We start from the raw sequence: 41,420 nt of genomic DNA on the forward strand, positions 1-41,420 counted from the left end.
GCTTTTCAAAGTGAGTCGCCGTAAGGGCGAAACCATAAGCCGCCGTTACCGCAGCAACGGATATGTACTCAATCCACCAAGAACCTGGTCGGCCCAAAGGCCGCCAAGTCCAAGACCAAACCGAGGATCAAGCCAGGCTCTTGCTGACCACCTCAAACACATCACTCGACAATTGCCCCGAACCCCGAATCCGCTCCAACTCCCCTTTCATCAACGCCTGACGAGCATCATCGTATTTGCGCCAGCGCGTCAAAGGCGCCAACTGCCGGGAAGCAATCTGCGGATTGAAGCCATTCAACTCGATCACCAGATCCGCCAGGAAGCGATACCCGGAGCCATCCGCCGCATGGAAGTTGACCAGATTCTGCCCGGCGAACGCGCCGATCAGCGCCCGCACCTTGTTCGGGTTCTTGATGTTGAACGCCGGGTGCTGCATCAATGCCTTGACCCGATCCAGGCCACCCGGCAGCACACTGCCGGCCTGGACGCTGAACCACTGGTCCATGACCAGCGGGTTGTCCTTGAAGTGCTCGGCGAAGCTGGCCAGGGCCTTGGCTTTCTGCTGTTCGAACGGCGAGTTGACCAACACGGCGAGCGCAGTCAGGCGTTCGGTCATGTTGTCGCAGGCATCGAACTGTTCCAGCGTCGCCGCCAGGACTTCAGGTTTGCCGCTGAGCATCAGGTACGACAGCGCGATATTCTGCAAGGCGCGACGGGCGAAATGCTCGGCTTCGGCCACGTAGGGGGTCTGCTTCGACAGCTCGCGGTTGGCCTGGTAACGCAGCCACAAGCCTTCGAACAACGCATCGGCCAGTTGCTTGCGGGCAAACTCGCGGGCGGTGTGAATCGCCTCGACATCGGCCACTTCGCTGATTTCCGTCAGGTACGCTTCGCTTGGCAGCGAGAGCATTTCGGCGACCATCGCCTGATCCAGCGTCTCGTCGGACAGCACGGTACGCAAGGCCGAAACCAGACGCTGATCCAGCACCAGCGCTTCACCCTTTTGCTGCTGGGCGATCAGTTCCTGCAGCACCTGCACCGACAGTTGCTGACCGGCATCCCAACGATTGAAACCGTCGCTGTCGTGCTGCATCAGGAACATCAGTTGGTCGCGGTTGTACGGGAAGCTCAGCTTCACCGGCGCCGAGAAACCGCGCAGCAACGACGGCAGCGGCTGTTCGGCGATGTCGACGAAGGTGAACGTCTGCTCGGCTTCGGTCACCGAAAGGACCCGGGAAGTCCCTTGTGCCGACGCTTCACCGGCAAGACGCAGGGCAATTTCACCGCCCTGGCTATCGAGCAGGCCGAGTTCGACCGGAATCACGAACGGCAGTTTTTCAACCTTGTCCGGGGTTGGCGGACAGCTCTGGCGGAAGGTCAGGCTGTAGGTTTTCGCGGCGGCGTCATAAGACTCGCTGACCGCCAAACGAGGTGTACCGGCCTGGCTGTACCAGCGCTTGAACTGGGTCAGGTCGACACCATTGGCATCTTCCATGGCCTTGATGAAGTCATCGCAGGTCACGGCCTGGCCGTCATGGCGTTCGAAATACAGGTCGCTGCCCTTACGGAAGCCTTCGGCGCCGAGCAGGGTGTGGATCATGCCGACCACTTCCGAACCCTTTTCGTACACGGTCAGGGTGTAGAAGTTGGAGATCTCGATGAAGCTGTCCGGACGTACCGCGTGAGCCATGGGGCCGGCGTCTTCGGCAAACTGGTGGGTACGCAGGTAGGCTACGTCCTGGATGCGCTTGACCGTCGCCGAGTTCATGTCGGCGGAGAAGCCGGAATCGCGGAACACCGTGAAGCCTTCCTTGAGCGACAACTGGAACCAGTCGCGGCAGGTCACGCGGTTGCCCGACCAGTTGTGGAAATACTCGTGGGCAACGATGGCCTCGACCCGCTGGTGCGCGGCGTCGGTGGCGGTTTCGGCCTTCGCCAGCACGGCGCTGGAGTTGAAGATGTTGAGCCCCTTGTTCTCCATGGCGCCCATGTTGAAGTCGTTCACGGCAACGATCATGAAGATGTCCAGGTCGTACTCGCGACCGTAGACCTCTTCATCCCAGCGCATGGATTTCTTCAGGCTGTTCATGGCGTGCTGGCACTTGTCGATGTTTTCCGGCTCGACATAAATGCGCAGCGCTACATTGCGTTCGGTCATGGTGGTGAAGCTGTCTTCGAAGCACCACAAATCACCGGCCACCAGCGCAAACAGGTACGCCGGTTTCTTGAACGGGTCTTCCCAGGTCGCCCAGTGCCGGCCGTCTTCGCCAGGACCTGAGGCAATCGGGTTGCCGTTGGACAGCAGCACCGGGTAGCTGTGCTGCTCGGCGACCACCGTGGTGGTGAACGTGCTCATCACGTCCGGACGGTCGAGGTAATAGGTGATCTTGCGGAAGCCTTCGGCCTCGCACTGGGTGCAGAACATCGTGCCGGACTTGTACAGGCCTTCCAGCGCGGTGTTGGTTTCCGGGTGGATCCTGACGCTGGTATCGACCGTGAATGTAGTGCTGGTCGGCTGCAGGGTCAGGTGATTCTCGGTCAGCTGGTAGTCAGCGATGCCCAGCTCGCGATCGGCCAAGTTCACCGACAGCAATTCCAGCTGCTGGCCATCGAGCACCAGCGGCGGCAGGCCCGGGCCGCGCTCGGGATTGCGGCGCATCACCAGTTGCGCATGGACCAGGCTGTGGTCCTCGAACAACTCGAAGGTCAGGTGCGTTTCGTCGATCAGGTACTCGGGCGCCTGATAGTCCTTGAGGTAGATCATCTTCGGTTGTTCGGTGCGCATGCTGGAGTCCTTAACTATGCACGGCGAGCTGATAAGCCGTGTATTTACGAATGTTGATCACGCCGGTGTCGAAAATCAGGTATTGGCCCTTGATCCCCATCAGCGTGCCTTCGGCAATCGGGTTCTTGTCCAGGTTGAAGCTGACGATTTTCGCCGGATACTGCTCGACCGGAAAGCGGATTTCCAGCGGTTCGACGTCGGCAATAGTCTGGATCGCCTGTAGGCCAAATCGTTCCTGCAAGCCTTGCAGGCCCTCGGCGCAGCTGTCGAACAACTGATCCCGGATCTGTGGCAAATCCACCGATACCGCATCGCCCTTGAGCAAGGCACGCCAATTGGTCTTGTCCGCCACCTGGCTACGAAACAGGTCTTCGACGAAGCCCGATTGCTGGCGGGTCGCAACGCGCATGATCGGCAACGCCTGGCTGGCGCCCTGGTCGATCCAGCGGGTCGGCAGCTGGGTGGCGCGGGTGATCCCGACTTTCACCCCGGAGGAATTCGACAGGTAAACGATGTGATCGGTCATGCAGAACGTCTGGCCCCACTCCGGCTCCCGGCAGGTGCCGGCGTCGAAATGGCAGCGTTCCGGGCTCATGATGCACACGTCACACTGGGCCAGCTTGGTCATGCACGGATAGCAGTAACCCTGGCTGAAACTGGTTTTGGTCTTGCGCCCGCAATGGGTGCAGTGGATCGCCCCCAGGTATTCCAGGCGCACCGTGGTGCCGATCAATGGATTGACCGGAACCTCGACGTCGCCCAGGCGAAAGGCATATTGCACGTTCGGCCCGTCCAGGCGCGCCGACATTTTGCTAATTGAACCGCGGCCAATCTCGATCAATGGATGGCATCCGACTTGAACAGGATATTGGGCACTTGGATCGATTTGGAGCTGCATTCCTGCGGGCCCATGTAGCCAGTACGCTCTTCTTCAGGCAGGTTGTTGATTTCCCAGGCGATCATCGCTTGCAGCGACAGTTCGCGTTGATCGGCGGTGAGCTTGCCACCGTCGGACCATTTACCGATTTCCACCGCCAGTTTCAGGCTTTGGTAGATATCCGGGGTGATGTTCTTGATCATTTCGTTAAAAGAGGACATTGGGTCTCCGCGCTCTTTGAATCACATAACAGTTTTAGGCGGCCAGTTTACGGCGGTTGTACAAACCACCCAACAAACCGGTCAAGCATCCGACGAGCAGCCCGCCGACGTGGGCCGCGTTGGCAATTTCGCCGAAGCCGATCATCGAGACCAGCCCGGACAGGCACAGCAGCAGCCATATCAGCATCATCGCCAACACCCCACGGGGCAGGCGATAGGCGCTGTTGGGTGACAAAACCTGAAAAATCCAGCAGTGCCCGAGCAGGCCGTACAGCACCCCGGACAACCCGCCGAACAGGGTCGGCCCGCTGAACACGAACTGGGCATAGTTGGACACGAGGCTGAACAACAGGGTCAGGCCGATGAGGTTGATACTGCCCTGGCGCGATTCGATACGTCGCCCCAGCTCCCAATACCACATGCCGTTCATAGCCAGGTGCAGGATGCCGAAGTGAATCAGCATCGGGGTCACCAGGCGCCACCACTGCCCCGCCGCCAGGCTGTCGGCCAGTGGCACGAAATGGATGTACTCGCCGACCACGCGAAAATCGAGAAACGTCAGCCAGCGCAGGGTGCTCAGGTTATCGCCCAGCAGCGTCAGCGCGCCGACGGCCAGGGTCAGCAGCAGCACCGCCGCAGTGGCTTTGCCATGGCGAACCTGATCGGCGAAGTTCGGCCGGCGAGTCGACTGTGCGATGGGAATGTCGAGTTTGTGCTCCGGATCGCCTTCGGGATAGCGTTCGTACAACACGCGCACGTCGTCGCTGATGTTGGCCGGCACCCAGAGCACCTGCTCGCCCGCTTCTTCGCTGACCCGATGCGGCACCTGCATGCGTTGCAGCAGCTTGACGAAACCGCTCAGATCCACCGCCAGCGGCAGGCGCAACACTGCGACGCGGCTCATTGCAACACCTCCGGCCGCTCGACATCGACCCAGACGAACTTGTGCGGGTCGAGCCGGGTTTCCTGGTCCAGTCGATAGGCCACCAGTTTTCCGTAAAGCACCGCACTATAGTCCAGGCACGCCAGGTTCGGGCGAATCGGCGCCGGTTTGCCGCTGCGCCAATAATGGCCGACGAACAGCAACGGCTCATCGGCGCCGTAGCGCAGCAAGTTGTTTTTTTCGGTTGACGACAGTGGCGTTCGGGCCACCGGATCGGGCAAGGCGTCGGGCTGGAACACGATGTCTCCGTAGGTTTGCGGATCGTCTTCCCAGAATTTGGTACGGAAGAACGAGCGTGTCAGACCGTCGCCGCTGGTCATGGTCAGGCCATGGGGCAGGCGCATGTCGGTGCCGCGCAACAGGCGGTCGAACACCGTGCAGGCGAAACTGCCGGGTACGGCCGAGGACTGGAGGAAGTGCTCATCGACGCAGCCATCGGGGAACAATGCCCGCAGCGGTTCGATCAACCCGGCATCCCAACAGGCATGTACCACCCGGAAGCGCCCGGCATCGATAAACAACGGCAGTTCATAGAACCACTGCTGGAAGTCATGCCAGTCCGCCGGATGGTGTTCGAACTGGGTCAAGGTCTCATGCAACAGGCGCGCATGGCGCGGGGTGTGCTCGCGCACGTACTGCTTGCCGCTGCCGGGCAATGCCGGGGTCACCCAGCCCAGGGCGTTGAACTCATGGTTACCCATGATGCACAGCGCCTGGCCGGCCTCGACCATGTCGTGGACGATGTGCAGCGCCTCGCGAATCCGTGGGCCGCGGTCGATGATGTCGCCGACGAACACCGCCATGCGCGAGGCATGGCGCCAGACGCCGGCTTGCTTGTGATAACCGAGCCGGTCGAGCAAGTGCTCAAGGGTAAGAGCGCAACCGTGCACGTCACCGATCAGGTCGTAGCTACGCGCGGGATCGAGCATCAGTCGCCTCCACCACCCAACCTGCTGCCCCAACCAAGCTTGGTCCGGCACACTTCATAGTAGTTGTGGTCGAGCGGGTGGATCAGCCGCAACTTCTGGGCTTTCTTGCTGATGGTGATGGTGTCGCCGGGCGCACAGGTAAAGTGGTTCTGCCCGTCACACGAGACTTGCGGGTAAATCTGCATATCCTTGGACACGACGATTTTCAGCTCACTGTTGCCATCGACCACAATCGGCCTGCCTGACAAGGTATGGGGGTACATCGGCACAATCACAATAGCGTCGAGCTTGGGATGCATGATCGGGCCACCGGCAGAGAGCGCATAGGCCGTGGAGCCGGTGGGCGTGGAGACGATCAGGCCGTCGGCCTTCTGGCTGCAGACGAACTGGCCGTCGATGTACAGTTCGAACTCGATCATGCGCGTCGACTTGCCGGGGTGCAGCACCACATCGTTCAGCGCATCGCCCTGGCCAATGGCTTCGGCGTGGCGACGCACTTCCGCTTGCAGCAGAAAGCGGTTTTCCACCAGATAGTGGCCATCGAGCACTTCGGCGACCTTGATTTCCAGCTCATCGGGGCGGATGTCGGTGAGAAAACCCAGGCTACCGCGGTTGATGCCGAGCACCGGGATATTGTGCTTGGCCAGCGCACGGGCAGCGCCAAGCAGACTGCCATCACCGCCGACCACGATGACCATGTCACAGACCTCACCGAGCATCTTGCGCGACGAGGTCTGCAGGCCGTGGCCCGGCAGGACTTCGGCAATGGTGTCTTCGAGGATCACGTGCAGGTGACGATCGAGCAGAAAGCGTTTCAGTCGGCGGACGGTATCCAGCACCTGGGAACTGCCCAGGCGTCCGATGATGCCGATATTGCGAAATTGCTCCATGGGGACCCTAAGCTCAGCGACGGCGAAAAGCACGATTATGGGTGAAAGCGCGGCATAGACAAAATCCTTTCAGCCTCAAGGTGTCCTCACGATTCGGGCTATGCTCGCAAGATGATCCTATTTCCAGATTTGCTGCAGTTACCCCACCAGTTGCGCCACCCCGAAGTGCGTGATCTGGCGTGGGTCATCCTCGCCCCGCCGATGCTCAGCGCCACGCCCTGGCCGCAACGTCATCCGCTGGCCGGCAGCGACTGGGTGCAGGCCCCGGAACACTTGGAAACCTGGCTGCGAAAACTCGACCGGGACAGTTATGGCTTGCTGCACTGGCTGGCTCAGGCCCGGACCCGACGCCTGGGCCTGTATTATGAACGGCTTTGGCAGTTTGCCGTGCAGCATGCGCCCGGTATCGAGTTGATTGCCGCCAACATGCCGATCCGCCGCGAAGGTCACACCCTGGGCGAGCTGGACATGCTATTGCGCGATCGCGACGGCGTGCATCACCTGGAACTGGCGATCAAGCTTTACCTCGGCCCACAAAATGGCGACGGACACGACACCGCGCAGTGGCTCGGCCCGGGTTGCCACGATCGGCTGGACCGCAAACTGGCACACCTGAGCCAGCACCAATTGCCGATCTCCGCGCGCCCGGAGAGCCGCGAAGTGCTGGCGGCGCTGGATATCCGGCAGTTCAGCGCGCATTTGTGGTTGGGCGGCTATTTGCTCTATCCATGGCCCGGGCAGGCCGCAATGCCCAATGGCGCGCATCCACAGCACTTGCGCGGGCGCTGGCTGCATCAAAAGGACTGGACGAAATTCTTCGCGCAGAGTCCGCCCGGCCGCTGGCAACCCCTGCCCCGCCATGCCTGGCTGGCCCCGGCGCACTACCCCGCCGAGCAGACCTGGGACGCTGAACAGCTGGAGACCTGGCTCAGCGATCTGGAACCGCTGGCGCCAGCGCAACTGCTGGTGCGCCTGACGGAAAATGCCCACGGTGATTGGGAAGAAGCGGAGCGTTTGTTTCTGGTGTCGGATCTTTGGCCGAATGTGCCGGGGCAAAGTTGAGTTTCATTGCTGACTGAACTGGCCCCATCGCGGGCAAGCCCGCTCCCACAGGGATCTTCGGTGCAAAGAGATCCTGTGGGAGCGGGCTTGCCCGCGATGGGGTCGATTTGATCTGGATGGATAACCACAATGCCCGAACCGCTAAAGTCACCAAAAAACAACAACACCACAACATCACCCCATCACAACCGAATCACATGCCCCTCCACCGGCGCGACCTGCCCATGGAACAGGCAAGAAATAACTGCCTGAGCCGCTTCATAACCCTGACTTTCCATCACCTTCAGCAACGGCGGTTCATTGGCCGCGACTTTGCGGAAAAACTGCCGCAAACCCTCGCCGATGTGCTGACTGACCCCTTCCGGCCCCCAATCGGCATTGCGCTTGCGGATCTGGATCGGCGCAAAAAAGAACACCGGTTGCGGGCCCTCGATGGCTGTCAATCGGGCCTCATCGGTGCTTTGTGCCGAGCCGGCAAAACAACTGTAGACCAACTGCCCGGCGAAATGCCGGTGCACCTGGTCACGCAATTCAAGGTCGCCGGAAAAATCCACATACAGGGTTGGACGATCATTCGGCAGGTTCGCCAAATCCGCATAAGTCACTGCTCGCTCGTAACAGCCAAGGGCCTCGACAAAGGCTTTGTTGCCGGCTGAGGTCAACGCCACCCGCTCCAGGCCGGGATGATTGCCCAGGCAGACCGCGGTGCCGTAGGCGGTTTTGCTCGAAGCACTGGAGAACACCAGTCGAGTGGCACCGAAGAACTGCTTGTCCTGCAAAAAGTCCGCGAGCATTGAAGAGGTCAGGAACAACGGTTTGAGCAAAATCTGCAGGTTTTCGGTTTCCGCGCTGTAGTACGAATCCCAACTGCAACGGGTGTATTGGTTGTAGGCCGAGGTCAACCCTTGTCGATGCTCGGCCCCGTCGTAGAAACCACGTTCGGTAACCCGTTCCGGACGCATCCACAGATGGCTGGCAATCGGGAAATACCCGTAGAAGCGTTCCCCGACCTTGATGCCAGGCACGTCCGAGGCCACGACATCGGCAAAGCCCCAGGCAGGGACATGACCCCAGTCCGCCAAACCTGTAGGAAAAAAGCCCCAGTAGTTCATCGAATTGCCATAGGCGGCGTAGGTAATGTTATTGGTCGTCAGCGCGCAGCGGTCAATCTTCAAGATTACCTCGCCCGCCGCCGGAATCAGGCTTCGTTGCACCTGTTCGATCTGGCTTTGGTCCAGGGCGTTTTTACGGGTTATCAGCCGTGTTACCGTAAGTGAACTTTGCATCCCTCAGTCTCCTGCTGCGAAAGTGTGGCGGGTAGCACCAGAGTAATGGCAGCCGATGAAGAGCGGGTTCGGAAACACCAAGGGCAGCATCAATCCCCGGGCAAAACCGCTGAAGCGGCCGAGTCAGGCCCGGGCGATTTTCACCGTTGAGGCGATTTACCAGGCTTTTGTTCGGATTTGGCGACGCGATGGCTGGCCCGGTTTGACCACCCGGGAAGTGGCGCTCGAAGCAGGCGTTGCGATCGGCACGCTGTACGATTATTTCCCGAGTAAGGAGGCTTTGCTTTCCGGTTATATCCGGCATCGACTGGATGCCTTGTTACGGCACATCGATGAAGCTGTTGTACAAGCCAACGACCTGGACTGGCCGACCCGGATCAAGCGCCTCATAGGCCTGACCTGCAACCCCGACGACGAGCAACAGCCCTTGTTCAACCATGCGGTGCTGCTCATCGAACACCAGATTGCCGAGCCCAAGCATCATCGAAGGGTGTTCGACGAACTGTCGCAGAAATGGCGCGAAGCGTTCGCCGCCTGCAGCGACTTGCCAGTAGCCCCCTCTGCGGCAACCGTCGATGCCTGGGTCATCATGGCGTGGGGCGGACGGCGTTATTGCGTTACCGCGCAACCAGCGGCGACGCAAACCGCCGCCTGGTTGTCGGAAATGGAAACCATGATCTGTAGCCGATTGGCTAACAGTTAGTAGTCCGAAGCATCAAAGCTTTTTGTGCTGTTCGACCCACTTGCCGTAGGCATCGATGAACTTCTGCAGGAACGGCCTGACGGACTCGGACAGGTTGCCCACCTCGTCGAACGCGGAACCGGCGCCACTTAAGTAGGCTTCCGGTTGCTGCATCATCGGCACATCGAGAAACACCATGGACTGGCGCAAGTGGTGGTTTGCACCGAATCCACCGACCGCACCTGGAGAAACACTGATCACCGCACCCGGTTTGCCACTCCAGGCACTCTTGCCATAGGGGCGCGAACCCACGTCAATGGCGTTTTTCATCGGGGCAGGTACCGATCGGTTGTATTCAGGGGTGACGAACAGCACTGCGTCGGATGAACTGACTTGTTGTCGGAAAGTACTGTAGGCTGCCGGCGGTGAAGCACCATCGATGTCTTCGTTGTAGAGCGGCAGATCGCCGATTTCGACGATGTTGAGCTTGAGATTGGCCGGCGCCAGGTCCGCTAGCGCGAGGGCAACCTTGCGGTTGATCGATGCTTTGCGCAGGCTGCCGACCACTACGGCGATGGTATAGACATTACTCATGGAAGACGCTCGATTGTCCGTGGGAGGAGCCAGTAGTTATAGATGATCAGGCGCCGGTTCAGCCAATGAACACAGGTATATTCGCGCCCTGAACTATTTTTTTTTCGTAGGAAAACTTACCGTACTCGGTAGCGGTCTATCCAACCGCACATTGAGTGATTTATCTCCAGAGGTTCTAAGCAGATGGCAGCAGTACTCGTCGGTCAGTTCCATGCAAGAGACACGGAAGGCCGCATTTATTCCGTACATGAGTTCCAGGAATCCACGCCATCGGCAGACGGTTTCGCAGGCGGGACGCCCGTCACCACCTACAAACTGGCCATTGGCGATCGCGTGAACAAGCTCGATGAAAACGAATTCATGCTGGTGCAATCGGGCGTGACCATTACCCGCGAACCGGTAAACGTCGTTTCATAACTCGATGTTATGAGCAGAGGGCATAGGCGCAGACTTGGGTTAGGATTCAGTCACTGACTCCTTCACCTGCTGAACATGGACTTCACGCATGCGCTTACGCCATATCGAAGTGATCCAGGCGCTCCTGCAGACCGGTCACCTGGGTACCGCCGCCGAATGGCTGCAGTTGCCGGTGGCCGAAGTCGAACGCATTTTGCGCGACGCTGAGGATCAGTTGGGTTTCATGCTGTTCGCAAGCGTTCGCGGACGCTTGCAGGCCACGCGTGAGGCGCGGGCGTTGCAGGTCGAAATCACCCGGGTCTACGATGCGCTCGAACCGGTGCAACGCCTGGCCAGCAGCCTCAGGCAATACCTGGCCCCGCCGTTACGCCTCATCTGCACCCCGCCCCTGGCCCAGCAATTGTTGCCGCAAAGCATCGCAGCGCTGCGCCGCCGCCTGCCCGACGCGCCTTGCACACTCCTGAGCCAGCCTACCCGCGAGATCGTCCGCAGCCTGCTGCTGCGCGAAAGCGATCTGGGCCTGAGCCTGCATGATCCCGATCACGCCGATATTCATTGCCAGCCGATCGCCCAAGGCAAGCTGCAACTGCTCGCCCCCCACGGCTGGCTGCAACCCAAGCAGAAATACATCTCGCTGCAGGACCTGGCTGGCCAGGCGATGGTCGGCCTTGAAGGCCATGATCCGCTCAGCCCGGCGCTGGAAAACAAACTGCATGGGCTGCGGCCGGCGCCGGTCATACAGACCCGGGTGCAAACTCACCAGATGATGCGCAGCATGGTCGAGGCCGGTGAAGGTCTGGCCATTGTCGACCCCTTCACCGCCCTGGGCGCCAAGTCGGCCGGGCTCGATGCCTGCCCGCTGGCACCCGCCGTGCCGGTCACCCTCTACGCCCTGACCCTGAAGAACGGCGAGCCCTCGCCTGCCCTCCAGGCGCTGTTGGCGATCATCACGGAACAAGCCGCGGTGATGTTGGCGAACTGATCGGATTTTCCAGCGGGTTGTCGAACAATCGGTACCAGAACAGCGCTACTTCGGCGGTGTTGGGGTCAATACCCCGATAGCGCAGATGGTCGATGCCACCAATCACGTAGCCGCAACGCTCGTAAAGTCGGCAGGCGCCCAGGTTGTTGTTCTGGGTTTCGAGCATGACGCCGGGCAGTTTCTTCTTGCGACTCCAGAACTGCGCCACATCCAGCAAAGCCTTGGCCACACCGTGTCGCCTGGCCGGAGCATGCACCGCCAACTCGTCGATATGGGCAAAACCGTTCCAGTTGGTGCTGATCACCAGGTGGCCAACGGGTTCGTCGTCCAGGTACGCCATGAAAATCGCACTGTCGGCGGCATCGCGAAAGCTGCTGAACTCTTCCGGATCGATGCCATAACACTTGCGATAAGGGGTGATGGGCGTGACCTGCCACTGCTCCACCGGCTGCCCAATTTCGGGAGCACCATAGGCGGCGACTTCAAAACTGAAATCACTGCCCCATATATAAGCGGCAAAGCCTTCGTCGGCCACGCGCACCGACAGCCCTGGGTAATTCGGATTCATGACCGGTTGCATACTGGGAAAGGTCCTCATTCCTTGATGCAATCGACGGTGTAGTGCCGCCCATTGCCCTCGTCTTCGTGTTGCAATCCGTGCACATCAGCGACGAATCCCGGGAAGCTGCTGTCGAACGTGCGAGCAAACGCCAGGTAGTCGATGATCGAGCGGGTCGCCTCGGTAAAGCGCTCTCCGGGCATGATCAACGGAATGCCCGGCGGGTATGGCACCAGCATGACGGCAGCGATGCGCCCCTCCAGGGCATCGATCGACACGGCTTCGACTTCGCCACGTACCAGATGATCATAGGCGTCAGCCGGCTTCATGGCGATTTGCGGCAGCACCGTGTACATCCGCTTGAGATGTTTGGCCGTGGCATTGCTGCGATAACAGGCGTGCAACTGATCACACAAGTCTCGCAAGCCCATGCCCTGATAGCGCGCGCCATGCTGTTGCGCCACGCAAGGCAGGCAGCTGGCCAGGCTGACGTTGGCGTCATAGCTGCGTTTGAACTCCAGCAGTTCAGTCAGCAACGTGCTCCACTTGCCCTTGGTGATGCCCATCGAGAACAACACCAGGAACGAATACAGCCCGGTCTTTTCAACCACCAGCCCGCGCTCCCAGAGAAACTTGCTGACCACGGCCGCCGGAATCCCGCGATCGCTGAGCGCACCGCCTGCGGTCAGGCCCGGCATCACCAGACTGACCTTGATCGGATCGAGCAAGACATAATCGTCGCTGACCTCGCCAAAGCCGTGCCAGTCATCCGCCGGTTGCAGCAGCCAGTCCTCGGTCACCACCCGGTTAATGCCTTCCACCGACGGCGGCTGCCAGATGGAAAACCACCAATCGTCGGCGGCGATGTGCTGGCGCAGATTGGCCAGCGCCCGGCGAAAGCTCAGGGCTTCGTCGAACATCTCCTGCAACAGCGAACGCCCGGCCCCGCCCTCCATCATCGCCGACGCCACGTCCAGCGAAGCGATGATGCCGTACTGCGGTGACGTAGAGATGTGCATCATGAAGGCTTCGTTGAAACGGTCACGGTCCAGCTGCCGGGCGCCACCGTCCTGCACATGAATCATCGACGCCTGGCTGAACGCCGCCAGCAGTTTGTGCGTGGAATGGGTGGTGAACACCAGCGGGCTGTCTTCACTGCGGGACGTGCCCATGCCGTAGCGCCCGGCGAAAAACTCATGGAACGCCGCATAGGCGTACCAGGCCTCGTCAAAGTGCAAGACCTCGACGCTATTACCCAACTGCTGCTTGATCAGCTCGGCGTTGTAGCAGAGTCCGTCATAGGTCGAATTGGTCACCACCGCCAGCTTGACCTTCGGCGCCCGGCCCTTGGTCAACGGACTGGCGTCGATCTTGGCCTGGATCGATTCGCGGCTGAACTCACTCAGCGGAATCGGCCCGATGATCCCCAGTTCATTGCGTTCCGGGCACAGGTACAAGGGGATGGCACCGGTCATGATGATCGAATGCAACACCGACTTGTGGCAATTGCGGTCCACCAGCACCAGGTCGTCGCGAGCGACCATGGAGTGCCAGACAATCTTGTTCGCCGTCGAGGTGCCGTTGATCACGAAGAAGGTGTGATCGGCGCCAAAGTTTCGCGCCGCCCGCGCTTCCGCCTCTGCCAGGGGCCCGGTGTGATCCAGCAGCGAGCCCAGTTCCGGCACCGAGACCGAAAGATCCGAACGCAGGGTGTTTTCTCCGAAAAACTGGTGGAACGCCTGCCCCACCGGGCTCTTGTGATACGCCACGCCTCCCCCGTGACCGGGGGTGTGCCAGGAATAGTTGGAGTCGGCGGTGTGTTGCACCAATGCCTTGAAGAACGGTGGCAGCAGGCCATCCAGGTATTTGCGCGCGGCCCGCGCCACCTGGCGTGCGAGGAAAGGCACGGTGTCTTCGAACAGGTAGAGAATGCCGCGCAACTGGTTGAGCTCGGCCATGGCATCGGCGGGCGCGTTTTCCAGGGTCACTTGTTCGCCCAGGGCGAAGATAGGCAGGTCCGGCGCACGCACGCGCGCCAGCCCGATCAGCTCGGCCATATTCTGTAACAAATGCGAATGCGCGCTGGCGTCTTCCGCCGCAATCAGCATGCACGAGAGGCCGTGATGGGTCGACGCGACCAGCCGGCCTTCGGTGTAATCCATCGCCGAGACGATACTGAAACCTTCCTGCTCCAGTTCCCGGGCGATACCCCGCACGCGATCGCCAGCGACGGTGTCGGCCTTGATGTCGCGATGGACGATCAGGACCGGGAATTTCAGATCTTTATACATGGGGCTCAGTGTCCTGAGGCGGCAGGCCAGAGCCTGTCAATCACCTCAGGGTAGAGGGTTGGAGCGGATGTGGCGAGTGCGATGCACTGAAGCGGGTCAGTCGCTGCACTTATTTGTAGCGAGAAACGATCCTTTGTAGGAGCAAGCGGTGCGGCGATCCGACTTGCCCGCGATGGCGTCCGTGAGATCGCCATCGCGGGCAAGCCATGCTCCTACAAATCCATGGTGCGTCATGCCTGCACTTCGGCCTCAGCCAATTGCAACCAAAGCGCCGGCCCACCGGCGGATTTGCTGATGATTTCCAGGCGTGCCATGTGCTGGGCCAGCTCGTCTTCAGTGGCGCGAATGATGCGCGCTGGCTGGCGATCGGCCGGCAGGCGGCGGATTTCAGTGGCGGAGTTGTCCGCGCCCTCACCGGAGCCATTGCCATCCGACGCATTACCCGCCAGGGACAGGCTGGTCTGGCCGCCGGTCATGGTCAGGTAGACGTCGGCCAAAATCTCGGAGTCGAGCAAGGCGCCGTGCAGTTCACGGCCGGAGTTGTCGACGCCATAACGTTTGCACAAAGCGTCGAGGCTGTTGCGCTGCCCCGGGTGACGTTCCCGGGCCATCATCAGGGTGTCGAGGATCGAGCAGTGCTGGGTGATGTCCGCACGATCGTGCTGGCCCATCAAGGCAAATTCGTTGTTGATGAAGCCAACGTCGAACGCCGCGTTATGGATGATCAGCTGCGCGCCCTTGATGAACTCGAAGAATTCTTCGGCCACCTCGGCGAAACGCGGCTTGCCCACCAGGAATTCATTGGTGATGCCGTGGACGCCGATGGCGCCTTCGTCACTTTCGCGATCCGGTTGCAGGTAAACGTGAAAATGCCGGCCGGTCAGGCGTCGACCGATCAACTCGACACAACCGATTTCGATAATCCGGTGGCCGTCGGTCACCGGCATGCCGGTGGTTTCGGTATCGAGTACAACGGATCTGGTGGCCATCGGGTGCTCAGCTCTCAATCGGTCAATCGGGCAAAAGCGGGGATGTTAACACGCTTGCCGGGGTCTTCAGATATACCGAGTCGCGGCCATCGCGAGCAGGCTCGCTCCCACACTGGATCGCAGGTGAGCGCAGGATTTGCGCTCAAGAAGATCAAATGTGGGAGCGAGCCTGCTCGCGATGGCCGCGACGCGGTGTGTCGTTGGCGTCGAAATCAGGCCTGTTTGAAGCCTCGCACTTCATCCACGCCACGGTTGGCCAGTTGGTCGGCCCGTTCGTTGCCGTGATGGCCAATGTGTCCGCGCACCCATTTCCAGGTGACGTTATGGCGATTGACCTGCTCGTCGAGCAGTTTCCACAGGTCGGCGTTTTTAACCGGTTCTTTCGCTGCGGTTTTCCAGCCGCGCTTTTTCCAGTTGGCCATCCACTCGTTGATGCCCTTCATCACGTACTGGGAGTCAGTCACCAGCAACACATCGCACGAACGTTTGAGCTCTTCCAGGCCGCGAATCGCGCCCATCAGTTCCATGCGGTTGTTGGTGGTGTTGGCTTCGCCGCCCCACAGTTCTTTCTCCACGCCCTTGCACACCAGCAATGCGCCCCAGCCGCCAGGGCCAGGATTGCCCTTGCAGGCGCCATCGGTGAAGAGTTCTACGCTATCGCTCATGCCAATCTATCCAGAAAATGCAGTGGCCCGCCAATCGTTGATCGACGACGCCCGGGACCGGGGCAACCCCGGTCGGAAAAAGGAAATATCACGGTTCGATGTTGCGGCGATTGACCTTGGCCATCGGCAACGGGATCAGCTTGCCCATCGGCTCGCGACGCTCCTGACGGACAGGCCGCAGGCCGACCACGATCTTGCGTGCCACCAATAAATAGAAGCCGCCACCGGACAATTGCCAGTCACCGGCCTTACGCTCCCAACCGGCCAGACGGGTCTGCCAGGTGGGTGAAGCCAGCGGCGGACGATAGCACCCGAAGCGGCGTTTCTCCAGCGCGAAGCCCAGCAGGTTCAGCCAGTCGGCCACCCGCGACGGGGAAATGCAGCGCGCCTTGCGCAACCCGTCATGGGCAAACACATGACGCAGCCCCCACGTGCTCCAGGGGTTGATGCCGACAATCAGCAAATGCCCGCCGGGCCGCACGCTGCTCGCTGCTTCGCGCAGCAAACCGTGGGGCGACAGGCAGAAATCCAGCCCATGCTGCAGCACCACCACATCGGCGGCATGTTCACTCAACGGCCATGCCTGTTCCTCGCAGACGATCTCGACCCCGGGCAAGGGCGCACCCAGGCGCACATTGCGCTGCACCTGCGGTGCCGACGGCGGTGTCTGGGCCGACGGCCCGTAATGCACCAGGTAGCCACCGAAGAAGCGCCCCAGCTCGTCTTCGAGCATGCGCCGTTCTTCATCCAGCAGGAATTGCCCGAGGGGGCCGGACAGCCAGTCACGTGCTGCGCTGATCAATGCCAGCCAGTCGGGATCAGCTTGAGCGAACGCTTTATCGGTCATTGCATTCTCCAACGCGCCAGGAAGTTCTAAGATGCGCCATTGTTTTCCGCTTGGCGAATCCGACGATGATACAGATCACTGCCCTGCCCGCCTTCACCGACAACTACATCTGGTTGTTACAAGACCCCGACACCCGACGCTGTGCAGTGGTCGATCCGGGCGATGCCGCGCCGGTAAACGCCTGGCTCACGGCCAATCCGGATTGGGTCCTGAGTGATATTTTGATCACTCACCATCACCATGACCATGTCGGCGGCGTCGAACAGCTCAAGAAAGCGACGGACGCCACCGTCTACGGTCCTGCCAGCGAAAGCATCCCCAAGCGGGACATCGCGCTCAAGGATAACGATCGCATCAATGTGCTGGGCCATGACTTCGAGATCATTGCCGTGCCCGGTCATACCCTGGGCCACATTGCCTATTATCACCCCGGCCTGCTGTTCTGTGGCGACACCCTGTTCGCGGCAGGTTGCGGGCGCCTGTTCGAAGGCACGCCCAAGCAAATGTACACCTCGCTGTCGCGCCTCGCCGCACTTCCCGAAGACACCCGGGTGTACTGCACCCATGAGTACACCCTGAGCAATTTGCGCTTCGCTGCTGCCGTCGAACCGGGCAACGCCGATACCCTCGAACGCCTGGCCAGCGTGACCCGTCAGCGAGAAGCCGGGGCCATCACCCTGCCATCCACGGTGGCCCTGGAAAAACGTACAAATCCGTTTTTGCGTTCCGGCGAAACATCCGTTAAAGAAAAAGCGGATGAACGGACCGGCACCGATAACTCCGCGCCCGATATGGTTTTTGCTGCGCTAAGGGCCTGGAAAGATACCTTTTGAACAGTTTGTACCATGGTCCAAAATCTCTGAAAGGTTGACCGCAGAGGGCGTGCTTTCTAGAATCGCCCGACATTTTTGCCCGGAACTTACTTCCAGCCAATGTCGTCATCTATACGCAAAGCCATCAATTCGGACGCACTGACCCGCCTGGCGCAAGCCATAGCGGTGGCTGTGTCCGCGACATTGGCGGGCTGTTCCAGTCATGTGCCGCAGACCGATGCGGCACACGCACCGAATATTGCCGCGCGCGCCAAACAGAAACCCGTCTTCCTCACCGAAAAGCCCAGCCCGCAGATCCCGCAGGATGTCTGGGAGCGTATGCGCCAGGGCTTCCAGCTGCAGGACGGCCTGGGTGTCAACCCGCGCATCGAGCAACAACGACTGTGGTTCGCCAGCAATCCGTCCTTCCTCGAAAACGCCGGCGACCGTGGCAGCCTGTACATTCATTACATCGTCGAGCGCCTGGAAGAGCGAAACATGCCGCTGGAACTGGCGCTGCTGCCAGTGATTGAAAGCGCCTACAACCCGATGGCCTATTCCCGCGCCAATGCGGTGGGCTTGTGGCAATTCATTCCCTCCACCGGGCGTTACTTCAACCTGCGCCAGACCCGTTTCTATGATGGCCGTCGCGACATCACCGCCTCGACCACGGCGGCCATGGACTACCTGACTCGCCTGCACGACATGTTCAACGGTGACTGGCTGCTGGCCCTGGCCGCGTACAACGCCGGTGAAGGCACGGTCAGCCGCGCCATCGAACGCAACGAGCGACTCGGCCTGCCAACCGATTACTGGAACCTGCCGCTGCCCGCCGAGACCCAAGCCTATGTGCCGAAGTTGCTGGCACTCTCGCAAGTGGTGATGGCGCCGGATGCCTACGGTGTGAACCTCAATCCGATCGCCAACGAACCGTATTTCCAGGTCGTCGAAATCAACCAGCGCATGGACCTGTCCAAGGTCGCCGCGGTGGCCAACATCGACGAAGACGAGCTGTTCCAGCTCAACCCCGCCTTCAAGCAACGCACCACCATCGACGGCCCGCAGCACTTGCTGGTACCCACTTCCAAGGCACAGCTGCTGACTACCAGCCTGCAGACCATGCGCCCGGAAGAGTTGATCAGCAAGAAACAGCTCAAACCGGTTTTCGAAGGGTCTGACGATACACAGCTGGCGGGCGTCAAGCGTAGCTATCGGGTCAAGCGCGGCGACAACCTGGGCTCCATAGCCAAGGCCAACAATGTCAACGTCAAGGACCTGCAACGCTGGAACAAATTGAGCGGCAGGAATCTCAAGGCTGGCCAGACGCTGGTCATGCAAGACACCAGCAAGCGTAACTCGGGGCGCATCAATACCGTGGTCGCAGCCAAGTCCAAGAGCAACGCCGAGAAGTCGCAATCCCAGTACAAGGTGCAACGGGGCGATTCGCTGTACATGGTAGCCAAGCGCTTCAACGTTGAAATGCAACACCTCAAGCGCTGGAATCCTCGTGTTGGCCAGGCCTTGAAGCCAGGGCAGATGTTGACGGTTTCCAATCCGCATTAAAAATTGATGTGATGCCGAAAAGATCGCAGCCTGCGGCAGCTCCTACAGGGAAACTCATTCCTCTGTAGGAGCTGCCGCAGGCTGCGATCTTTTTCCTGTCCATACAAGCTGTTACTGTACGATCCATAATGCCCAAGCCGCCCGGATCGGATTCCTTATTTGAAGCGTCCCCTCCTCCTGCTCCTGATCAGCCTGGCCTTGAGCTCCACCGCAAGCGCGACGATCAGCGAAAGCCATGGTTATGCGCAGTTCGGCACGCTCAAGTACCCGGCCAGATTTACCCACTTCGACTGGGTCAACCCGCAAGCGCCCAAGGGCGGTACGTTGCGGGTCATGGCATTTGGCACCTTCGATACGCTCAATCCCTACACCTTCAAGGGCACAAGCCCGGTTGCCACACCCAATTTCCTGCAGTACGGCATCAACGAGCTCAACGAGCCGCTGATGGTCGGCACCGGCCAATACGCGCCGCTAGGTGACGAGCCGACCTCCAGTTACGGCCTGATCGCCCAATCAGTGGAATACAGCGAGGACCGCAGCTGGGTAGTCTTCAACTTGCGCCCGCAAGCACGCTTCCACGACGGCACGCCGATCACCGCCTATGACGTGGCATTCTCCTACCGCCTGCTGCTCAAGGAAGGCCATCCGCAGTACCGCACCAACCTGCAGGAAGTGTCGCGGGTCGACATCCTCAGCCCGCAGCGCATACGGTTCGTGTTCAAGCGTGCCGGAAATCCCCTGCTGATCCTGCGCCTGGGGGAGTTGCCGGTGTTGCCGCAGCATTACTGGAAAGGTCGCGACTTCAAGGCCACCACCTTCGAGCCACCGCTGGGCAGCGGGCCGTATCGCATCACTTCGGTCACGCCAGGGCGGCAGATTGTGTTCGAAAGGGTCAAGGACTATTGGGGCAAGGACCTGCCGGTCAATCGCGGCAAATACAATTTCGACCGCATGGAAGTCGAGTTCTACCGTGACAGTGACGTGGCGTTCGAAGCGTTCAAGGCCGGCGAGTTCGACATCTACATCGAGCACCAGGCGAAGAACTGGGTCACCGGCTACAACTTCCCGGCGATTCGTCGCGGCGAGGTAATCAAGGCGCAGATCCCGCACCAGATCCCGACCCAGACCCAGGGCCTGTTCATGAACAGCCGTCGCCCGACGTTCGCCGAGACCAGGGTTCGTGAAGCACTGGGCCTGATGTTCGACTTCGAGTGGACCAACCGCACGCTGTTCAGCGGCGCCTACCAACGCGCCATGAGTTACTACCCCAACAGCGAGTTCTCCGCCAGCGGGCTGCCGGTCGGCCATGAATGGCTGTTGCTCAAGCCGTATCGCGAGCAACTGCCAGCCAAGCTGTTCACCGAACCTTTCAGCCTGCCGCAGACCCCGGGCCGTGGCATTCCCCGGGACACCCTGCGCAAGGCCTTGGCCCTGCTTGCCGAGGCCGGCTGGAAGCTCAACGGCCAGCGCTTGCAAAACGCGGCCGGTCAACCGCTGCGCCTGGAGATCCTGCTGGTCAACCCGAACCTGGAACGCATCCTGCAACCCTACGTCGAGAATCTCGCCAGCATCGGCATCGACGCCAAACTGCGCACGGTCGATCGCGCACAGTACAAGCAGCGCCTCGATCAGTTCGATTTCGACATGATCCTGATGACCCTCAACCAGACCCTCAGCCCGGGCCTCGAGCAATGGCAGTACTTTCATTCCAGCCAGGCCACGGTCAAGGGCAGCAAGAACTACGCGGGCATTGCCAACCCGGTGGTGGACCACCTGCTCGAACAATTGCTCGCCGCCAAGACCCGCGATGAACAGGTCGCCGCCGGCAAGGCGCTGGACCGCACGTTGTTGTGGCAGCACTACATCATTCCCAACTGGTATCTCAATTATCACCGCCTGGCGTACCGCAACCGGTTCGCCTTCGTCACGACGCCGCCCTACACTCTGGGACTGAGCGCGTGGTGGCTGAAATCTTCGGAGAAAGATCGATGAAATCCGCAAGTGGCCTGCTCGCCCTGTTGTTCGCAGGATGGGCCTTCGCCGCCCCGCAACATGCCCTGACCCTGTACAACGAACCGCCGAAATACCCGGCCGACTTCAAGCATTTCGATTACGTCGACCCGGACGCCCCCAAGGGCGGAAAATTCCGCCAGGCCGGCTTCGGCGGCTTTGACAGCCTCAACCCGTTCATCAGCAAGGGCGTCGCGGCCAACGACATCGACCTGATCTACGACACCCTGGCCCGACAGAGCCTGGACGAGCCTTTCACGGAATATGGCCTGATCGCCGGCAAGATCGAAAAAGCCCCTAACAACGACTGGGTGCGTTTCTACCTGCGACCCGAAGCGCGTTTCCATGATGGTCATCCGGTGCGCGCCGAAGACGTGGTGTTCAGCTTCCAGACCCTGGTCAAGGATGGCGCACCGATGTTTCGCGGCTACTACAGCGACGTCGAAGACGTGGTCGCCGAAGATCCACTCACGGTGCTGTTCAAGTTCAAGCACAGCAACAACCGCGAATTGCCGTTGATCCTCGGCCAGCTGCCGGTGCTGCCCAAGCACTGGTGGGGGAGCCGCGACTTCAACAAGGGCAACCTGGAAGTCCCGCTCGGCAGCGGCCCGTACAAGGTCACCGAAGTGAAGGCCGGGCGCTCGGTGCGCTATGAACGGGTCAAGGATTACTGGGGCAAGGACTTGCCGATCAACCGCGGTTTCTACAACTTCGACGTGATGACCACCGACTACTATCGCGACAACACGGTGGCGCTGGAAGGCCTGAAGGCCGGGCAGTTCGATTACTGGCTTGAGATGACCGCAAAGAACTGGGCCAACGCCTACAATATCCCGGCAGTGACCGAAGGCCGGCTGATCAAGGAACAGATCCCCAACGGCAATCCCACCGGCATGCAGGGCTTCGTGTTCAACCTGCGCCGCCCGCTGTTCCAGGACGTGCGCGTGCGCCAGGCCCTGACCCTGCTGCTGGACTTCGAATGGACCAACAAGCAGTTGTTCAACGGTGCCTACGCAAGGACCCGCAGCTATTTCGAGAACTCGGAAATGGCTGCCACCGGTTTGCCGGATGCCGACCAGTTGGCAATTCTCGATCCGTTCCGCGGCAAGATTCCCGAGCAGGTGTTCAGCGAGGCGTTCCAGAATCCCGTGACCGATGCCAGCGGCATGATCCGCACCCAGCAACGCAAGGCTTACCAACTGCTACAAGAGGCCGGCTGGCGCATCGTCGACGACAAGATGGTCGACGCCACCGGCAAACCGGTAAGCATCGAATTCCTGTTGGCCCAGACCGAGTTCGAACGGGTGCTGCTGCCATTCAAGCGCAACCTGAGCGACCTCGGCATCGAACTGGTGATCCGCCGGGTCGACGTTTCGCAATACGTCAACCGTGTGCGCTCGCGGGACTTCGACATGATCGTCGGCAGCTTCCCGCAGTCCAACTCCCCGGGCAACGAACAGCGCGAGTTCTGGATGACCGCGGCCGCAGACAAACCCGGCAGCCGCAACTCCATGGGCCTGAAGGACCCGGTGGTGGACCAGTTGGTGGAGCAATTGATTAACGCCGATTCGCGCAAAAGCCTGGTGGCCCACGCCCGCGCACTGGACCGCGTGCTGCAATGGGGTTATTACGTCATCCCCAACTGGCACATCAAGACTTGGCGCGTGGCGTACTGGAACCACATCGGCCACCCCAAGGTCTCGCCTAAATATGACATCGGTATCAACACCTGGTGGATCAAGCCCGATGCGAAACCGGCCATAGAGATCGAAACCAAATTGCAAGCCGACCCTGCGGGCACGGAGTAATCAGATGCTGGCGTATATTTTTCGGCGACTGCTGCTGATCATCCCGACACTGTTCGGCATCCTGCTGATCAACTTCGTGATCATCCAGGCGGCCCCCGGTGGCCCCGTGGAACAGATGATCGCCAAGCTCGAGGGCTTCGAAGGTGCCACCAGCCGCATCGCCGGTGGCGGTGCCGAGGTGTCGGTGGCAGGCTCCGCCTACCGCGGCGCCCAAGGCCTGGACCCGGCGCTGATCAAGGAAATCGAGCACATGTACGGCTTCGACAAATCGGCGCCGGAACGCTTGTGGATCATGGTCAAGAACTATGCCGCCCTGGATTTCGGCGACAGCTTCTTTCGAGACGCCAAGGTCATCGACCTGATCAAGGAAAAGATGCCGGTGTCGATCTCCCTCGGGCTGTGGAGCACCCTGATCATGTACCTGGTGTCGATCCCCCTGGGGATCGCCAAGGCCACGCGGCACGGCAGCCACTTCGACGTCTGGACCAGTTCGGCAATCATCGTCGGCTACGCGATCCCGGCGTTCCTGTTCGCCATCCTGCTGATCGTGGTGTTTGCCGGCGGCAGTTACCTGGACTGGTTCCCGTTGCGCGGGCTGACCTCGAACAACTTCGACGAGTTGAGCATGGGCGGCAAGATCCTCGACTACTTCTGGCACCTGGCGCTTCCGGTGACCGCCTTGGTGATCGGCAACTTCGCGACCATGACCCTGCTGACCAAAAACAGCTTCCTCGATGAAATCAACAAGCAGTACGTGGTCACCGCCAAGGCCAAGGGCCTGACCAATCACAAGGTTCTGTACGGGCATGTGTTTCGCAACGCCATGCTGCTGGTGATCGCCGGTTTCCCCTCGGCGTTCATCGGCATCTTCTTCACCGGCTCGTTGCTGGTGGAGGTGATCTTCTCCCTCGACGGCCTGGGCCTGATGAGTTTCGAAGCGGCGATCAACCGCGATTACCCGGTGGTCTTCGGAACCCTGTTCATCTTCACCCTGCTGGGGCTGGTGGTGAAACTGATCGGCGACCTCACCTACACCTTCGTCGATCCGCGCATCGACTTCGAAAGCCGGGAGCATTGAGATGAACCTGTCCCCTCTCAATCGCCGACGTTTCGAACTGTTCAAGGCCAACAAACGTGGCTGGTGGTCGATGTGGCTGTTCCTGATCCTGTTCGGCGCCAGCCTCGGCGCCGAGTTGATCGCCAACGACAAGCCGCTGGTGGTGCACTACGACAACGGCTGGTACTTCCCTGCCCTCAAGCGCTACCCGGAAACCATCTTCGGCGGCGAATTCCCGCTGGAAGCCAACTACAAGAGCCCGTACATCCGCGAACTGCTCAAGGCCAAGGACGCCTGGGTGCTGTGGGCGCCGATTCCCTACAGCTACCAGAGCATCAACTACGACTTGAAGGTCCCGGCCCCCGCGCCACCGTCAGCCGATAACCTGCTGGGCACCGATGACCAGGGCCGCGACGTGCTGGCGCGGGTGATCTACGGCTTCCGAATTTCCGTGTTGTTTGCCCTGACGCTGACGTTGCTCAGCTCGCTCATCGGTGTGATCGCCGGCGCGCTTCAGGGTTTCTACGGCGGCTGGGTGGATCTGGCCGGGCAGCGTTTCCTGGAGATCTGGTCCGGGTTGCCGGTGCTGTATCTGCTGATTATCCTCGCCAGCTTCGTCCAGCCGAACTTCTGGTGGCTGCTGGGGATCATGCTGCTGTTTTCCTGGATGAGCCTGGTGGACGTGGTGCGCGCCGAGTTCCTGCGTGGGCGTAATCTTGAATACGTGCGTGCAGCCCGGGCATTGGGCATGCAGAATGGCGCGATCATGTTCCGTCATATCCTGCCCAACGCCATGGTCTCGACCATGACCTTCATGCCGTTCATCCTGACCGGCGCCATCGGCACGCTGACCGCCCTGGACTTCCTCGGCTTCGGCTTGCCGGCTGGCAGTCCGTCGCTGGGCGAGCTTGTGGCCCAGGGCAAATCCAACCTGCAAGCGCCCTGGCTGGGCATGAGCGCGTTTGCGGTGCTGGCGTTGATGTTGAGTTTGCTGGTGTTCATCGGCGAGTCCGCTCGCGATGCCTTCGACCCGAGGAAGTGAAATGAATCAGGACAATCTGATCGAAGTGCGCGACCTGGCCGTCGAATTCGTCGTTGGCGAGCGCTGCCAGCGCGTGGTCGAAGGTGTCAGCTTCGACATCAAGCGCGGCGAAACCCTGGCGCTGGTGGGTGAAAGCGGCTCCGGCAAGTCGGTGACGGCGCATTCGATCCTGCGCCTGCTGCCCTACCCGCTCGCCCGGCACCCGTCGGGGACCATCGAATATTCCGGGCAGAACCTGCTGAACCTGAAAGAGAAAACCATCCGCCACATCCGCGGCAACCGGATCGCGATGATCTTCCAGGAGCCGATGACCTCGCTGAACCCGCTGCACTCGATCGAAAAACAGATCAACGAGGTATTGAGCACCCACAAGGGCCTGATCGGCAAAGTCGCGACCAAGCGCACCCTGGAACTGCTGGAAATGGTCGGTATCCCGGAGCCGGAAAAACGCCTCAAGGCCCTGCCCCACGAATTGTCCGGCGGCCAACGCCAGCGCGTGATGATCGCCATGGCCCTGGCCAACGAGCCGGAACTGTTGATTGCCGACGAGCCGACCACCGCCCTGGACGTGACCGTACAGCTGAAAATCCTCGAGTTGCTCAAGCAATTGCAGGCCCGATTGGGCATGGCGCTGCTACTGATCAGTCACGATTTGAACCTTGTGCGAAGAATTGCGCATCGCGTATGTGTCATGCAGCGCGGTTGCATCGTCGAACAGGCATCGTGCGAAGAATTGTTCCGCGCACCGCAGCATCCGTACACTCGGGAACTGCTGGCAGCGGAGCCCAGCGGCAAGCCTGCGACCAATGTTGTCGGCCCGCCATTGCTTGCAGTCGAGGACCTGAAAGTCTGGTTCCCGATCAAGAAAGGCCTGCTGAAAAAGACCGTGGATTACGTCAAGGCAGTCGATGGCATCAATTTCAGCCTGCCCCAGGGCCAGACCCTGGGGATTGTGGGTGAAAGCGGTTCCGGCAAGTCGACACTGGGGCTGGCGATCCTGCGCTTGATCGGCAGTAAAGGCGGCATCCGTTTTGAAGGCAAGCAGCTGGACGGCCTGACGCAGCAACAGGTACGGCCGCTGCGGCGGGAGATGCAGGTGGTGTTCCAGGACCCCTTCGGCAGCCTGAGCCCGCGGATGTGCGTGAGCCAGATCGTGGGTGAAGGCCTGCGGATCCACAAGATGGGCACCGAGGCCGAACAGGAACAAGCGATCATTGCGGCACTCAAGGAGGTAGGTCTGGACCCGGAAACCCGGCACCGCTACCCCCACGAATTTTCCGGCGGGCAACGGCAGAGAATCGCCATTGCCCGGGCTTTAGTGCTAAAACCGGCGTTGATTCTGCTGGACGAGCCGACTTCGGCCCTCGACCGCACCGTGCAACGCCAAGTGGTCGAGCTTTTACGATCACTGCAAAGCAAGTACAACCTGACGTATCTGTTCATCAGCCATGACCTGGCTGTCGTCAAGGCGCTGAGCCACCAGCTGATGGTGGTCAAGCAGGGCCAAGTGGTCGAACAGGGAGACGCGCAAAGCATTTTTGCCGCCCCCCAACATCCGTATACACAGCAGTTGCTGGAAGCCGCCTTTTTGGCACCAGCCACTGCGCAATAACCTGAAAAGAGGAGCAACACATGGGTTTTCTCGCCGGTAAGCGCGTACTGATCGTCGGTGTCGCCAGCAAGCTGTCCATCGCATCCGGCATCGCTGCCGCCATGCATCGCGAGGGCGCTGAGCTTGCCTTCACTTATCAGAACGACAAACTCAAGGGTCGTGTCGAAGAGTTCGCACAAGGCTGGGGTTCGAGCCCTGAGCTGTGCTTCCCGTGCGACGTGGCCAGCGATGCCGAAATCGCCAAGGTCTTCGAAGAGCTGAGCAAGAAGTGGGACGGCCTGGACTGCATCGTGCACTCCGTGGGCTTCGCCCCGGGCGACCAACTGGACGGCGACTTCACCGAAGCCACCACCCGTGAAGGTTTCCGCATCGCTCACGACATCAGCGCCTACAGCTTCGTGGCCCTGGCCAAGGCCGGCCGCGAAATGATGAAAGGCCGCAACGGCAGCCTGCTGACCCTGTCGTACCTGGGCGCCGAGCGCACCATGCCAAACTACAACGTAATGGGCATGGCCAAGGCTTCCCTGGAAGCCGGCGTTCGTTACCTGGCCGGCTCCCTGGGCCCGGACGGTACTCGCGTGAACTGCGTATCGGCTGGCCCGATCCGCACCCTCGCCGCTTCCGGCATCAAGAACTTCCGCAAGATGCTGGCCGCCAACGAAGCGCAAACCCCGCTGCGTCGCAACGTCACCATCGAAGAAGTCGGCAACGCCGGCGCCTTCCTGTGCTCGGACCTGGCGTCCGGCATCAGCGGCGAAATCATGTACGTGGACGGTGGTTTCAACACCACGGCCATGGGCAACATCGAAGAGTGATCTTCGGTTAGCTATTAAAAAACCCGCCGATACTAGCGGGTTTTTTAATGCATTCTCTCCGCCTCCCACAAACTAATCCGCACTCATACTTCAGCGAGAAGATTAAAGCTGGACGCCCAGAATTTTTGGAACTTTGGCGCCCGCGTTGATGGTTTTGCCCATATTACTGACAACAATCATTCGACTGCTGGCATGCTGGACTATCACGTCTTCCAGCACTCCCTCCGCGTGTAGCGCAATTCCCTCGTTGGCGAATGTAGAATCGAGTGCACCGGTTTCGTCGATACGCATCCAATACAATCGCTGATCGGGGTAATCGTACGTTCCTGCAACAAGGATTTTTTTATCTGCTTGAACAGAAACGATTGGAGTGTCTAAAAAATAAGTATCCATTTGCACAGCCACTGCCCCCCCTCCATTGAACAAAGGATCCGACATGCCGTCATTCAGGAAACGGTGAATCTGGATGTAAGGGTTATCGTCGACGTTGGGGTCCGGGGCTATGGCGACTACAATTTTATTGTTGTCCAATACCATCGATCCAAACACAGTGTACTCGCTATTTTTCCATTGCCCGCCATTTGCGAAAGTCGTGTCCAGCGTCCCATCACGGTGATAACAAGCCAGGGTCGCCCTAGAAAGTCCAATCCCCATAGACGGGCGATCAGAAAGTCCAAATATGATAAAACGCTCGTCCGGCAAGATGGCGATGCTGAAAATCTGGGTTTGTTCGGCGAACCTGACCTCGACCATCCCTGTCCCGTTGAAATTCAGATCGGGGTTCCCCTGACTATCAAAACAGTAGATACGGCCAGCGGAATCGATAAGTGGGCCACCATTCTCATTAACTGCGTAGCTTTCAGCCACCAGCAGGTGACCATCGGACCTCAAGCATGCTGCCGGCGGGTGAGTATTTGAAAACGCTTCCGGGACAACAGGTGGTACGGGCCAGGGCAAAATCTTCGTACCGAAAATCAGATCGGCGCTTCCACCCTCGTTGAACCGGCTGATCGCCGTTTGCCGACCAAATGGCTCCATACCCGTAGTTCCTATGATGTCGAACTTACCGCTATCATGAACCACTACATCGGCTGGGGCATTATAACGAGCTTCGCTAAACCGCCATTCGAATGGCGAGAACTTAGTATCGTTAGTACCTTCAGCATTAATACGACATACCCAGACAGACCCAGTGCCGTTTCTAGACACATACAGAAGGTTTTCAGCGGAGGTTGCGGCAACACACCGGGACGAACGTACGGGAAAGTTGAAAATACCTCGTTCGGCAAAGCTATTATCCAAATCACCCGCCTTTAGTATCGTTTCGCTGGCTATCATGACTAATCCTCTTGATTGGCACTGTTCGTAGATAGGGCCAACATACCGCGGGGCCATAGTGCAGGCTACTGTCAGAAATGACAGTACGATCGAGTAAGGGGCAAGAAAATCAACAGCCAAGCAACAGCCAAAGCGAGGCGGCCTGACAGCCGACCTGATTGCAGGTCCGGCCGCGCTTCACTGTAGGAGCGATGCTTGCTCGCGATGGGAGTCCAGACAACACGATCATCCAGACACGAAGCTTTATCGTTGACGTCCATCGCCAGCGGACTGGCTCCCACAGTGGATTGGAAGATATCTGTAAAAGCCAGGTCGGCTGTCAGGCCGCCTCGCTTTTGTTTTAATCTGGGCGCCCCGGTAAACCACGATGACCGAACGCAGACATTGCGCCGCGGTTCAAGTCCAATCGTAAGCGTCTCCATAATCGAGAAGGAGTTCATCCCCCTTCTTGATGTCTTGCCAGGCCACAAAAAACGTCATGTATCTTCCAACACTAATGGATGCCACGTTTTCAGCGCCCAACGATGGCCTGCCTGGCGCGTTAGGACTATTGATCAAGCTTAAAATATTACCGCTGCCATGTGCGCTGATCGTTCCGTCATTTGAAAACGAGCTAAAGGCGTAACTATTCACAGGTTTATGGCCTTTTTCGGCAATCTCCTCCAGCAGGGTTTTGCTTCCAAAATGCAACTTCCCGGAATAAGGACCCAACACTTCGAATCTTTTAATGTCACGCTTCGCAACGACCGATCGACCACGCGCTGGCCCATTGCTCAGCACTTTGGTTTCCATGAGCTTATCAAACCTTGGTGCGAGGTTATTATCGTTTCGAATCCAGTCTTGCACGTCCCGGGTGATTGTTTCGTGCAATTTCGACTTTGCGGCCGCGGGCGTCACGTTATCGAGTAGCTGATTCCAGTAGGTCACCACAATTTCATCAGCAGTTGCGGGGCGCCCTTTAAGTCCACTAGAACCTTCAGCTCTTAGCGTGAGGCTCTCTTTAACATTCTTCGGGTTCTGCAGAATCGGCAACGAATTGTCTATGTCATGACCCAGGTGAGGTCCAGCCTCAAGATCTGGCCGGGGGCGCTTGCTACTTCCTGGCGCACTCTCTTCTGCCGGACGTTTAGTGCCCAGACTTTTACGTGCGAAGGGCGGCCTGGGAATGGGCTCACCAAAGATAAGAAGCTCTTTTCCGGATTTTGTAAGATCACCTGTTTCGCCCACGTAAGTTTCCCAACGCATTGGATTCAGATTATTTTGCTCAGCAAAATCAACGGCAGTCAGCTTATTGTCTCGTGACTTATATAGCGCCTGCCAAGCACCCAGATGTTCATAGGTGATAGTGGTAAACTCCTCCCCCTTAGCGTGTTACATCAGCACCTTTCCAGCGACTTTAAGCTTGCCGTACTGGTCGATGTGCTCCATGAATGATGCAAGATTGAGGTTATGTCTATTGGCGAATCCCTCTTGTGTCAATTGATCACGTCCCCGTTGAGATTGAGCTTGCCAGTGCCGCAAATGCCTGTCAGTGACCGCTGTCTGAACGCTCCTTGCTCTTTGGAGCATTTGTTGCCCGTCACTCGTGAGTCCGAGGCTCAACTGCGCATACTGCCTGAATTCCCGGGGGTCGAGTCGGTATTTGGCGGCGAATTCGCGCACGGCTGACTCTTCGAGTGAATTATTTAATTGCTGCCATTTCACCAGGTGTTTGTGGGTGATCAAGTCATAGTCATCATGCGCTCCTCCACTCAACCCGATCTTCTGCCACTGACCAGAGTCCGCTGACCATACCCGTAACTCCGTTTGCCGGTTGGTTTTGTAATTGACGATGTTGACGGAAACCAGATCGGCATTGAGATCGAAGTCATTTCGGATTTGATAGACCGCGATATTTCCGCCTTCATCTATGTTGCAGATGTAGTGCCGCTGGCCATCGACGCTTCGATAAATCCCTTTGCCATTGGGGCTGAGCCCCGCTATGCAGACTGCCGGCGCGGCATAATGACGGTAGGCCAGGTTGCTGATGGCTGTTTTCGGCGCCCCGTAACTCGGTCCGAAAATGTGTTGGGTGGATGGATCGATCAGGCGAAAATCGTCGGACACCTGGCTGCCGGTCTTTCGCATAGGGACATTATCGACACCGTCAACTTTGCTAATTAGGTCACCCATTCGCTGCGGTTTCCAGGTCACTGGATTCACTGAAATCAGATGATGAGCGGCGGGGGAAACGATATTCATCGATAATTTGCTGTGTTGAGTGATGCCTCTATTGATTTGCCTCGCGCCTGCCCCCGCTAATTTGAGCGAGACGGTACCTCCCAGCTTGAGCAATGTCAGCGGGCCGGCCAGCGGATTGAGTTCCTTTAGTGTCGAGATCGTCAATTGTTTGGTCAGTACAGTGAATCGAGGTAGTGCAACGCGAATGCCGACTTTCCCGCCCTGAACCGCCAGGCGAGCTAAACCGGAGACGTATTTTCCGACTGGCACACCGAACGATATGACATCGGTAAACAGGGCCAGGCCGCCCCGTTCAATGCTCTGGGGGTCGCCCGATGAAAGATCGTCTATTGCCCCCCAGACAGGCACCACCATTTTCCCCCAGAAAGAGCCCTCCTCCAGCAACGTTTGCACGAGATCCGCTTCTCGAGTGTCTTTTCTGGTTTGCTCCAGGAGCGCCTGTTCGTCACAGAAGAACAGCTCCCTCGTGACCATTTCTGCCAGGTCCTCACTGCGCCGGGAATTGAGCAGGTTGGCGTCGAAGGATTCTTCGCGAGGAGCGGCCTTGATGGGGGGTAGTGTTCGGCCGACTTGCTCAGCGATCAAGGAGCGCCCCTCAGAAGGTTTGCTTCCATCCTTATAGGCCGCCCAGTCGAACCCCAGTTCGGTACCGAATCTGAACGTTGCTCTGCCAGGGCGGGAACTGCTGCCGGTTGACCGCACCTCTACCAAGCCACCAATGAGCAAGTCACGGATGTCTTCGCGGGCGCGGGCCACGCCAGCCCTGGGAAACACCTCCATGTAGTATTTGTGGTTACGGAAAACAGTCTCGATGATGAACCCTGCCCGCCCCCGGACCGCATCAGTGTTGCTTTTGGTTTCATGTTGAATTTGCGTTTGGGGAAGAGGTTCCCTTAAGGAGTACACCCTGACTTCACCATTGGCGATGCTGTGTCGATAGAATGATGGAAGTTGGGTGAGTAGCCCATTGATCAGGGTTCTGTAGGCAGCCTTCGGCGCATCGAGGGACGAGTGGAACGCCTCTGCAAACGCCTCATCCGAAGAGAAACGCCAACGACTGGGTAGGTTCAGGACCAAGTCCTGGACCGCCTCGGTCATATCGCGCTCATGCTGCTCCAGAACCGTTACGGCTCGCTCGACTTCTTCAACCGAGTAACCTTGAGGCTTTATCGCCAGCACCCCGTTGCTGACCGCCCATTGCACTGCCGGAGCCAGTCTGGATGCAGCAACCAGCGTTTGGTGTTCAGGTGAAGCTGCACGAGAATGCTCGACTGGCAAGTTGAGCAACTGCTCGAAAGTCATGTGTTTTGACGAACCGCAAGCCATCGCCTCCGCCAGCAGGAAACCGCTCCTGAAATTGACCCACGCGCTGGAGCCGGTATAGATCAAGTCATCCGCAATATCACGGACCCAAAGCTCGGAAGAAGTATTCGCTTCGACGACGCGCATCATCAGACGCGCGACAGGCTCGAAAGTATCCAGGAGGCGCATCAGATCCTTTACGATGTCATTGCGGATGAAAGAATAGTTGACTCCCTGACCAGTGAACTGCTCCATATCATAGTGTGAATATAAACATTCCGGGCGAGTCGACGGCGCCGCGATGCTCAGCCAAAGTGCGCGCCACACCAGTTTCGCCAATACCGGTTGCGGGCAGGTTTCTCCTTCCTTGCTGCCATACCAGTCCAGTGCCTTGACGAGCCTGCGGCCCAAGGCAAGGCTGTTTTCCGAATTCACCAATTGTTCAAGAACAACCGTAGGTGTATGGGCAACTTGCTGCTCTAACTCGACTGTAAAAAAATGTTGGGTCAAGTAATTGATCAGCGATGTTGAATGCTCCGCTCGAACTTGATGAATAACCTCAAGTATGCACTTATCGTCGTATTCATCCATGATCGGATCAAGATCACTGAATTGACCGTCATGCCCCAGTATGAAAGCGGCGCGAAGCTCCTTCAGACAACCCAGCGCGGCCGTCCATTGAACGGCCGTCTGCGGCGACGATGGCGTAATCAAGTAATATTTCAAGACAAGGTCGAGCCGAATCGTACCGTCGCTTATGATGCCGTCGCCAATGATGCGATGGACGTCCAGGAGTACCGCAATATCGTGCTGCGGGATATCATCCAGCAGTAACTTCATGTTATCGACGGTGAGTACCAGGGCAGGCAAAGGCGTCTCTACCTTGGGGCTGCTCAACAAGGGCACGATAACATGATGCCAGAACCAATCCGTCTCGCTGGGGCGGATGGTTCCGTTTTTCTTGTCTTGCAAGTACTGTTGAAACTCTTCATCTGCGTCAAGTTTTTTCAGAACCGCAAACGCCTCGGCGCAGGCATCGCCCAGTGCGGAGTGGGTCGGCGGCGGGTAAAATAAATGTGTTGCCGCCGACGAAGAATAGCCATGAACACGCAAAGTACCGTTTATGAGCTGTTCAAGGTAACCCATTAAATGATCAATATCCCCCAGGCGCTTTTCTGGCTGTTTGAAATAGAACTCGGACATAGCACTGTTCAAAATACAACCCTCATGAAATTCAATTCTGCTTTAGTATTTTTTATATTTAGCAGACATGAGATCACGACTCACTCTTCAATTCGTGACAATTCATTCACCCCCACAAACCGGTAACATCAAGAGAAAACCCAAGCTTAGGCCAGTTAAAAACTGTTACCTATGTGCTTGAACTTTTTTGTTACCTATATGGGTGAGTTTTACCATGGGCAACATCGAAGAGTGATCTTTGGTTAGCCAACAAAAAACCCGCCTGCTCAGGCGGGGTTTTTATGCCTTGCGCTGCTACCCGCGCATAGATGGCTCGGCTGCAACACGATTGCGCAGGATGTGCCTGTAGACCATCAGGCCTGGATGCCAATAATTTTCGGGGCGCGTACGACGTCATGTCCGCCCAGATCAGCCGCGACTATGATGCGACCGCTGGTACGCTGGACAATGACATCCGACAGGTGCCCCATTTGCTGACGGACCACGCCTGAGTCCCCAAAGGAGGAATCGAGCTCACCGGCTTCGGTAATACGCAACCAATACAAGCGCTCACCAGGGTATTCATAACTTCCCGCAACCACAATTTTTCCATCCGGCTGCACGGCCGGCGATGGAGAGGCCATGAAAAAAGTGTCCAGCTCCAATGACAGTGCCGCCCCGTGATTGAATGACAAATCCACGGTACCGTTGTTTAACAAGCGCGTCACCACCAGATTATACTTGTCGTTGTTTCGCGAGATGGATGTAACAATAACTTTGTCTTTGTCCAGCACCATTTCAGCGTTAACGCTGTATTGGTCGGCTTCCCAGAATCCACCGCTTGCGAAAGTGGTGTCTAGCTTCCCATCTGGGTGATAGCAGGCCAAGACCGTCCTTTGATGTGACTCGCCTTCTATCGGCCGATCAACGAACCCGAATACAATGAAACGCTCATCCGGCAAAACGGCGATATTGATTATCTCTGTACCCGGACCATCAAACCTGACCCCAATCATCCCGGTGCCGTTAAAACCCAGATCAAGATTACCTTGATCATCGAGGCGATATACGCGACCTGCGGATTCAACAAGTGTGCCGCTGGAGTCATGCAAAGTATGACTTTTGGCCGAGTAGGACATGTTTATCTGCGGTGACACAACCCGTGGGCGAATGAGTTCCAAGGGCGTGGTTTGGAGGTACAGGATCCACCGCGAAAGGAAAAATTTTAGTACCGAATACTAAATCAGGACTGCCGCCGGAATTGAATCGACTGATTGCCATCTGACGTACATATGCCTCGCCAGTACTACCAATCATCAGGAATTTGCCGTCATCCCTAACCATCAATTTGCTGAGAGTTTCATACTGGCCTTGACCAAATCGCCATAGGAACGGAGTGAAGGCCGGATCAGCAGATCCATCGGCTCGAGCTCGATACCCCCGAAATGAGTTATTGCCACTTCGAACCACATAAAGAAGCTCTTCATTAACTGTTTCAGCTACACGTCGGGACGATCCACTCCGAACATCGATCATCCCCTGATTTGCAAATCGAGTATCCAGATCACCTGGTTGCTGCAGGGTATTGGCTTGCGCTGTCATGACGTTATCCTTTTCAATTTTTTTCGTTCCATGCGACGCAGAAATGCTCGGCAGATTCCTCGCGGCAACACGGAGCAGGCTGTTTACCAAGCCAACATACTGAAAGGGGACAGGACTAGTAACTGTCAGAAATGACAGTAGCTATGATTTTTTAATGCCGTGAGCACTTACAACCTGCCCTACATATCCTGGCGTTGGGTGGCCAGGAGTTTCCAAGATCAAAAGATCGCAGCCTTCGGCAGCTCCTACAGTGAAATTGTGTCCATCCATGATTATGTATGTGAACCCGACCCGTGTAGGAGCGGCCGAAGGCTGCGATATTCTGATCTTCAAAACAAACATCGGGCAAACAACTGTTGAATCGGCTGCTGTCGCAGGCTATATCGCTGCAACAAGACGATTTCGCGGTAGAAGGTCAGCTCACCCAACCGAATCACCCTGACCTTCGCCCCATGCTCCAGCCACAGCCCCGCCTCCGGCAGCAGTGAAACCCCCAACCCGCATTCGACCATTTTCACAATGGCTTCCAGTTCATCCAGTTCCAGGGCGACCTGCACATCGATCTGCTGTTCCCGCAGAAATCGCGTGACCAGCCGTCCACCGAATGAGTTACGGTCATAGCGCACATGCGGTTGTTCGGCGAGCATCTTGAGCGGCTCGTCGCCTTCAAGGTTCGTCGGCACGATCAGCACGAAGGGTTCGCGGCGGATTACTTGCGCTGACAGCTCTTTGGGCAACTCGAATGGCGGCTTGATCAGGATCGCCAGGTCCACTTCGCCCGTGTCCACCTGGCTCAAAAGACTCAAGGACACGCCCGGCACCAGTTTCGGCTCCAGGTACGGCGCCTGTTGGCGCAATCGCAATAGCGCCTCGGGCAGCAATCCGGTCTGCACTGTAGCCACGGCGCCTATCTTCAACTCGCCCCGGTACTCGCTGACGTCATCACTGACGGCCATTCGATTGAAGATTTCCAGCATTTCCCTGGCCATCGGCAACGCACGCTGCCCCGCCGCATTGAGCAAGGCCTGACGCCCGGTGCGATCGAACAAGCGAATGCCGAGGGCCTGTTCCAGGTTGCGAATCTGCGCACTGACCGCCGACTGCGTCAGGCCGATGTGCATGCCTGCGGCGGCAAACGTCCCATAGCGCGCCACCGCGATGAAGGTTTTCAGCTCTCGAAGCATGGTGGTCACCGATTGATCGAAATAATTTGCGCTTAACGCAAAAACTATCGTCTTTCAATCGAAAAGCACAGGGCTAAACTCTGCCTGAACTCCACACGCAAGCGAGGCAAGCCTGATGCAACTGTCCCCTTTTCACCTGGCCATTCCCGTGTTTGACCTGGCTGCCGCGCGGCACTTCTACGGCAACGTGTTTGGCCTGGAAGAAGGTCGTTCCAGCGACCATTGGGTCGATTTCAACTTTTTCGGCCATCAACTGGTGATCCACCTGGCACCGAAAAACGCCTCGCAAGAAGCCGCCCACACCAACGCCGTCGACGGCCACGACGTTCCAGTGCCGCATTTCGGCGTGGTGTTGGGGATGGCGGAGTGGGAGGCGCTGGCCGAGCGGCTGAAGGCATTGGAGACGCGTTTTGTGATCGAGCCGGGGATTCGTTTTCAGGGGCTGGTGGGTGAACAGGCGACGATGTTTCTGTTCGATCCGTGTGGGAATGCGCTGGAGTTCAAGGCGTTCAGGGATATTGGGCAGTTGTTTGCCAAGTGAAGAGATACATCGCCTGTCAGGACTCCATCGCGGGCAAGCCCGCTCCCACAGTGATCGCTGTCGTACACATTATTTGTATGCACCAGAATACCTGTGGGAGCGGGCTTGCCCGCGATAGGGTCAGTTGATGCACCACACTGCTACCGGCCCAACGCTTTTTCAGCCTCAACCAGCAACTCTTCAACCGACCCATGAACAGCCGGGTCATGCTCGATCTGCCCGATACTGAAACGAATCTCATACCCGCGATGCGCGGTGGCCATGCGTTCATCGAGCATTTCTTCAAGCCGCGCCTTGATCGCCGCGATATCCACACCTGCAGAGCCGGTGAGCAAGGCCACGAACGTGGAACCCTCCAACCGCCCGATCACGTCGCTCTCACGAAAACCGATGCGCAGTACATCGGCAAAGATTTTCAGCGCCTTGTCGCCTTCGGAGCGACCAAACAGGTAGTTGATGCGCTTGAACTCGTCGAGATTGAAGAACAGCAGCGTCGCCGGTCGGCCCAGTTGCTGGCAGGCGTCCAGGCCCAATTGAGCCAGCGCCAGGAAACCGTGCCGGTTGGGCAGCAGTGTCAACTCATCCATGCTCGCCATCTGCACCCCGATCAGCTCTTGCTCTGCCTTGCGGGCCAGATCGCGCAGTAGCTCACGCTCCTGCTGTGGCGTCCCTGCACGTTCACAAGATTTGTGCGGTTTGCCTGAGATCAGCATCACATACTCCATGGGTGGGTATGTTGTTTAGAGTCCTCGATATCGGGTTTGACTCCATGTCGACTCGCCGTTGGTCAGCTACCCACTACCGGACACGGCCCGCCGGCGTCCGCCCAGCGCTTGAACTGCGTGACAAAAATATCGTGCGACACCGGCACCGGCACGCGATCACCGCCCGGATTCCAGCCCCACAGCACCAGTTTGTCTTCGCTGACGTGTTTGACCAGCGCCGCGAAATCGCGGTCACCGTTGCTCGCGCGGTCCTTGATCATGCTGCACAGCTGGTCGGGTGGCAGACCGATCCAGGCCATTTTGTGCGCCGCCGGCGGCAAGCTCCAATGCGGCGCGCCGGGTGGCGCTTTCGGGCCGTAACTGGCCGGAGGATTGGCCTCGGCATGGCAACTGGCACAGGGCAAACCCGCCGCGCCCTTGCCGTCCATGCCGCGCACGACGTTCATCGCATGGGGCGTTCCGGCATCGAATTGCAACGGAGAATCACCGGGAATGTGGCAGTTCTGGCAACGGGGGCTCTGGAACACCTGACGAACCGTGTCGAAGGCCTTCACGGCCTCCTTGTCTTCGGCGAACAGCTCCGTGGCATAGATAAAAAGGCAAATCAGCAGCACCGAGCCGAGCAACCAATGGTGTCGTTTCATCTCACACCCCCGACAGTTGCAACGGCAGCTCACGCAGGCGTTGCCCGGTCAGGGCGTACACCGCGTTGGCCACCGCCGGCGCCGTGGGCGGCACACCCGCCTCGCCAATGCCACCGGGTTTTTCGCTGCTGGGCAGGATATGCACTTCGACCACGGGCATCTCGTTGAGCCGAAGCACCTGGTAATCGTGGTAGTTGGACTGCACAACCCTGCCGTCCTTGATCGTCAGTTTGCTGTGCAAGGTAAAGCCCAGGCCGAAGGCGATGCACGACTCCATTTGCGCCGCGATGCTCTGCGGATTGACCGCAATCCCGCAGTCCACCGCACACACCACCCGGTGCACACGAATCACCAAATTATCCTGGGAGACCTCGGCAACCTGGGCCACGTAGCTGCCAAATGACTCATGCACGGCCACGCCCAAGGCATGGCCGTCCGGCAGCGGCGCCTTCCAGTTGGCCTTCTCCACCGCCAGGTTCAATACACCAAGATGCCGCGGGTGCGCCTTGAGCAAGCTCCGCCGGTACTCCACCGGGTCCTTGCTGGTTGCGGCGGCCAGTTCGTCGATCAGCGACTCCATGACGAAGGCGGTGTGGGTATGCCCCACCGAGCGCAGCCACAACACGCTGATGCCGGTCTTTGGCGAATGCAGGTCCACCTGATGATTGGCCAGCCCCTGCAGATAGGGACTGTCCGCCACGCCTTCCACGGACGTCTTGTCGATGCCGTTCTTGACCATCGAGGCTTCGAGTGAGGTACCGGCCATGATCGACTGTCCGACCAGCACATGCTTCCACGCCAGCGGCAGGCCATCCGCGCCCAGGCCGACGCGCGCCTGATGCAGGAACGCCGAGCGATAATAGCCGCCCCGGATGTCATCCTCCCGCGCCCATACCGTTTTCACCAGCCCGCCCGCGGCCTTGGCGACCTGCACCGCTTCGGCGACAAAGTCCGAGGTCGGGTTGGCCCGCCGGCCAAAACCGCCGCCTAGGAACTCTGTATGGATCACGACCTGCTCGGGCTTGAGCCCTGTGATTTTGCCGGCGATCATCTGGTCCAGGGTCTGGAACTGCGTGCCGGTCCAGATCTCGCATTTGTCCTGGGTGATGCTCACGGTGCAGTTGAGCGGCTCCATGGGCGCGTGGGCCAGGTAGGGCACACTGTACTCGACGTCGATCGTTTTGACCGCTTTGGCCAGTGCAGCCTGGGTATCGCCGGCCTGGCTGGCGGGCAGCCCGGGCGTGGCCGCGAGTTTGCGAAACTCTTCGAGCAATTGCTCACTGTCCAGCTTTGCGTTCGGCCCCAGGTCCCACTCGACGTGCAGCGCATCACGCCCCAGTTTCGCCGCCCAGTAATGATCGGCGATCACCGCCACGCCGGTCGGCACCTGCACCACTTTGTGCACGCCGGGTATCGCCAGCGCCTCGGCGCCTTCAAAGGATTTGACGCTGCCACCGAACACCGGCGAACGCGCGACCATCGCGGTCATCAGGCCGTCGAACTGCACGTCCATGCCGAATTTGGCGCGTCCGGTGATTTTCTCCGGTGTATCCAGGCGCTTGGTGGGTTTGCCGATGATTTTCCAGTCCTTGGCCTCCTTCAGCTTGATGGTCGCGGGGTCCGGCACCGTTAGCTTGCCGGCGTCATCGGCCAGTTCGCCGTAGGTGGCGTGCTGGTCGCCGGCTATCACCACGCCTGACTCGGTGCGAATCCCGGAGGGCGCGACATTGAAGCGCTTGGCCGCGGCCTCGACCAGCAGCAACCGCGCTGCCGCACCGGCCTGGCGGTAGCGGTCGAATTCCATCCAGGTCGAAGTCGAGCCGCCGGTGATCTGCATGCCGCCGAACCCGGCCAGACCGTAGTCGGCGGCTGAAGCCGGTGCGTGCTCGACGCGGATTTTTGACCAATCGGCATCCAGTTCTTCGGCGATCAGCATGGTCAACCCGGTCCAGATGCCCTGGCCCATTTCCGAGTGGCCGAGCAACACGGTGACGCTGTTGTCATTGCCGATGCGCAGGAACGCATTGGGTGCGAACACGTTGCCCTGATTTTCCGCGCCCTGAGCAAAGCGATGGCCACCCGGGATGATGAATGCCACCACCAGCCCGCCGCCCAGTACGGCGCTACCTTTGAGGAAACCTCGACGCGACAGCGGATCGATGCTGTTCATGGCCATCAACCCAATTGGGCGGCGCGTTTGATCGCGGCGCGGATTCTTGGATAGGTACCACAACGACAGATATTGCCCGACAACGCCTGGTCGATGTCGCTGTCGGTCGGTTGCGGGATCTTGGCCAACAAGGCCGCTGCCGACATGATCTGCCCGGACTGGCAGTAGCCGCACTGCACCACGTCGAGTTCGGCCCAAGCTCGTTGCACCGGGTGCGAGCCGTCGGTGGACAGGCCTTCGATGGTGAGGATTTTCTGCCCATGGGCCACGGCTGTGGCCGGCGTGATGCAGGAGCGCAACGGCGTGCCGTCGACGTGCACGGTACAGGCGCCGCACTGGGCCATGCCGCAGCCGAACTTGGTGCCGGTCAGGTGCGCGACATCGCGCAGGACCCAGAGCAGCGGCATGTCTGCAGGGACATCCAGCTCCTGGTCCTTGCCATTGATGTTCAAGGTCAGCATTGCGAAGGTCCTCAGACTCACGGTGTTCTGAAGTTGGCGCCGCTGTGGCGATCAGGAACCTACGCGCGCCTTGGGGTTATCCCTACAGCTAAGCGCAAATTGAACGGCAGGCCGAGGTGTATCGACCACCGGTCACAAAAGCGGCCTGGCCTGCGGGCGAGGGCGACCTGACAGCCGTCCTGTTATTTGATGTCGGAGTACATATCCATTGCTGCGGTAACGACCAATTATGGTTTCGCCCTTACGGCGACTCCCTTTTTCAAACGCCAAAAAGGAAGCAAAAGGCTTTGCC

Annotated in this window: 36 protein-coding genes; 13 read left to right on the forward strand and 23 right to left on the reverse strand. The window is 58.9% G+C overall.

The annotated features are described in order from the left end of the window. Positions 1 to 127: 127 nt before the first annotated feature. Genes pepN through PMI35_RS10585 form a run of 6 tightly spaced genes read right to left on the reverse strand, consistent with a single transcriptional unit; the run spans position 128 to position 6,645 of the window. Positions 128 to 2,785: an aminopeptidase N gene (pepN, locus tag PMI35_RS10610; RefSeq protein ID WP_008062244.1), complete on the reverse strand. Its 2,658-nt coding sequence runs from the start codon at positions 2,783 to 2,785 to the stop codon at positions 128 to 130. Positions 2,786 to 2,795: 10 nt separating this feature from the next. Continuing rightward, entirely contained in the window at positions 2,796 to 3,626 is an 831-nt protein-coding gene (locus PMI35_RS10605; protein ID WP_008062246.1) for a DUF2797 domain-containing protein, read from the reverse strand. Further along, positions 3,623 to 3,883, reverse strand: coding sequence for a YeaC family protein (locus PMI35_RS10600; protein ID WP_008062247.1), 261 nt, complete (start codon positions 3,881 to 3,883; stop codon positions 3,623 to 3,625). Before PMI35_RS10600 ends, PMI35_RS10605 begins: the two co-directional genes overlap by 4 nt. Positions 3,884 to 3,917: 34 nt before the next feature. Then, a complete protein-coding gene (locus PMI35_RS10595) occupies positions 3,918 to 4,787 on the reverse strand; it encodes a rhomboid family intramembrane serine protease (RefSeq protein WP_008062248.1) in 870 nt (289 codons plus the stop codon). Next, positions 4,784 to 5,758, reverse strand: a complete 975-nt coding sequence (locus PMI35_RS10590) for a metallophosphoesterase (RefSeq protein WP_442967316.1) — start codon at positions 5,756 to 5,758, stop codon at positions 4,784 to 4,786. The genes PMI35_RS10595 and PMI35_RS10590 overlap by 4 nt, the downstream gene beginning before the upstream one ends. Further along, positions 5,755 to 6,645, reverse strand: a complete 891-nt coding sequence (locus PMI35_RS10585) for an NAD(+) kinase (protein WP_008062251.1) — start codon at positions 6,643 to 6,645, stop codon at positions 5,755 to 5,757. The genes PMI35_RS10590 and PMI35_RS10585 overlap by 4 nt, the downstream gene beginning before the upstream one ends. A 111-nt stretch (positions 6,646 to 6,756) precedes the next feature. On the opposite strand from PMI35_RS10585, the gene PMI35_RS10580 reads away from it, so the two are divergent. Continuing rightward, positions 6,757 to 7,707, forward strand: coding sequence for a DUF1853 family protein (locus tag PMI35_RS10580; RefSeq protein ID WP_008062253.1), 951 nt, complete (start codon positions 6,757 to 6,759; stop codon positions 7,705 to 7,707). 182 nt (positions 7,708 to 7,889) lie between these two features. Here the strand turns inward: PMI35_RS10580 and PMI35_RS10575 are convergent, their stop codons facing one another. Next, on the reverse strand, positions 7,890 to 8,993 hold the full coding sequence (locus PMI35_RS10575; RefSeq protein ID WP_008062255.1) for a DUF2855 family protein: 1,104 nt from the start codon (positions 8,991 to 8,993) through the stop codon (positions 7,890 to 7,892). A 55-nt stretch (positions 8,994 to 9,048) separates the two neighbouring features. On the opposite strand from PMI35_RS10575, the gene PMI35_RS10570 reads away from it, so the two are divergent. Further along, entirely contained in the window at positions 9,049 to 9,696 is a 648-nt protein-coding gene (locus PMI35_RS10570; RefSeq protein WP_008062257.1) for a TetR/AcrR family transcriptional regulator, read from the forward strand. Positions 9,697 to 9,708: 12 nt separating this feature from the next. Here PMI35_RS10570 and PMI35_RS10565 read toward each other — a convergent pair whose 3' ends face one another. Then, positions 9,709 to 10,269 carry an NADPH-dependent FMN reductase gene (locus PMI35_RS10565; RefSeq protein ID WP_008062259.1) on the reverse strand — a complete coding sequence of 187 codons (561 nt, stop codon included), beginning with the start codon at positions 10,267 to 10,269 and terminating at the stop codon, positions 9,709 to 9,711. A gap of 183 nt (positions 10,270 to 10,452) precedes the next feature. On the opposite strand from PMI35_RS10565, the gene PMI35_RS10560 reads away from it, so the two are divergent. Together PMI35_RS10560 and PMI35_RS10555 are read left to right on the forward strand one after the other, a co-directional pair. Further along, complete coding sequence (locus PMI35_RS10560; protein WP_008062260.1) at positions 10,453 to 10,686, forward strand: hypothetical protein; 234 nt, start codon at positions 10,453 to 10,455, stop codon at positions 10,684 to 10,686. Positions 10,687 to 10,774: 88 nt separating this feature from the next. Further along, positions 10,775 to 11,668 (forward strand): LysR family transcriptional regulator, encoded by an 894-nt coding sequence (locus tag PMI35_RS10555; protein ID WP_008062261.1) that lies wholly within the window; start codon positions 10,775 to 10,777, stop codon positions 11,666 to 11,668. Here the strand turns inward: PMI35_RS10555 and PMI35_RS10550 are convergent. The 5 genes from PMI35_RS10550 to PMI35_RS10530 form a co-directional block, all read right to left on the reverse strand. Further along, on the reverse strand, positions 11,634 to 12,248 hold the full coding sequence (locus tag PMI35_RS10550) for a GNAT family N-acetyltransferase (protein ID WP_008062262.1): 615 nt from the start codon (positions 12,246 to 12,248) through the stop codon (positions 11,634 to 11,636). The two genes, PMI35_RS10555 and PMI35_RS10550, sit on opposite strands and share 35 nt — an antisense overlap. Before the next feature lie 14 nt (positions 12,249 to 12,262). Continuing rightward, on the reverse strand, positions 12,263 to 14,518 hold the full coding sequence (locus tag PMI35_RS10545) for an Orn/Lys/Arg decarboxylase N-terminal domain-containing protein (RefSeq protein ID WP_008062263.1): 2,256 nt from the start codon (positions 14,516 to 14,518) through the stop codon (positions 12,263 to 12,265). Positions 14,519 to 14,748: 230 nt separating this feature from the next. Beyond that, positions 14,749 to 15,507, reverse strand: coding sequence for a DNA polymerase III subunit epsilon (gene dnaQ / locus PMI35_RS10540; RefSeq protein ID WP_008062264.1), 759 nt, complete (start codon positions 15,505 to 15,507; stop codon positions 14,749 to 14,751). A gap of 212 nt (positions 15,508 to 15,719) precedes the next feature. Beyond that, positions 15,720 to 16,172, reverse strand: a complete 453-nt coding sequence (gene rnhA / locus PMI35_RS10535) for a ribonuclease HI (RefSeq protein WP_008062270.1) — start codon at positions 16,170 to 16,172, stop codon at positions 15,720 to 15,722. 88 nt (positions 16,173 to 16,260) lie between these two features. Next, entirely contained in the window at positions 16,261 to 17,019 is a 759-nt protein-coding gene (locus PMI35_RS10530) for a class I SAM-dependent methyltransferase (RefSeq protein ID WP_008062271.1), read from the reverse strand. A gap of 65 nt (positions 17,020 to 17,084) precedes the next feature. Here PMI35_RS10530 and gloB point away from each other — a divergent pair, with 65 nt between their 5' ends. From gloB to fabI, 8 genes are all read left to right on the forward strand, one after another. Further along, entirely contained in the window at positions 17,085 to 17,852 is a 768-nt protein-coding gene (gene gloB / locus PMI35_RS10525; RefSeq protein WP_008062272.1) for a hydroxyacylglutathione hydrolase, read from the forward strand. A 99-nt stretch (positions 17,853 to 17,951) separates the two neighbouring features. Then, positions 17,952 to 19,394, forward strand: coding sequence for a transglycosylase SLT domain-containing protein (locus PMI35_RS10520; RefSeq protein WP_008062273.1), 1,443 nt, complete (start codon positions 17,952 to 17,954; stop codon positions 19,392 to 19,394). A gap of 177 nt (positions 19,395 to 19,571) precedes the next feature. Beyond that, on the forward strand, positions 19,572 to 21,386 hold the full coding sequence (locus tag PMI35_RS10515; protein WP_443217065.1) for an extracellular solute-binding protein: 1,815 nt from the start codon (positions 19,572 to 19,574) through the stop codon (positions 21,384 to 21,386). Further along, positions 21,383 to 23,212: an extracellular solute-binding protein gene (locus PMI35_RS10510; RefSeq protein ID WP_008062275.1), complete on the forward strand. Its 1,830-nt coding sequence runs from the start codon at positions 21,383 to 21,385 to the stop codon at positions 23,210 to 23,212. The genes PMI35_RS10515 and PMI35_RS10510 overlap by 4 nt, the downstream gene beginning before the upstream one ends. A 4-nt stretch (positions 23,213 to 23,216) precedes the next feature. Further along, a complete protein-coding gene (locus PMI35_RS10505; RefSeq protein ID WP_008062276.1) occupies positions 23,217 to 24,290 on the forward strand; it encodes a microcin C ABC transporter permease YejB in 1,074 nt (357 codons plus the stop codon). Position 24,291: 1 nt separating this feature from the next. Then, positions 24,292 to 25,311 (forward strand): ABC transporter permease, encoded by a 1,020-nt coding sequence (locus tag PMI35_RS10500; RefSeq protein WP_008062277.1) that lies wholly within the window; start codon positions 24,292 to 24,294, stop codon positions 25,309 to 25,311. Between the two features lies 1 nt (position 25,312). Next, the gene (locus tag PMI35_RS10495) at positions 25,313 to 26,923 is read left to right on the forward strand and encodes an ABC transporter ATP-binding protein (RefSeq protein WP_008062278.1); all 1,611 of its coding nucleotides are present in this window, start codon (positions 25,313 to 25,315) and stop codon (positions 26,921 to 26,923) included. A 20-nt stretch (positions 26,924 to 26,943) separates the two neighbouring features. Next, entirely contained in the window at positions 26,944 to 27,738 is a 795-nt protein-coding gene (gene fabI, locus PMI35_RS10490) for an enoyl-ACP reductase FabI (RefSeq protein WP_007937760.1), read from the forward strand. A gap of 102 nt (positions 27,739 to 27,840) precedes the next feature. Here fabI and PMI35_RS10485 read toward each other — a convergent pair whose 3' ends face one another. The 6 genes from PMI35_RS10485 to PMI35_RS10475 all read right to left on the reverse strand — a co-directional run bounded on the left by PMI35_RS10485 (position 27,841) and on the right by PMI35_RS10475 (position 36,587). Continuing rightward, positions 27,841 to 29,076: a delta-60 repeat domain-containing protein gene (locus tag PMI35_RS10485; protein WP_008062279.1), complete on the reverse strand. Its 1,236-nt coding sequence runs from the start codon at positions 29,074 to 29,076 to the stop codon at positions 27,841 to 27,843. A gap of 396 nt (positions 29,077 to 29,472) precedes the next feature. Continuing rightward, positions 29,473 to 30,303 carry an SET domain-containing protein-lysine N-methyltransferase gene (locus tag PMI35_RS34130; protein WP_157295736.1) on the reverse strand — a complete coding sequence of 277 codons (831 nt, stop codon included), beginning with the start codon at positions 30,301 to 30,303 and terminating at the stop codon, positions 29,473 to 29,475. Positions 30,304 to 30,447: 144 nt separating this feature from the next. Further along, positions 30,448 to 33,822, reverse strand: coding sequence for a hypothetical protein (locus PMI35_RS0132900; protein WP_050562634.1), 3,375 nt, complete (start codon positions 33,820 to 33,822; stop codon positions 30,448 to 30,450). Between the two features lie 353 nt (positions 33,823 to 34,175). Continuing rightward, on the reverse strand, positions 34,176 to 34,940 hold the full coding sequence (locus PMI35_RS35435) for a delta-60 repeat domain-containing protein (protein ID WP_008062282.1): 765 nt from the start codon (positions 34,938 to 34,940) through the stop codon (positions 34,176 to 34,178). Beyond that, complete coding sequence (locus tag PMI35_RS35440) at positions 34,906 to 35,403, reverse strand: hypothetical protein (RefSeq protein ID WP_238543190.1); 498 nt, start codon at positions 35,401 to 35,403, stop codon at positions 34,906 to 34,908. The genes PMI35_RS35435 and PMI35_RS35440 overlap by 35 nt, the downstream gene beginning before the upstream one ends. 329 nt (positions 35,404 to 35,732) lie before the next feature. After that, positions 35,733 to 36,587 (reverse strand): LysR family transcriptional regulator, encoded by an 855-nt coding sequence (locus PMI35_RS10475; protein ID WP_008062284.1) that lies wholly within the window; start codon positions 36,585 to 36,587, stop codon positions 35,733 to 35,735. Positions 36,588 to 36,702: 115 nt separating this feature from the next. On the opposite strand from PMI35_RS10475, the gene PMI35_RS10470 reads away from it, so the two are divergent. After that, complete coding sequence (locus PMI35_RS10470) at positions 36,703 to 37,128, forward strand: VOC family protein (RefSeq protein WP_008062285.1); 426 nt, start codon at positions 36,703 to 36,705, stop codon at positions 37,126 to 37,128. A 140-nt stretch (positions 37,129 to 37,268) separates the two neighbouring features. Here PMI35_RS10470 and PMI35_RS10465 read toward each other — a convergent pair whose 3' ends face one another. From PMI35_RS10465 to PMI35_RS10450, 4 genes are all read right to left on the reverse strand, one after another. Continuing rightward, positions 37,269 to 37,841, reverse strand: coding sequence for a GGDEF domain-containing protein (locus PMI35_RS10465; protein ID WP_008062293.1), 573 nt, complete (start codon positions 37,839 to 37,841; stop codon positions 37,269 to 37,271). Positions 37,842 to 37,915: 74 nt separating this feature from the next. Then, positions 37,916 to 38,497 (reverse strand): hypothetical protein, encoded by a 582-nt coding sequence (locus PMI35_RS10460; RefSeq protein WP_008062294.1) that lies wholly within the window; start codon positions 38,495 to 38,497, stop codon positions 37,916 to 37,918. Position 38,498: 1 nt separating this feature from the next. Further along, positions 38,499 to 40,667: a xanthine dehydrogenase family protein molybdopterin-binding subunit gene (locus PMI35_RS10455; protein WP_032831815.1), complete on the reverse strand. Its 2,169-nt coding sequence runs from the start codon at positions 40,665 to 40,667 to the stop codon at positions 38,499 to 38,501. 5 nt (positions 40,668 to 40,672) lie between these two features. Then, the gene (locus PMI35_RS10450; RefSeq protein ID WP_008062296.1) at positions 40,673 to 41,128 is read right to left on the reverse strand and encodes a (2Fe-2S)-binding protein; all 456 of its coding nucleotides are present in this window, start codon (positions 41,126 to 41,128) and stop codon (positions 40,673 to 40,675) included. Positions 41,129 to 41,420: the final 292 nt, after the last annotated feature.

Source organism: Pseudomonas sp. GM78, from assembly GCF_000282475.1.
Taxonomy (GTDB): domain Bacteria; phylum Pseudomonadota; class Gammaproteobacteria; order Pseudomonadales; family Pseudomonadaceae; genus Aquipseudomonas.

Coding starts and splice junctions, on each gene's coding strand:
- PMI35_RS10505 (WP_008062276.1), top strand. CDS start 23,217: ATGCTGGCGTATATTTTTCGGCGACTGCTGCTGATCATCCCGACACTG.
- PMI35_RS10570 (WP_008062257.1), top strand. CDS start 9,049: ATGAAGAGCGGGTTCGGAAACACCAAGGGCAGCATCAATCCCCGGGCA.
- PMI35_RS10495 (WP_008062278.1), top strand. CDS start 25,313: ATGAATCAGGACAATCTGATCGAAGTGCGCGACCTGGCCGTCGAATTC.
- PMI35_RS10595 (WP_008062248.1), bottom strand. CDS start 4,787: ATGAGCCGCGTCGCAGTGTTGCGCCTGCCGCTGGCGGTGGATCTGAGC.
- fabI (WP_007937760.1), top strand. CDS start 26,944: ATGGGTTTTCTCGCCGGTAAGCGCGTACTGATCGTCGGTGTCGCCAGC.
- PMI35_RS10470 (WP_008062285.1), top strand. CDS start 36,703: ATGCAACTGTCCCCTTTTCACCTGGCCATTCCCGTGTTTGACCTGGCT.
- rnhA (WP_008062270.1), bottom strand. CDS start 16,172: ATGAGCGATAGCGTAGAACTCTTCACCGATGGCGCCTGCAAGGGCAAT.
- PMI35_RS10485 (WP_008062279.1), bottom strand. CDS start 29,076: ATGATAGCCAGCGAAACGATACTAAAGGCGGGTGATTTGGATAATAGC.
- PMI35_RS10520 (WP_008062273.1), top strand. CDS start 17,952: ATGTCGTCATCTATACGCAAAGCCATCAATTCGGACGCACTGACCCGC.
- PMI35_RS10575 (WP_008062255.1), bottom strand. CDS start 8,993: ATGCAAAGTTCACTTACGGTAACACGGCTGATAACCCGTAAAAACGCC.
- gloB (WP_008062272.1), top strand. CDS start 17,085: ATGATACAGATCACTGCCCTGCCCGCCTTCACCGACAACTACATCTGG.
- PMI35_RS10475 (WP_008062284.1), bottom strand. CDS start 36,587: ATGCTTCGAGAGCTGAAAACCTTCATCGCGGTGGCGCGCTATGGGACG.
- PMI35_RS10500 (WP_008062277.1), top strand. CDS start 24,292: ATGAACCTGTCCCCTCTCAATCGCCGACGTTTCGAACTGTTCAAGGCC.
- PMI35_RS10455 (WP_032831815.1), bottom strand. CDS start 40,667: ATGAACAGCATCGATCCGCTGTCGCGTCGAGGTTTCCTCAAAGGTAGC.
- PMI35_RS10545 (WP_008062263.1), bottom strand. CDS start 14,518: ATGTATAAAGATCTGAAATTCCCGGTCCTGATCGTCCATCGCGACATC.
- PMI35_RS10510 (WP_008062275.1), top strand. CDS start 21,383: ATGAAATCCGCAAGTGGCCTGCTCGCCCTGTTGTTCGCAGGATGGGCC.
- PMI35_RS10550 (WP_008062262.1), bottom strand. CDS start 12,248: ATGCAACCGGTCATGAATCCGAATTACCCAGGGCTGTCGGTGCGCGTG.
- PMI35_RS10450 (WP_008062296.1), bottom strand. CDS start 41,128: ATGCTGACCTTGAACATCAATGGCAAGGACCAGGAGCTGGATGTCCCT.
- PMI35_RS10565 (WP_008062259.1), bottom strand. CDS start 10,269: ATGAGTAATGTCTATACCATCGCCGTAGTGGTCGGCAGCCTGCGCAAA.
- PMI35_RS10600 (WP_008062247.1), bottom strand. CDS start 3,883: ATGTCCTCTTTTAACGAAATGATCAAGAACATCACCCCGGATATCTAC.
- PMI35_RS10560 (WP_008062260.1), top strand. CDS start 10,453: ATGGCAGCAGTACTCGTCGGTCAGTTCCATGCAAGAGACACGGAAGGC.
- PMI35_RS10555 (WP_008062261.1), top strand. CDS start 10,775: ATGCGCTTACGCCATATCGAAGTGATCCAGGCGCTCCTGCAGACCGGT.
- PMI35_RS35435 (WP_008062282.1), bottom strand. CDS start 34,940: ATGTCCTACTCGGCCAAAAGTCATACTTTGCATGACTCCAGCGGCACA.
- PMI35_RS10465 (WP_008062293.1), bottom strand. CDS start 37,841: ATGCTGATCTCAGGCAAACCGCACAAATCTTGTGAACGTGCAGGGACG.
- dnaQ (WP_008062264.1), bottom strand. CDS start 15,507: ATGGCCACCAGATCCGTTGTACTCGATACCGAAACCACCGGCATGCCG.
- PMI35_RS10530 (WP_008062271.1), bottom strand. CDS start 17,019: ATGACCGATAAAGCGTTCGCTCAAGCTGATCCCGACTGGCTGGCATTG.
- PMI35_RS10585 (WP_008062251.1), bottom strand. CDS start 6,645: ATGGAGCAATTTCGCAATATCGGCATCATCGGACGCCTGGGCAGTTCC.
- pepN (WP_008062244.1), bottom strand. CDS start 2,785: ATGCGCACCGAACAACCGAAGATGATCTACCTCAAGGACTATCAGGCG.
- PMI35_RS10460 (WP_008062294.1), bottom strand. CDS start 38,497: ATGAAACGACACCATTGGTTGCTCGGCTCGGTGCTGCTGATTTGCCTT.
- PMI35_RS0132900 (WP_050562634.1), bottom strand. CDS start 33,822: ATGTCCGAGTTCTATTTCAAACAGCCAGAAAAGCGCCTGGGGGATATT.
- PMI35_RS35440 (WP_238543190.1), bottom strand. CDS start 35,403: ATGACAGCGCAAGCCAATACCCTGCAGCAACCAGGTGATCTGGATACT.
- PMI35_RS10580 (WP_008062253.1), top strand. CDS start 6,757: ATGATCCTATTTCCAGATTTGCTGCAGTTACCCCACCAGTTGCGCCAC.